This is a genomic window from Micromonospora mangrovicola, from assembly GCF_047200535.1.
In the GTDB taxonomy this organism is placed as follows: Bacteria; Actinomycetota; Actinomycetes; order Mycobacteriales; family Micromonosporaceae; genus Micromonospora.
Map to the genome: position 1 here is coordinate 1 of NZ_JBJZOG010000056.1, position 46,317 is coordinate 46,317.

General features: G+C 73.5%; 40 protein-coding genes and 2 pseudogenes. 18 read left to right on the forward strand and 24 right to left on the reverse strand.

Annotated elements, in window-relative coordinates; genetic code table 11:
* The first annotated feature begins 101 nt into the window (after window positions 1-101).
* The gene (locus ACL02O_RS21315; RefSeq protein ID WP_412819878.1) at window positions 102-1,994 is read left to right on the forward strand and encodes a ricin-type beta-trefoil lectin domain protein; all 1,893 of its coding nucleotides are present in this window, start codon (window positions 102-104) and stop codon (window positions 1,992-1,994) included.
* A 10-nt stretch (window positions 1,995-2,004) separates the two neighbouring features.
* Here ACL02O_RS21315 and ACL02O_RS21320 read toward each other — a convergent pair whose 3' ends face one another.
* Entirely contained in the window at window positions 2,005-3,276 is a 1,272-nt protein-coding gene (locus tag ACL02O_RS21320) for an ROK family protein (protein ID WP_412819879.1), read from the reverse strand.
* 136 nt (window positions 3,277-3,412) lie between these two features.
* Here ACL02O_RS21320 and ACL02O_RS21325 point away from each other — a divergent pair, with 136 nt between their 5' ends.
* The 3 genes from ACL02O_RS21325 (at window position 3,413) to ACL02O_RS21335 (ending at window position 6,469) form a co-directional block, all read left to right on the forward strand.
* Complete coding sequence (locus tag ACL02O_RS21325; protein WP_412819880.1) at window positions 3,413-4,768, forward strand: glycosyl hydrolase family 18 protein; 1,356 nt, start codon at window positions 3,413-3,415, stop codon at window positions 4,766-4,768.
* A 171-nt stretch (window positions 4,769-4,939) separates the two neighbouring features.
* On the forward strand, window positions 4,940-5,491 hold the full coding sequence (locus tag ACL02O_RS21330; protein ID WP_412819881.1) for a YciI family protein: 552 nt from the start codon (window positions 4,940-4,942) through the stop codon (window positions 5,489-5,491).
* A 102-nt stretch (window positions 5,492-5,593) separates the two neighbouring features.
* Entirely contained in the window at window positions 5,594-6,469 is an 876-nt protein-coding gene (locus ACL02O_RS21335; RefSeq protein ID WP_412819882.1) for an alpha/beta hydrolase family protein, read from the forward strand.
* A gap of 43 nt (window positions 6,470-6,512) precedes the next feature.
* Here the strand turns inward: ACL02O_RS21335 and ACL02O_RS21340 are convergent, their stop codons facing one another.
* A complete protein-coding gene (locus ACL02O_RS21340) occupies window positions 6,513-7,610 on the reverse strand; it encodes an LCP family protein (RefSeq protein WP_412819883.1) in 1,098 nt (365 codons plus the stop codon).
* Between the two features lie 415 nt (window positions 7,611-8,025).
* Window positions 8,026-8,532: pseudogene (locus ACL02O_RS21345) on the reverse strand (CoA transferase); the annotation flags it as partial.
* On the opposite strand from ACL02O_RS21345, the gene ACL02O_RS21350 reads away from it, so the two are divergent.
* Window positions 8,448-9,185 (forward strand): zf-HC2 domain-containing protein, encoded by a 738-nt coding sequence (locus ACL02O_RS21350; protein WP_412819884.1) that lies wholly within the window; start codon window positions 8,448-8,450, stop codon window positions 9,183-9,185. The pseudogene ACL02O_RS21345 and the gene ACL02O_RS21350 overlap by 85 nt on opposite strands.
* 44 nt (window positions 9,186-9,229) lie before the next feature.
* On the opposite strand, the gene ACL02O_RS21355 is transcribed toward ACL02O_RS21350, so the two are convergent.
* The 13 genes from ACL02O_RS21355 to coxB form a co-directional block, all read right to left on the reverse strand.
* Window positions 9,230-9,805, reverse strand: a complete 576-nt coding sequence (locus ACL02O_RS21355; protein WP_412819885.1) for a sigma-70 family RNA polymerase sigma factor — start codon at window positions 9,803-9,805, stop codon at window positions 9,230-9,232.
* Window positions 9,806-10,039: 234 nt separating this feature from the next.
* On the reverse strand, window positions 10,040-10,729 hold the full coding sequence (locus tag ACL02O_RS21360) for a DedA family protein (RefSeq protein ID WP_412819886.1): 690 nt from the start codon (window positions 10,727-10,729) through the stop codon (window positions 10,040-10,042).
* A gap of 108 nt (window positions 10,730-10,837) precedes the next feature.
* On the reverse strand, window positions 10,838-11,917 hold the full coding sequence (locus ACL02O_RS21365; RefSeq protein WP_412819887.1) for an NYN domain-containing protein: 1,080 nt from the start codon (window positions 11,915-11,917) through the stop codon (window positions 10,838-10,840).
* Window positions 11,918-11,939: 22 nt separating this feature from the next.
* Window positions 11,940-12,413 (reverse strand): molybdenum cofactor biosysynthesis protein, encoded by a 474-nt coding sequence (locus ACL02O_RS21370; RefSeq protein ID WP_412819888.1) that lies wholly within the window; start codon window positions 12,411-12,413, stop codon window positions 11,940-11,942.
* Window positions 12,414-12,502: 89 nt separating this feature from the next.
* A complete protein-coding gene (qcrB, locus tag ACL02O_RS21375; protein WP_412819889.1) occupies window positions 12,503-14,302 on the reverse strand; it encodes a cytochrome bc1 complex cytochrome b subunit in 1,800 nt (599 codons plus the stop codon).
* Complete coding sequence (locus tag ACL02O_RS21380) at window positions 14,299-15,162, reverse strand: QcrA and Rieske domain-containing protein (protein ID WP_412819890.1); 864 nt, start codon at window positions 15,160-15,162, stop codon at window positions 14,299-14,301. The genes qcrB and ACL02O_RS21380 overlap by 4 nt, the downstream gene beginning before the upstream one ends.
* Window positions 15,159-15,962 (reverse strand): cytochrome bc1 complex diheme cytochrome c subunit, encoded by an 804-nt coding sequence (qcrC, locus tag ACL02O_RS21385; RefSeq protein ID WP_412819891.1) that lies wholly within the window; start codon window positions 15,960-15,962, stop codon window positions 15,159-15,161. Before qcrC ends, ACL02O_RS21380 begins: the two co-directional genes overlap by 4 nt.
* Window positions 15,963-15,964: 2 nt before the next feature.
* Window positions 15,965-16,357 (reverse strand): c-type cytochrome, encoded by a 393-nt coding sequence (locus ACL02O_RS21390; RefSeq protein ID WP_412819892.1) that lies wholly within the window; start codon window positions 16,355-16,357, stop codon window positions 15,965-15,967.
* Window positions 16,354-17,268: a cytochrome c oxidase assembly protein gene (locus tag ACL02O_RS21395; protein ID WP_412819893.1), complete on the reverse strand. Its 915-nt coding sequence runs from the start codon at window positions 17,266-17,268 to the stop codon at window positions 16,354-16,356. Before ACL02O_RS21395 ends, ACL02O_RS21390 begins: the two co-directional genes overlap by 4 nt.
* Window positions 17,256-17,657 (reverse strand): hypothetical protein, encoded by a 402-nt coding sequence (locus ACL02O_RS21400; protein ID WP_412819894.1) that lies wholly within the window; start codon window positions 17,655-17,657, stop codon window positions 17,256-17,258. The genes ACL02O_RS21395 and ACL02O_RS21400 overlap by 13 nt, the downstream gene beginning before the upstream one ends.
* Entirely contained in the window at window positions 17,657-18,286 is a 630-nt protein-coding gene (locus ACL02O_RS21405; RefSeq protein ID WP_412819895.1) for a cytochrome c oxidase subunit 3, read from the reverse strand. Before ACL02O_RS21405 ends, ACL02O_RS21400 begins: the two co-directional genes overlap by 1 nt.
* Window positions 18,283-20,223 carry a cytochrome c oxidase subunit I gene (gene ctaD / locus ACL02O_RS21410; RefSeq protein ID WP_412819896.1) on the reverse strand — a complete coding sequence of 647 codons (1,941 nt, stop codon included), beginning with the start codon at window positions 20,221-20,223 and terminating at the stop codon, window positions 18,283-18,285. Before ctaD ends, ACL02O_RS21405 begins: the two co-directional genes overlap by 4 nt.
* 3 nt (window positions 20,224-20,226) lie before the next feature.
* Window positions 20,227-21,255, reverse strand: coding sequence for a cytochrome c oxidase subunit II (gene coxB / locus ACL02O_RS21415; protein WP_412819897.1), 1,029 nt, complete (start codon window positions 21,253-21,255; stop codon window positions 20,227-20,229).
* A gap of 136 nt (window positions 21,256-21,391) precedes the next feature.
* On the opposite strand from coxB, the gene ccsA reads away from it, so the two are divergent.
* Genes ccsA through ACL02O_RS21445 form a run of 6 tightly spaced genes read left to right on the forward strand, consistent with a single transcriptional unit; the run spans window position 21,392 to window position 26,153 of the window.
* Window positions 21,392-22,150, forward strand: a complete 759-nt coding sequence (ccsA, locus tag ACL02O_RS21420; RefSeq protein WP_412819898.1) for a cytochrome c biogenesis protein CcsA — start codon at window positions 21,392-21,394, stop codon at window positions 22,148-22,150.
* Window positions 22,147-22,557 carry a cytochrome c maturation protein CcmE gene (locus ACL02O_RS21425; protein WP_412819899.1) on the forward strand — a complete coding sequence of 137 codons (411 nt, stop codon included), beginning with the start codon at window positions 22,147-22,149 and terminating at the stop codon, window positions 22,555-22,557. The genes ccsA and ACL02O_RS21425 overlap by 4 nt, the downstream gene beginning before the upstream one ends.
* The gene (locus tag ACL02O_RS21430) at window positions 22,547-24,481 is read left to right on the forward strand and encodes a heme lyase CcmF/NrfE family subunit (RefSeq protein WP_412819900.1); all 1,935 of its coding nucleotides are present in this window, start codon (window positions 22,547-22,549) and stop codon (window positions 24,479-24,481) included. The genes ACL02O_RS21425 and ACL02O_RS21430 overlap by 11 nt, the downstream gene beginning before the upstream one ends.
* Window positions 24,478-25,038 carry a TlpA family protein disulfide reductase gene (locus tag ACL02O_RS21435; RefSeq protein WP_412819901.1) on the forward strand — a complete coding sequence of 187 codons (561 nt, stop codon included), beginning with the start codon at window positions 24,478-24,480 and terminating at the stop codon, window positions 25,036-25,038. The genes ACL02O_RS21430 and ACL02O_RS21435 overlap by 4 nt, the downstream gene beginning before the upstream one ends.
* Complete coding sequence (locus ACL02O_RS21440) at window positions 25,035-25,928, forward strand: cytochrome c-type biogenesis protein CcmH (RefSeq protein ID WP_412819902.1); 894 nt, start codon at window positions 25,035-25,037, stop codon at window positions 25,926-25,928. Before ACL02O_RS21435 ends, ACL02O_RS21440 begins: the two co-directional genes overlap by 4 nt.
* Before the next feature lie 39 nt (window positions 25,929-25,967).
* On the forward strand, window positions 25,968-26,153 hold the full coding sequence (locus ACL02O_RS21445) for a hypothetical protein (RefSeq protein WP_412819903.1): 186 nt from the start codon (window positions 25,968-25,970) through the stop codon (window positions 26,151-26,153).
* Between the two features lie 40 nt (window positions 26,154-26,193).
* On the opposite strand, the gene ACL02O_RS21450 is transcribed toward ACL02O_RS21445, so the two are convergent.
* Complete coding sequence (locus tag ACL02O_RS21450) at window positions 26,194-27,126, reverse strand: AraC family transcriptional regulator (RefSeq protein ID WP_412819904.1); 933 nt, start codon at window positions 27,124-27,126, stop codon at window positions 26,194-26,196.
* Window positions 27,127-27,229: 103 nt separating this feature from the next.
* Between ACL02O_RS21450 and ACL02O_RS21455 the strand changes: the two genes are divergently transcribed.
* Complete coding sequence (locus ACL02O_RS21455) at window positions 27,230-27,724, forward strand: anthrone oxygenase family protein (protein ID WP_412819905.1); 495 nt, start codon at window positions 27,230-27,232, stop codon at window positions 27,722-27,724.
* Between the two features lie 16 nt (window positions 27,725-27,740).
* Here ACL02O_RS21455 and ACL02O_RS21460 read toward each other — a convergent pair whose 3' ends face one another.
* On the reverse strand, window positions 27,741-28,391 hold the full coding sequence (locus ACL02O_RS21460; protein ID WP_412819906.1) for a DUF305 domain-containing protein: 651 nt from the start codon (window positions 28,389-28,391) through the stop codon (window positions 27,741-27,743).
* Window positions 28,376-29,110, reverse strand: coding sequence for a lytic polysaccharide monooxygenase (locus ACL02O_RS21465; protein WP_412819907.1), 735 nt, complete (start codon window positions 29,108-29,110; stop codon window positions 28,376-28,378). Before ACL02O_RS21465 ends, ACL02O_RS21460 begins: the two co-directional genes overlap by 16 nt.
* Before the next feature lie 328 nt (window positions 29,111-29,438).
* On the opposite strand from ACL02O_RS21465, the gene ACL02O_RS21470 reads away from it, so the two are divergent.
* Window positions 29,439-31,208, forward strand: a complete 1,770-nt coding sequence (locus tag ACL02O_RS21470; protein WP_412819908.1) for a cellulose binding domain-containing protein — start codon at window positions 29,439-29,441, stop codon at window positions 31,206-31,208.
* Between the two features lie 12 nt (window positions 31,209-31,220).
* Here the strand turns inward: ACL02O_RS21470 and ACL02O_RS21475 are convergent, their stop codons facing one another.
* The 3 genes from ACL02O_RS21475 to ACL02O_RS21485 form a co-directional block, all read right to left on the reverse strand.
* Window positions 31,221-32,108, reverse strand: coding sequence for a phosphatase PAP2 family protein (locus ACL02O_RS21475; protein ID WP_412819909.1), 888 nt, complete (start codon window positions 32,106-32,108; stop codon window positions 31,221-31,223).
* 101 nt (window positions 32,109-32,209) lie between these two features.
* On the reverse strand, window positions 32,210-33,847 hold the full coding sequence (locus ACL02O_RS21480; protein ID WP_412819910.1) for an MDR family MFS transporter: 1,638 nt from the start codon (window positions 33,845-33,847) through the stop codon (window positions 32,210-32,212).
* Window positions 33,844-34,305, reverse strand: a complete 462-nt coding sequence (locus ACL02O_RS21485; protein ID WP_412819911.1) for a MarR family winged helix-turn-helix transcriptional regulator — start codon at window positions 34,303-34,305, stop codon at window positions 33,844-33,846. The genes ACL02O_RS21480 and ACL02O_RS21485 overlap by 4 nt, the downstream gene beginning before the upstream one ends.
* Window positions 34,306-34,408: 103 nt before the next feature.
* On the opposite strand from ACL02O_RS21485, the gene ACL02O_RS21490 reads away from it, so the two are divergent.
* From ACL02O_RS21490 to ACL02O_RS21510, 5 genes are all read left to right on the forward strand, one after another.
* On the forward strand, window positions 34,409-35,008 hold the full coding sequence (locus ACL02O_RS21490) for a TetR/AcrR family transcriptional regulator (protein WP_412819912.1): 600 nt from the start codon (window positions 34,409-34,411) through the stop codon (window positions 35,006-35,008).
* 143 nt (window positions 35,009-35,151) lie between these two features.
* Window positions 35,152-35,493: an MmcQ/YjbR family DNA-binding protein gene (locus tag ACL02O_RS21495; RefSeq protein WP_412819913.1), complete on the forward strand. Its 342-nt coding sequence runs from the start codon at window positions 35,152-35,154 to the stop codon at window positions 35,491-35,493.
* A 53-nt stretch (window positions 35,494-35,546) separates the two neighbouring features.
* Window positions 35,547-36,191, forward strand: coding sequence for a GNAT family N-acetyltransferase (locus ACL02O_RS21500; protein WP_412819914.1), 645 nt, complete (start codon window positions 35,547-35,549; stop codon window positions 36,189-36,191).
* Between the two features lie 73 nt (window positions 36,192-36,264).
* The gene (locus tag ACL02O_RS21505; protein WP_412819915.1) at window positions 36,265-37,596 is read left to right on the forward strand and encodes a low temperature requirement protein A; all 1,332 of its coding nucleotides are present in this window, start codon (window positions 36,265-36,267) and stop codon (window positions 37,594-37,596) included.
* 58 nt (window positions 37,597-37,654) lie between these two features.
* Window positions 37,655-38,707 carry an SRPBCC domain-containing protein gene (locus ACL02O_RS21510; RefSeq protein ID WP_412819916.1) on the forward strand — a complete coding sequence of 351 codons (1,053 nt, stop codon included), beginning with the start codon at window positions 37,655-37,657 and terminating at the stop codon, window positions 38,705-38,707.
* A gap of 116 nt (window positions 38,708-38,823) precedes the next feature.
* Here ACL02O_RS21510 and ACL02O_RS21515 read toward each other — a convergent pair.
* Together ACL02O_RS21515 and ACL02O_RS21520 are read right to left on the reverse strand one after the other, a co-directional pair.
* Window positions 38,824-43,108 (reverse strand): annotated as a pseudogene (locus ACL02O_RS21515) (discoidin domain-containing protein).
* A gap of 92 nt (window positions 43,109-43,200) precedes the next feature.
* The gene (locus ACL02O_RS21520; protein ID WP_412819917.1) at window positions 43,201-46,074 is read right to left on the reverse strand and encodes a discoidin domain-containing protein; all 2,874 of its coding nucleotides are present in this window, start codon (window positions 46,072-46,074) and stop codon (window positions 43,201-43,203) included.
* Window positions 46,075-46,317 lie beyond the last annotated feature (243 nt).

Here is a 46,317-nt window from a genome sequence, read left to right on the forward strand (position 1 = left end):
CTGCCCTCTCACCCCCGTCGGCACTTTTTTCACTCCTTGACATAAGCGGGTGCGAGGAGTTTTCTCATTTACGGATGTCGATTCATTCGAAGGGAGCATCCGTGTCCCCCACCACCGCTGCACGCCTCGGCGGCCGGGCCGCCCTGGCGCTCTGCCTGGCCGCCGGCGGCCTCGCCCTGTCCCCGCCTCCCGCCGCGCGGGCCGCCGGCGAGACCGTCAACGTCTGGCTCACCACCACCTCGGACTCCACCGGCCGCACCGTCACCCGCGGCCTGCAACCGCAGAGCCCGCTGAGCTTCGCCGCGTCCAGCGGCGCCGCCACGCACACCATCACCGTCGACGAGAACACCCGGTACCAGCAGTTCGAGGGCGCCGGGGCGTCCATCACCGACACCACCGCCTACCTGCTGCGCGGCGGGCCGGCCAGCGCGGCCACCCGGGACGAGGTGATGCGCAAGCTGTTCAGCGCCAGCGACGGCATCGGCCTGTCGTACGTGCGCAACCCGGTCGGCGCCTCGGACCTGTCCCGCCCCGGCAACGTCTCTCTCGACGACACCTGTTGCGACCTGAACGATTTCGGTGCCAACGGCTACGACACCGACGTCGAGTTGCTCACCGCGCAGGCCCGGCAGCTCAACCCGGAACTGCGGGTGATGGTGGTGCCGTGGAGCGCGCCCGGCTGGATGAAGGACAACGGCCGGATGGACCAGATGGGCTGGCTCAAGTGGGAGTACTACGCCACCTACGCCCAGTACTTCGTGAAGACCATCCAGGCGTACGCGGCGCGGGGTGTGAAGGTCGACTACGTGTCGCTGCAGAACGAACCGAACTGCTGTCAGGCGAGCAATCCCACCGCGATGAACTACCCGGGGATGAGCTGGAACTCCTCCGGCCTCGTCGAGCTGACCAAGAACTTCGTCTACCCGGCGTTCCGCAACGCCGGCATCACCACCAAGGTGCTGGTGCACGACTGGAACTACGGCGACTACGGCACCATCGGCTCCGGGCTGCTCGCCGACGGCGCGGTCAGGAACGACCCGCTCTTCGGTGGCATCGCCTGGCACGGCTACTGGGGTGACCCGGCGGTCGGCAGCCAGGTGCACACCCAGTACCCGGCCGTGCCGCAGTTCAGCACCGAGCACTCCGGCGGCACCTGGATCACCAACCAGCACAACGAGGACATGGCCGACATCGTGAACTATGCCCGGAACTGGAGCCGGAGTGTGGTCAAGTGGAGCCTCGCGGTCAACCAGAACATGGGCCCGCACAACGGCGGCTGCGGCACCTGCACCGGCCTGATCACGGTGCACGAGGGCGACTCCCGCGCCGGCCAGGTCGACTACACGATCGAGTACTACACCACCGGCCACCTGACCAAGTTCGTCCGGCCCGGGGCGTACCGGATCGACTCCACCGCCAACGGCACCGTGCAGAACGTCGCGTACCGCAACCCCGACGGCTCGAAGGCGCTGATCGCGCACAACGGCGGCACCTCGGCCCAGTCGGTGAAGGTGGTCTGGGGCGGGCAGTCCTTCACCTACAGCCTGCCGGCCCGGACCACGGCCACCTTCACCTGGTCCGGCACCCAGTCCGGCGGTGGCGGTGGCGCGCCGACCGGCCTGATCACCGGCATCGGCGGCAAGTGCCTCGACGTCACCGACAACGCCACCGCCGACGGCACACCGATCCAGATCTGGAGCTGCTTCGGCGGTCCGAACCAGCAGTGGACCCGGGCCGCCGACGGGACGCTGCGGTCGCTGGGCAAGTGCCTCGACGTCTCCGGCGGCGGCACCGCCAACGGTACGAAGGTGCAGCTGTGGACCTGCAACGGCACCCCTGCCCAGCAATGGGCCTGGACGTCCGGGCGGGACCTGGTGAACCCGCAGGCGAACAAGTGCCTCGACGTCACCGGCAACACCTCCGCCGACGGCACGAAGACGCAGATCTGGTCGTGCACCGGCGGCGCCAACCAGAAGTGGACCCTGCCGTCCTGAGCCCGGCGGTTCAGCGGCGGCTCAGCGGGTCGGCCCGCAGACCCCGCGCCGGGCGGGCCGGCGCCGGGGTCGCCCGGGCGGCCGGCTCGCGCGGCACGCCGCCGTCGCGCAGCAGCCGGGCCATCGGCAGGGTGGCCGCGCCCATCGCGACCGCGTCCGGTCCGAGCCGGCACAGCTCGATCGAGGTCTGAACGTACGGCTGGCGCAGCGCGTGCCGGGCGGTGGCCTCCCGGATCTGCGGCAGGTAGCGCTCGCCCAGAGCGAGGCCGGCCCAACCACCGAGCACCACCCGCTCCGGGTTGAAGAGGTTGACCAGGTTCGCCACCCCGGCACCGAGGTAGCCGACCGTCTCGTCGAGCACCTTGGCGGCGGTCCGGCCGGTCGAGCGGAGCAACTCGCCGAAGGCGGACTCCTCGTCGCCGCCGGCCGCCGGGCGACCCCGGTTGGCCTGCCGGAACCGGTCCAGGACGCCCTCGGCCCCGACGTACGCCTCCAGGCAGCCGAGGTTGCCGCAGCGGCAGCGGCGGCCCCCGTACACGATGGTGGTGTGGCCCCACTCGCCGGCGCTGCTGTGCGCGCCGCGGTAGCCGACACCGTCGGCCACCACGCAGGCCCCGACGCCGGAGCCGACCAGCGCGACGACGGCGTGCCGGACGCCCCGGCCGGCACCGAACCACATCTCGGCCTGGCCGAGGGTCTTCGCACCGTTGTCCACCTGCACCGGGATGTCCGTGCCGGCCCGCAGCATCGCCCCGAGCGGCACCCCGTCCCAGCCGAGGGTCTGCGCGTGCACGACCGCGTCCGCGGTCCGCTCGACGGTGCCGGAGACGGCGACGCCGAAGCCGAGCACCGCGGCGGGGTCGACGCCGGCCTGCTCGACGACCGCGTCAAGGCCGTGCAGCAGGTGGCGGGCCACGTCCTGCGGGTCGGGCCCGGCGGCGGCGATCGGGTACTCGGCCTTGGCGAGGGCGGTCATCGCCAGGTCGAAGAGCTCGACCTGGACCCGGGTCTCGCCGACGTCGGCGCCGACCAGGTAGCCGTAGCCGGGGGCGACCCGCAGCAGCACCCGGGGACGACCGCCGTCGGACTCGACCGAACCGGCCTCCTCGACCAGCCCCTCGCCGATCATCTCGCCGACCAGGTTGCTCACGCTGGCCAGGCTCAGCGCGGTGGTCTGCCCCAGCTCGTGGCGGCTGAGCGGCCCGTCCAGCCAGATCCGGCTGAGCAGCACCGACCGGTTGGCCCGGCGCATGTCCCGCACGGTGGTGCGTCTGGCGTCCACGTCCTGCGCCGTCCTCTCCGTGGCCGCCCGGCGGCGGCCGTATTCACACCGTGAACCAAGTGGTGACAGAGTACTGCGCATTTACATTTAACAAAGTTAACTGATAACCTCCGGCGCATCGATGAGGAGGTATGTCATGCGACTTCGACGCGGGTTGACCGTCCTGCTCGGCGCCGTACTGCTCGCCGCCGGCACCGCGCTGCCGGCGGCCACCGGCCTGGCCGCGACCGCCGGCACCACCGCGCTGGCGTCCTGCGCGGGCGTGCCGGCCTGGGCCGAGGGCGTCACCTGGACCGCCGGCAGCAGAGCCACCTACGCCGGCTGGCTCTACCAGGCGCTGGTCACGCACACCCCGCCGGCCGGCGCCGGCTGGACGCCGCCGGCCACCCCGGCGCTCTGGACCGACCTGGGCGCCTGCGGCGGCGGCACCCCGTCGCCCACCCCCAGCACGACCTCGCCGTCCCCGTCCCCCACCGCCTCACCCTCCCCCACCGCCTCGCCCACACCCACCCCGACCGCCACGTCACCGGGCGGCAGCACCTGCGCGCTGAAGCCCCGGCCGACCGGCAGGGTCCTCCAGGGTTACTGGGAGAACTGGGACGGCGCCGCGAACGGGGTGCACCCGGGGCTCGGCTGGATCCCGATCACCGACTCGCGCATCCCCGGGCACGGCTACAACGTCGTCACCGCCGCGTTCCCGGTCATCCGCTCCGACGGCACCGTGCTGTGGGAGGACGGCATGGACGCCGGGGTGAAGGTGCCCACCCCCACCGAGGTCTGCCAGGCCAAGGCCGCCGGCCTGACCGTCCTGCTCTCCATCGGCGGCGCCACCGCCGGCATCGACCTCAGCTCCAGCGCGGTCGCCGACCGGTTCGTCGCCACCGTCGTGCCGATCCTGAAGAAGTACAACTTCGACGGCATCGACATCGACATCGAGACCGGGCTCACCGGCAGCGGGAACATCAACCAGCTCTCCACCTCGCAGGCGAACCTGGTCCGCATCATCGACGGGGTGCTGGCCCAGATGCCGGCCGGCTTCGGGCTGACCATGGCCCCGGAGACCGCGTACGTCACCGGCGGCAGCGTCGTGTACGGCTCGATCTGGGGCGCGTACCTGCCGATCGTCAAGCGGTACGCCGACAACGGCCGGCTCTGGTGGCTGAACATGCAGTACTACAACGGCAGCATGTACGGCTGCGTCGGCGACTCGTACTCCGCCGGCACCGTGCAGGGCTTCGTTGCGCAGACCAACTGCCTGAACGCCGGGCTGGTCGTGCAGGGCACCATCATCCGCGTCCCCTACGACAAGCAGGTGCCCGGCCTGCCCGCCCAGTCCGGGGCCGGCGGCGGGTACCTGAGCACGTCGTCCGTGGCGCAGGCGTGGAACACCTACCAGGGCGGCCTCAAGGGGTTGATGACCTGGTCGATCAACTGGGACGGGTCGAAGGGCTGGACCTTCGGCGACAACGTCAGGGCTCTCCAGGGCCGGTGAGGCCGGCGGGGCCCCCCAGGCGCGCGGGGCCCCGCGTCACCGCCCGGTCGGCCGGTACCGGCCACGGCGTGGTCGGCGGCGGTGAGACCGCGGCGCGGGTCCACCCGGTAGGCCGGTGCCGGGCGGCACCCGCCGTCATCGGTGTCCGGCACGGAGGTAAAGCTCTGGGACATGGAATTCTTCTGCTACCACCGCGACCGGCGCGACTCCGGGGGACTGCGCCGTGAACTGCTCGCCGCGCACTGGTCCTACATGGACCGGTACGCGGCGGAGATGATCGCCCGCGGCCCCACCTTCGCCGACGACGGCGACACGCCCACCGGCAGCGTGCACATCGTCGACCTGCCCGATGCCGCCGCCGCCCGGGCGTTCGCCTTCGACGAGCCCAACCATCAGGCCGGGGTGTACCGGGACGTGCTGCTGCGCCGGTGGCACAACGCGCTGGGACGCACCATGTGGGACTTCCCCGGCGGTCGCCGGGGTGGCAACCGGTATCTGGTGCTCGGCCTCGGCACGGGGCCGGCAGCCGACCTCGCCGTGCCGCCCGACCGGGGCGAGCTGATCGCGTACGGGCCGTTGCTGTCCGACGAAGGCACCGACTGGCTGGGTACGGCGGCGCTGGTCCGGGCGTCGGACGCGGACACCGCGCGCGCCGTCCTGAGCCCGGACCGGTACGTTGACATCGAGGTGCACAACTGGGCGTTCGGTGGGCGGCCGTCGTGACCTGAGCGCAGCCAGCCGGCCGTGTCGAGGGCACCGCTTCACGTGGTGCCCTCACCGGCACGGGGCGGACAGGGCCGGTCTCAAGGTGGTTGACTGCCGGCCATGGACCTGCGCCTCGGTGAGTCGCGGCTGCCGGCCGTCCTGGACCTGCCGACCGGCCCGGTGCGCGGCGGGCTCGCCGTGCTGCACGGGTCCCATGCCGAACATCGGTCGTACTTCCTCTACGAGCACCTGGCCCGGGTGCTGCCACCGGCCGGGATCGCGGTGCTGCGCTACGACCGGCGGCCCCGGGTGGCCGGCCGCGACGTGCCGCTGGCCGCGCAGGCCGACGACGCCGCGACGGCCCTCGATGTGCTGCGCCGGCGGATCGGGGACGTCCCGGTCGGGCTGTGGGGATTCAGTCAGGGGTCCTGGGCGGCGGCGCTGGCCGCCAGCCGGCACCCGGTCGGCTTCCTCGTGCTCCTGGGCTGCAGCGGGGTCAGCCCGGCGGCGCAAATGCGGTACGGGACCGCCGAGCAACTGCGCCGGCACGGGTACGGCGAGGCCGACATCGCCGAGCTGGGCCGGCTGCGCCGGCTCGCGGAGGGGTACCTGCGCGGCGAGGTGCCCCGCGCCGCCGCCCAGGCGGAGCTGGACGCCGCCGTCGAGCGGCGCTGGTATCCGCTGACGTTTCTGCCGCGCGAGCTGCCCGAGCCCGGCTCGTGGGCCGACATGGACTTCGACCCGGAGCCGGTCTTCGCGAAGCTGTCCGGCCCGGTGCTGCTCTGCTACGGCGAGACCGACGCCTGGACGCCGATCGAGCCGAGCGTGGCGGTGTGGCGCCGGGCCGCCCACGCCGCCGACCTCACGGTGGTCCGGCTGGCCGGCTGCGACCACGCGCCCACTCTCGACGAGGGCGACACACCGGACAGCATCAGCCCCCAGTACGAGCGGATCCTGCTCGACTGGCTCGCGGACCGGCTGCCGACCGGGAGGTGACCCGGTCCCCGGCCGCCCGCTCGACCGGTCTTCCTCCGGCGGGTCAGTGGGCCGTCGTGCTGGGCCCGTTGGTCGCCACCCAGGTCGGGTGGGCCTCGACGAAGGACCCGACGTCGTCCACCTTGACGGCGTGCAGCAGCTCCATGCTGGTCGGGCTGAGGATCTCGGCGCTGCCGACCCCCGGGACCGACCGGCTGTTGAAACTGCCGCCGTTGGTCTTGATGGTGGTGATCGCGTCCGGCCCGATGCCGCGCAGGGCGAACGCCCAGTCCTCCAGCGGGATCCCGCCGTCGTCGACCGTCATGGTCTTGCCGACCGCCGACAGCAGCCCGGGCAGCTTCGTCGGCGAGTTCAGGCCGTCGGTCATCACCTGGTGCAGCACCGCCTTGAGGAACTGCTGCTGGTGGCGCTGCCGGCCGTAGTCGTAGTCGCCGTTGGCCAGCAGGTCCCGCTGCCGCACGAAGTCCAGCGAGTCCGCCGGATTGAGGCAGTGGTTGCCCTTGGTGTAGATGTTCGGGGTGACCCCGGGGATGCGGTGGTTCACCGTGCCGTCTGGGTTGATCTTGTATGGCGCCGCGGGCTTCCCGTTCTTGTCGTGCCCGACGTGGATCGAGGTCGTGGTCTCGTCGACGTACAGGCAGACCTTGCCGAGGACCTGGACGATCTGCTTGAAGCCCTGGAAGTCGATGATCGCGCCGGCGTCGGGGGTGATCCCGGTGAGGTTGCGGATGGTGAGCGCCAGCAGCTCGAACCCGTGCGACAGCGCCGCCGGCCCGGTCAGGCCCCGGCTGCCGAAGGCGAACGCGGCGTTGATCTTGTTCTTCCCGCCTCGGAACGGCGTGGCGCCGTTCTCGTAGGCGGGGATGTCGACCAGCGAGTCGCGGGGCAGCGAGACCAGGTACGCCTGGCTGTGGTCGGCCGGGATGTGCACCAGGATGATCGAGTCGGAGCGGGTGAGCTGGCTGGGATCCTGGTTCGGCCGGGTGTCGACCCCCACCAGCAGGATGTTCTTCGCGCCCGTGATCGTGCGGTGCTGCCGCGGGGCCGCCGCCGCGCCGAGCAGGTCTTGCTGAGTGACCTTGCTGGTCGCGGCGTGCAGCAGGAACTGACTGCCGCCGAGCGCCACCCCGCTGAGCGTCATCAGCGTCGCCCCGACCGCCAGACACCACCGCGCCCAACGTGGGGCGCGCCGGCGCGCCGGGCGCGCGGGCGGCGCGGCCGGTCGGCTGTTCTGGTCGGAACGCACGGGGGCGTGCGGCACGGGGCGCCTCCTGCGGATGGATGGTCGAGCGGCACAAGAGTATGTGCCCGGAGGGCCCAGCGTCTGCCCGCGCAGCTGTGAATCGGCTGGGCACCGCGGCACTTCCCGAGCTGTTCAACCAATGATCAACAAGGGGTAACCCAGCCCCGCCGCTAGGCTGCGCGGGGCCGGGCCGAGCGCTCACTCCGCCAGCCGGGCCCCGGTCTCCCCGCCGTGCGCGTCCTGCGCGGCGGGGCAGCCGGTAGCGCGGCGGGGTGACGGAGAAGCCGACCGGATGCCGCACGCCGGGCACCCCGTCGATCTCGACCACCGGGTCGAGCCCCAACTCGCGGGCCAGGCGACCCCGGTCGACGAGCTGATCGGGCTGCACGGCACCCCCGGCCGCCCGCAGGTCGCGGAACCATTCGTCGCGTCCACGCCGCCGCAGCCGCTCGACCGGCAGCGGACGCAGCGCGTCGCGGTGGGCGGTGCGATCCTGGTTGCGCCGGAAGCGCGGATCGTCGGCCAGCTCCGGCAGGCCGAGGAACCGGCAGCGGATCCGGGACTGGTGGTCGTTGCCGGCGATCACGACCAGCTCACCGTCGGCGGTGGGCAGCGGCTCGTCCGGGAAGATGCTCGGGTGGGCGTTGCCCGCCCGAACCGGTCGACGAGAAGCGCGCCGGCGCTCGCGGGGGCCGGGCCGGGAACCGGACGGGCGGCCCGGACGACTACCCGTACATGGCGTGTGAGCAGTGGCGGGAGATCCTGTCGGCGCAGCTGGACGGGGAGGCGACCCGGTCCGAGATCGCGGCGGCCGAGGCACACCTGAGCGGCTGCGCCGGCTGCCGGGCCTGGTGCGACGCGGCGGCGGCGGTGACCCGGCGGGCGCGCACGCACGCGGTGCCGGAGCTGCCGGACCTCATCGACGTGGTGCTCGCGGCGGCGCCGCCGGCACCGGTGCGGCCGTCCTGGCGGGATCGGGTGACACTCGGGCTGCGCGCCCTGCTGGGGCTGCTGGGCGCGGCGCAGCTGGTGCTCGGGCTGGCCCAGATCGGCCAGGACACCGTCGTCGGCCACGTGCACACCTCCGGCCAGCACCTGTGGCACGAGTCCGCGGCGTGGAACGTGGCGGTCGGCGCCGGTTTCCTGTTCGTCGCGGTACGCCGGTCCACCCCCGCCGGGCTGCTGCCGATGCTCAGCGCCTTCGTCGCCACCCTGGTGCTGTTGTCGGTGAACGACCTGATCACGGGTCAGGTAGCGGTGCAACGGCTGGTCAGCCACGGCTTCCTGCTGGCCGGGTGGATGGTCGTGCTGGTGCTCTCCCGGTCCGGCCGGCGGCCGGGCAGCGCGCCGCCCCGACGCGGTCGTTCGTCCGAGTCCCGCTGGTCGCTGCGCCTGGAGGAGCAGCCCGAGCCGGCACGCCTGCGGCTGCTACCGCCGTACTCCGCCCAGGCTCGCGACCGCCGGGCGGCGTGACCTCGGCCCCGCCTTTCCGCGGGGCGGTCGCGCAGCGGCGGGCCTCAGACGACCCGGCTGCCCCGGGCCGGCCGCCGCCCGCCCTGCCAGGCGGCGACCAGGTCCTCCCGGGCCCGGGCCACCCGGGAGCGGATGGTGCCGACCGGGCAGCCGCACACCTCGGCGGCCTCCGCGTACGACAGCCCGACGACCTGGGTGGCGACGAACGCCTCCCGGCGCTCCGGCGCGAGGGCGGCGATGAGGTGCCGGAGGGCCACCGGGTCGTCGCTGCCGGCGGTGACCGCGCCGGCCGCCTCGGCGGCGGTCTGCCAGTCCGGCAGCGCGGCCGCCCGGGGCCGGACCGTCGCCGTCCGGACGTGGTCGACGGCGACCCGCCGGGCAATGGTGAAGATCCAGGTCCGGGCGGAGGAGCGGCCGGCGAAGCCGGGCAGGCTGCGCAGCGCGCGCAGGAACGTCTCCTGGGTCAGGTCGTCGGCTTCGCCGGGGCCGGCCAGGTGGGCGAGGAACCGCCAGACCGGACCCTGGAGGGCCCGCACGAAGGCCGCGACGGCCTGCTGGTCGCCCCGGCCGCCCCGCTGCGCCCAGCGGGTCACCTCGTCGTCGTCGGCCTCGACCGTCATCCGACCGGCCCTCGTCGTCGTCCGGCATCGCTCATGACCGACGGTACGGAGCGGGACGTCGCTCGGTTCACCGCCAACGGTCCTCCTCCGACCTCGCGTCCGGTTCGGGCCGCGGTCGGTGCCCGGACCCTCCGGTATTGGTCGGTGGGCGCGGCGGAGAAGTTCCCGGCCGGTCACGCCACCCGGCCGTGCCGGCGGGCCGGCCCGCAGCGCCCGGCGGTTCAGCGCGACGGCTCACCGCTCGCCCGCCCGCGCCGGACGCGGCACCTCGGTCCGGTGGTCCGACCGGCCGGCGCGCCGGCGGGACCGGAGCAGTTGCACACCGATCGGCAGCACCGAGAGCAGCACGATGCCGATCAGGATGAACTCGATGTTGGACCGGACGAACCCGATCTGGCCGAGGAAGTAGCCCAGCACCGTCACCCCGGTGCCCCACAGGGCGCCGCCGAGAACGTTGTAGCCGACGAAGGTGCGGTACCGCATCCGGCTCACCCCGGCGATGACCGGGGTGAACGTCCGGACGATCGGCACGAACCGGGCAAGCACCACCGACCGTGCGCCGTACCGCGCGAAGAAGTTCCTGGCCCGCTGCACGTTCTGCTGCTTGAACAGCCGGGAGTCGGGGCGGCGGAACAGGCTGGGGCCGACCCGCTTGCCGAACAGGTACCCCACCTGGTCGCCGGCGACGGCGGCCACCACCACCAGCAGGCAGAGCAACCAGAGCGGCTGGTGCAGGTAGTGGCCGTCGGCGACGAGCAGCCCGGCGGTGAACAGCAGCGAGTCCCCGGGGAAGAAGAAGCCGATCAGCAGACCGGACTCGGCGAAGACGATGGCGAGGATTCCGACCAGCCCGAACGTGGAGATCAACCACTCCGGGTTCAGGAAGCCGGGACCCACGGCCGGCAGGGCCAGGGACGGGGACACCAGATACCTCCGGGGGGTGCGGCGGACGCCCGGCCGTCACCGGTCCGGCGATCAACGGGCTCCCTCAACCGCTACCCCGCCCCGCCGGGGCGAAACTCCGGGCGCCCCTCACCTCGCCGGCGTGAGCAGGTAATCGTCGGCGTCCGGGTCCCAACGCAGGTCGACCACGCCGCTGGTGGCGGCCGCCTTGACGAACTGCAGGAAGCTTCGGTAGCCCAGCTTCTTCTCGCTGAAGTCCGGTCGGGCCCGGCGGAGCTGGTTCTTGAGGCCGGACAGCGCCACCGCCCCACCGTCGCCGGCCAGCTCCGCGACGACCGATCCGAGCAGCTCGAAGGCCGCCTCCCGGTCGCCCCGTTCCGGCAACGACACCTCGGGGTCGCCCTTGGCCGGCCCCTCCCCCAGCTCGACCACGTTGTGCTCGGCGAGGTGCCGCAGCAGCTCGCCGAAGGTGCGGAAACCGTAGTCGGACTCGCTGAACGTGGGGTCCTTGCGCAGCAGCGTCCGCTTCAACCCGGAGGCGGTCACCTCCCCGCTGGAACTGCCCTGCAGGCCGGCCACCGTCTGCGCGACGAGGACGGCGAGCCGGTCCACGTCCCGCGCGGCTTCCTCCTCCTCGGCGGGCGGGACCTCGGGCTGCGTCTCCACCTCCGACGGGGCCTCCGGCACGGCCGGCCGGGCCGCCCGGCCCCGACGGGCCGCCGGTGGCGGCACCTCGACCCCCTCCAGCCGGTCGTAGTAGAGGAACTCGTCGCACGCCGGGGGAAGCAGCGCCGAGGTGGACTTCTCCACCCCGACGCCGATGACCCGCTTGTTGAGTTCGCGGAGCTTGTGCACCAGCGGGGTGAAGTCGCTGTCCCCGGTGCAGATCACGAACGTGGAGATGTAGTCCCGTTCGAAGGCCAACTCCACCGCGTCCACGGCCATCTTGATGTCGGCGGCGTTCTTCCGGGTGGCGCCCATCCGCTGCGGAATCTCGATGAGTTCGACGTGGGAGCGGGTGAGCATCCGTCGGTCCTCGTCGAAGTACGACCAGTCGGCGTACGCCCGGCGCACCACCACCCGGCCACGCTCGGCGAGCGCGTCGGCGATCGGCCGGAAGTCGAACGGCCTGCCGCCGTGATGGTCACGTACGCCCAGCGCCAGGTTCTCATAGTCGAGGAACAGCGCGATCCGGTCTTCCTGATCCACGCCGCTCAGCCTACGCGGGCGGTCACGGCTCGACGATGACCGTGACCGGGCCGATCCGCAGCACGCCGTCGGTGAGCGGTTCGCAGCGGACGCCGCCCCTGCCACGCAGCCCCTTCCAGGCGCCCGGCCCGACGGTGACGTCCATCCAGGCGCACGGGTGGGCCCGGGTGTGCACCCGCAGGCGTACCGGCCCGCCGCCGGAGTCCAGGACCAGCACCCGACCCACCAGGTCGTCGACGGCGAGGCCGGCGGTGAGCACGTTGCGCCGGACCTGGACCAGGTCCGCGCCGGCCGGCAGCGACTCCTGCGCGATCACCGTCACGCTCGCCTCCCGGTGCGCCGGTTGACCGAAGTAGCGGTCGCCGACGATGCCGAGGCCCGCTCTGATCCGCACCTCGTCGACCAGCTCACCCGGCGGGGCGGGGGCGGGACCGTCCGCCGGGCGGCCCACGAAGCGGTGGGCGGGCGAGGCCAGCAGCTGGACGATCCGGGGCATGGGTCGAGTCTAGGAAGCCGGACCCGGCTCGGCGGTCGCGACTTCCGGAGCCGGCCGGGCTCGCCGGGTGAGGGGATCGGGTCCGGCCCTCACGTCCGCCCGCCCTCGGTGGTGGACTCGTCGGCCGGTTCGGACGGTGGCCCGGCCTCACCCGGCTCCCGCGGCGGCGGCCCGACGTCGCCCCCGCGCGGCTCGTCGCCGCGGCGGTCCCGTCGCCGCTGCAGGAGGGCGGCCACCAGCAGGGACGCGGCGGCCGCGGCACGGCCCCAGCGGCGCAGCGCGACCCGCAGCGGCCCGGGCGGCGGCGCCGGTGGCGGCCCCGGCACCAGCACCCGGTCCACGCCCGGGTACGCCAGCCGCGACGCCTCCACCGCCTCCGCCTCGGACCGCAGCGCCCGGTTCCCGGTGAGCACGACCCGCTGCCGCGCGTCCCGGTAGCGCCAGCGCCACAGATCACCCTCCGGCCACAGCTCGATCCGTTCCCCCGGCCGATCCCGGGCGGGCAGCTCCGGTTCGTCCTCCGCCCCCGTCGGGCCGGGCTCCCGCTGCCCGGCCCGGCGCAGGTCGGCGCGGGTGAGATCACCGAGGGAGGCGGCGTCACCGCGGCGCAGCGCCCGCGCGGCCAGGTACGCGACCAGCCCGGCCACCACGGGCAGCACGAGCACCAGCACCCGGAACACACCCAGCAGGTCGTAGACCGGCACCCGCAGCAGTCGGGCGAGGATGTCGTCCCCGGCGGCCACCACGAGCGTCCCGTAGAAGGTCAACGCGGCGACTCCGACGGCCAGCCGGACCGGGTGGTCGCGGGGCCGGTCGAGCAACTGGTGGGCGCGCCGGTCCCGGGTACGCCGGCGCTCGAGGAACGGCCACGCGTACAGGGCGAGGAAGGTGACCCCGCCGAGCAGCACGCCGGGCACGAACGGCGCGGGCACCAGGTGCCCGAAGACGCGGATCTCCCACGGTGGGAACAGGCGCAGCGCGCCGTCACCCCAGGCGACGTACCAGTCGGGTTGGGCCGGCGAGGTCGACTGGGCGGGCTCGAACGGCCCGTACAGCCAGACCGGGTTGATCTGCACCAGCCCGCCGAGCGCGAACAGCACCGCCAGCACCCAGGCGAACAGGGCGAGCGTCCGCAGGGTGTAGCTCGGCCACAGCCGTGAGCCGACCACGTTGTGCTCGGTCCGTCCGGGTCCGGGGAACTGGCTGTGCTTCTGCCGCACCAGGATGCCCAGGTGCAGCGACAGCAGGGCGACCAGGGCGGCGGGCACCAGCAGCACGTGGGTGACGAACAGCCGCGGGATCATCTCGTCCGAGGGGAACTCGCCGCCGAGGCCCAGCGCCACCAGCCACGTGCCGACCAGGGGCACCGACTCCACCACCGAGGTGATGATCCGCAGGCCGAGGCCGGAGAGCAGGTCGTCCGGCATCGAGTAGCCGGTGAAGCCGTTGGCCAGGGCCAGGGTGAGCATGGTGACGCCGATCAGCCAGTTCAGCTCACGCGGCCGCCGGAACGCGCCGGTGAAGAAGATCCGGATCAGGTGCAGCAGGATCGCCGCCACGAAGACCAGCGCCGCCCAGTGATGGGTCTGCCGGATCAGCAGCCCGGCCCGGACGTCCCAGCTCAGCCGCACCGTCGAGGCGTACGCGGCGGAGACGGTGGCGCCGTCCAGCGGGGCGTACCCGCCGCGGTAGACCCGGTCGGCGGAGCTGGCGTCGAAGAAAAAGGTCAGATAGACCCCGGTCAGGATCAGCGCGATGAAGGAGTAGAGCGCGATCTCGCCGAGCATGAACGACCAGTGGTCCGGGAAGACCTTCGCCAACGCGCGGCGGGCGATCGGAGACAGCCGCAGCCGGTCGTCCAGCGCCCGGGCGAGCCGGTCGGTGATCACGGCGCGCTCCAGAAGCCGGCGCCGGGCGGGGCGGTGAAGTCGCCGGTGGCGCGCAGGTAACCCTCTGGGTCGACCTCGATCGGCAGCCCCGGCAGCGGCCGCGCGGCCGGGCCGGCGACCGGGCGGGCGTCGGCGAGCAGGTCGAAGGAGGACTGGTGGCAGGGGCAGAGCATCCGCCCGGTGCCCTTGAGATAGAGCCGGACCGGGCAGCCGGCGTGGGTGCACAGCGACGACCAGACGACCAGGCCGTCGAGGTGACCACCGGCGGGCGGCCGGGTGAGGCGCCCGGGATCCAGCCGGACCGCGAAGGCGGGTCCGTCGCCGGCGTCGAGCTGCCCCTCCGGGAAGACCCCCAGCACCGTGTCGGCCGGGACGTCCGCCGGCCGTACCGGGCGACCGTCGGCGGTGACCAGCCGCACCCCGGGCCCCCAGGGGGTGTCCTTGCGCGCCCGGTCCGCCCGGGCCCGGTCCCAGGGAAGCAGGGAGCGCAGGGGAAACAGCACGGCGACGCCGAGCGCGGCCAGCGCCAACCCGAGCGCCGCCAGCAGGCCACGCCGGCGCACCGGGCTGTCCGGCGCGGTGAGCACCGCCGCCGTCCGGGCCTGCTCGTCCGGTGGCGGGGGGAAGCCCTCGTGCTCCTCGACGTACCCGCCGACGGGGACCAGGTGCCGTCCCCACTGTGCCAGCCCGACGGCCAGGCCGGCGAAGGCGACGGCGAGCCCGACCCCCTCCCACCGGGGGCCCGCGTCCAGGCCGTACGCCACCGCGAAGCCGATCGCCCCGGCCGCGCTGGCCAGGAAGGCGGTGACGATCCGACGGTTCGCCCGAGCCTCGGCCGGTGCGGCACGCCGGGCGCTCACCGCCCCGCCCTCCGGCCCAGCCACCGGGCGGCGGCGACCAGCAGCCCCAGCACCGCCAGCCAGGCCACCAGCCCTTCGGCGAGCGGGCCCAGCCGGCCCAGCGGGTTGCCGCCCCGGTCCGGCCGTTCGCCCCGCAGCCGCTGCACATAGCTGGTCACGTCGTTCACCTGCGCGTCGGTGAGCAGCTGGCTGGGGAAGACGGGCATCAGTCCGGGGCCGACCCGGATCGCCTCGGCGACCTGGGTCGGCGTGGCGTCGTACAGCGGCGGGGCGATCCACCCGTTGGTCAGCGTCGCGCCGGCGCCGGTCGCCCCGTGACACTGCGCGCAGTTGGCGGCGAACAGCTCCCGGCCGGCGACGATGTTTCCCGGCGCGACCCGGGGAAGCTGCGGCCCGCCCCCGCCGAAGCTGGCCACGTGGTCCACCAGCGCGGCGATGTCGTCGGCCGAGAAGACCGGCTCGCCGCGCCGGGCCTGCTCCACCTCCGTCGACGCGGGCATCCGGCCGGTGGAGAGCTGGAAGTCGACCGCGGCGGGTCCGACGCCGACCAGGGACGGGCCGCGCTGGGCGCCCTGCCCCTGCGGGCCGTGGCAGCTGGCGCACCGCTCCAGGTAGAGCTGGACGCCCCGGTCCCCCGCTGCGGACGGGACCGGGGCGGCGGCCTGTCCCGCCGGTGTCCCCGGAGCCGGTGCGGGGGCGAGCACCACCGGCCCGGCGGCGAGTAGCAGCACCAACCCGACCGCGAGGGCCCGGCGCGGCCGCGGGGCGGGCCGGCGTACGGCTGGACGTGGTCGCCGCACGGTCAGCCCAGCGTGTAGAGGTAGGCGGCGATGTCCTGTGCGTCGATCGCGCTGACGCCCAGGTTCGGCATGGCGGTGCCCGGCTCCACGCCCTGCGGATCGGAGATCCAACGGCGCAGGTTGTCGGCGTTGTTCGGCAGCTCACCGGCGATGTAGGAGCGGGCCCCGAAGCGGGTCAGCGGCGGACCGACCAGGCCGTCGGCCCGGTCGACGCCGGGAATCGCGTGGCACGAGCCGCAGCCGTACGTGGCGATCAGTTGCGCGCCCCGGTCCGGCCGCCCGACGCGCGACTCCGCCGGGGGTGGCGGCGGGGTCGAGGCGCAGCCGACGACCGTGACCAGCGGCAGGCCGACGAGGGCCGCGCCGAGCGCGTAAAGCCGACGGGTGCGGGTCATCGGGCCGTCCCTTCCGATCCGACGTCGACGGCCGCCCGCCGGGCCGGCGGCCGGACCGGGTCGGCGAGCAGGCCGTCGGGGCGGTCGCGAGCCATCCGCCGTAGCCACCGCAGGAACACGCCCAGCGCGACGACCAGCACGACCAGGTCCATGGGCGCCCACATCAGCAGCCCGGCGAGCTGCTGGTCGGCGAGCGGGTCGGCGCCGAGCACCCGCACCGGATAGACCGGCTCCGGAGCGAAGGTGAGCACCGCGCCGAGCGCGGCGGCGGGCAGCATCGTGGCCATCAGCAGCAGCACGGTCACCGGCGCGGGTGGGCGGTGCCGGGCCGGGCCGAGCACCGGCGTCCAGAACCACCAGGCGGTGGCCAGGAGGCACAGATGTTCCACCGCGTGCGGCACCGGGTCGTCGACCGCCGCGACGTACGGGCCGGGCAGGTGCCAGAACCACAGCACGGCCGCCTGCGCGCCGCCGGCCAGCAACGCGTACGTGGTGGGCCGGCGCAGCCGGCGCGCCGGCCGCGCCACCCGAGCGCGGGCGAGCAGTCGGCGCAGCGACGGCGGCGCGGCCAAACTCAGCGGCAGCCCCGCCGCGCCGGCCGCCAGCAGCGGCCCCGCCACCAGCAGGAGCAGCATGTGCTGAGCCATGTGGCCGGCGAATGACGACTCGGCCAGCTCGTGCACCGGCCCCTGGTCGGCAGCCAGCGCGATCACGGTCCCGGCGCCGAAGGCGGTCACCCGCCGGCCGGACACCACCCGCCCGCGGCCGCGTCGCGCCCACAGCTCCTGCACCCCGCGCCCGTAGCCGGCGACGAGCAGGCAGGCGGTGGCGACCGCGAGGATGGTGAGCAGCCCGTCGGCCACCGGGTGCTGGCCGGGCCCGTGCGCCCGGTCGACGGTCAGCGCTGGCATGGCGGCAGCACCAGCACGGCGACCCCGCCGAGCACGATGATGGTCAGGAACAGCAGGTTCGCCCAGACACCCACCACGGCGAGCATCCGGGACCGGCCGTACGCCCGGTCCCGCGCCCCGGCCGCCTGCGCCGCCGTCGTCCGCCGCCAGGTCAGCACGGCGACCAGCAGGGCTCCCACGGCCACCAGGGCGGGCAGCGCCACGGCCAGCCCGACGGCCTGCCAGAGCGGTACGGCGGCGACGCTCGTCGAGCCGGCGGCGCAGGTCAACTCGTCCAGTGGCCAGGCGACGAGCAGGTGCACCGCCCAGGCCAGGGCGCCGCCGAGTACGCCGTACCAGAGCAGCAGTCCCCCGGCCAGGCGGGCGTGGGCTTCGGGTCGCGTGGTCATCACAGGTGCGGGGAGAGGTAGATGGTGAACAGGATGGCGACCCACACCGCGTCGACAAAGTGCCAGTAGATGGCGGCGTTGCGGACCCGTTCGTGGCGGTGGACGCCGAAGCTGCCGCCGCGCAGCGAGGCGGCGAGCAGCCAACCGATCATGGTCAGTCCGACCAGGACGTGCAGCCCGTGGAAGCCGGTGATCAGATAGAACAGTGAGCCGTACGCGTCGGTGGTCATGGTGAAGTGCTTCAGCTTCTCGGCGTACTCGCCGGCGAACAGGGCCAGGAAGGTCACCCCGAGCACCATGGTGGCGGCCAGCCCGGAGCGCAGCCGCCACCGCTGGCCGCGGCGGATCCCGCGCTCGGCCCAGACGACGGGCAGGCTGCTGGGCAGCAGCACCGCCGTCATCACCAGCGGGGTGAGCAGCTTCGGGGCGTCGATGCCGTCGGGCGGCCACTGCGGGCCGTACTGGAAGCGCAGGTAGAAGTAGCTGCCGAGCAGGCAGGCGAAGAGGGTGGCCTCGGTGACCACGAACATCACCATGCCCCACCAGCCGGTCGGCCGGCCGACCGGCAGTTCCGTGCTCAGCGCCCGCGCCCCGGTGGCCGCGACCAGCACCCCGCCTTGGTCCGTCATTCCACCACCCCGAGTTCCTCGTCCGGACGGCGGGGCGGCCAGTGCCACACCGCGATCGTCGCGGCCACCACCAGCACCGCGACCGCCGCCACGGGGTACCAGGCGAACAGCAGGGCGGTGAACAAGACCAGCAGGGCGCCGGCGAGCAGCAGCGGTTTGAGGCTGGACTCCGGCATCTCCACCGCGCGTTCGACGCGGGCGTCCAGTTCGCTGGTGACCAGCGTGCGGCGCCCCTCGGCGAGGATCCGGTCCGCGCTCGCGCCGGGTCCGGTGGACTCGGCGGTCCGCTCGTCCCAGGTGGGGTGCAGGCTGTGCACGGTGGGCACGACCGGGAAGTTGTACGGCTCGGGCGGCGAGGCGGTGGACCATTCCAGGCTGTCGCCCTGCCACGGGTCGGGCGGGGCGGGCCGTCCCCGGCGCAGCGCGTGGACCACGCCGATCAGCACCAGCAGCAGCCCGAGCGCGAGCAGGTACGACCCGGCGGTGCTGACCAGGTTCCACCCGTCCCAACCCGGCTCGCTGCGGTAGGTGTAGACCCGCCGTGGCATGCCGAACAGGCCGTAGAGGTGCATCGGGAAGAACGTGGCGTGCATGCCGGCGAAGACCAGCCAGAACGCCCAGCGGCCGAGCCCTTCGTGGTACATCCGGCCGGTGATCTTGGGCAGCCAGTAGTAGATGCCGGCGAGCATCGGGAAGACCGCGCCGCCGATGAGCACGTAGTGGAAGTGCGCGACGACGAAGTAGGAGTCGGTGACCTGCTGGTCGAACGCGGTCAGCGCGAACATTGCGCCGGTGAGGCCGCCCAGTACGAAGGTCACCAGGAACCCGATGACGTACAGCAGCGGCACCCGGAGCACCAGCCGACCGAGCAGCATGGTGGCCAGCCAGGCGAAGATCTGGATCCCGGAGGGGATGGTGATGACGGTGCTGGCCGCGCTGAAGAAGCTGTAGGACAGTTGCGGCAGGCCGGTGGCGAACATGTGGTGCACCCAGACCCCGAACGAGATGATCGCGATCGACACGATGGCGAGCACGATGAGCGGGTAGCCGACCACGCCCCGGCGGGTGAACGCGGGTAGCACCGCGGAGACGATGCCGAGCGCGGGCATCACGATGATATAGACGTCCGGATGGCCGAAGATCCAGAACAGGTGCTGCCAGAGCAGCACGTTCCCGCCGGCCGCCGGATCGAAGAAGTGGGTGTGGAACCGGCGGTCCAGGAAGAGCATCAGGTTGTCGGCGTTCAGCGCCGGCAGCGCGAAGATCACCATGAAGGCGGTGGCCACGATCGCCCAGACGAACAGCGGCACCCGGTTCAGCGACATCCCGGGCGCGCGCAGCTTGAGCGCGGTGACGATGAAGTTGATCGCCCCGGACGTGGTGGAGATGCCGAGGAAGACCAGCCCCAGCGCGTACACATCCAGGTGCAGGCCCGGGGTGTTGGTCTCGGCGGTGAGGGGCACGTACGCGAACCAGCCGCCGTTGGGCGCCGCCCCGAACGGCAGGCTCGCCCACATGAACAGTCCGGCGAAGAGGAAGACCCAGTAGCCGAAGGCGTTGAGCCGAGGGAAGGCCATGTCCCGGGCGCCGACCATCAGCGGTACGAGGAAGTTGCCGAAGCCGAAGAGCATGGGGGTGGCGAACAGGAAGATCATCGCCGTGCCGTGCATGGTGAAGATCTGGTTGTACTGCTGCGGGGAGACCAGCCCCGCTTCCGGGCGGGCGAGCTGGGTGCGCATCACCAGGGCGCTGAGCCCGGCCAGGAGGAAGAAGAACCCGGCGGTGACCAGGTAGCGACGGCCGATCCGCTTGTGGTCGACGGTGCCGAACCAGGTTCGCAGCGAGGGCCGTTCGCCCCAGTGCTCGGCCAGCCGCGCCAGGTCCTCGCGGTCGATGCCGGTGGTGGTGCCGGTGGCGGTGGCGGTGCTCGTGGACATGCCCTACTCCAGCGACCGCAGGTAGGCGATCAGGTCGGGCAGCTGGGCGGCATCGACCGGCTGCGGCGGCATGGCGTTGCCGGGCTTGACCGTCTGCGAGTTGGCGATCCAGCCGCCGAGGTGCCCGGCGTCGTTGGGCACCGCCCCCGCACCGATGCTCCAGCGGGAGCCCATGTCGGACAGGTCCGGCCCCACCCGGCCCTGCGCGCCGGTGCCGCGGACGGTGTGGCAGGCGGCGCAGGTGCCCTGCACGAAGGCCTGCTGGCCACGACGCTCGGCCTCCGTCGACGGCTGCCGGGCCGGGGCGTCCAGCCGGGCCAGCCAGGCGTCGAAGTCGGCGCGGGACTGGGCGACGACGAGGAACGCCATGTGGGCGTGCTGGGTGCCGCAGTACTCGGCGCACTGGCCGCGGTAGCTGCCCGCCCGCTCCGCCCGCAGCCAGGTCTCCCGGGTCTCCCCGGCGATCAGGTCCGTCTTTGGCATGAGCTGCGGCACCCAGAAGCTGTGCAGCACGTCGTCGGTGCGCAGGCGGACCCGTACCCGCTCCCCCACCGGAATGTGGATCTCGTTGGCGGTGGCCCCGGACGCCCCCGGGTAGCGCACCTCCCACCACCACTTGTGGCCGGTCACCTCCACCGTGGGGGCGTCCGGGTCCGGCGCCGCGCCGAGCGCGGCGAGGTCGCGCAGGCCCACCCCGTAGACGGCGACGAGGATGACGAGCGGGATCCCGGCACCGGCGATCGTGACGAAGCGCAGGGGCTGGCCGTGGCGTACCCGGGCGTTGCCTCGCCGGAACAGCAGGGCCCAGGCCAGCAAGGCGATGACCTCGGCGAACACCGCCAGCGAGAGCCAGAACAGCAGCCACCACAGATCCGCGATGCGGGACGCCCCGCTACCGGCGGGGTGCAGGGCCGAGGGCGCGTCGCCGGCGCACCCGGCGAGCAGGAACACGGCGTAAAGCGCGGTGAGGACCGGGCGTGGTCGCCGGTGCCGCCCGGCCACGCTCGACGTCGTCCGCACTGTCGTCTCCACCGCACGGACGGTAGACCGGCCTGAATACTTACATACCTTTTATGGCGATAAACCTCCTCCCGAGCGCTATGCGGCTTATGGTAGTCCCGCTTTCCGCTCATCCGTCAAGCGCCCAGCCGGCGCGGACAGGGAGATCATGCGAGCCTCCACGGTGGACCTGGTCGCGGACACCGCCCGAGCCGCCGCCGCGCGCCGGACGACAGCCTGGCTCGCCGGCGGACTCGGCGCCGCCGCCACGGTGGCCGGCGGCTGGCTGGCGCCCCCGGACCAGGTGCAGGGCCAGGCGCAGCGGCTGATGTACCTGCACGTCCCAGCCGCCTGGGTGGCCTACGCGGCGTTCGCCGTCGTGCTGGCCGCCAGCGGCGCGTACCTGATCGGGGGCGACCTGCGCTGGGACCGGTTCGCCCGAGCCGCCGCGGAGCTCGGCGTGGCGCTCACCGCGGCCGCCATCGGCACCGGCGCGCTCTGGGGGCACCTGGTCTGGGGCACCTGGTGGGCGTGGGACCCCCGGCTGGTCACCACGGCGCTGCTGCTGCTCGCGTACGCCGGCTATCTGGCGCTGCGCCGGACGGTGGCCGAACGGTCCGGGGCCCGCGACGGCGGCGACCACCGGGTGGCGCGGCCGGCGGCGATCGTCGGCATGGCCGGCTTCCTGCTCGTCCCGCTGGTGCACTTCTCCGTCGTCTGGTGGCGGTCGCTGCACCAGCAGGCGACCGTGCTCGCCCCGCAGCGTCCACCGATCGACCCCCGGATGGCCACGGCCCTGCTGCTCGCGGTGGCCGCCGCCACGCTCGCCGCGTTCTGCGTCCTGCTGCACCGGGTGGTCCGGCTGGAACGGCGGCTGGCCGCCGAGCCCTCCCCCGCCATCGCCCGCACCCCGGCCCGGGTCGGATGATCCGTCGCCGAGCGGGTCGGATCGCCCTCCTCGTCGTCCTGCTGGCCGCCGGCGGCCTGCTGGTCGGCAGTTCGCTGCGGGACACCCTGACCTACTACCGCACGCCCGGCGAGGTGCTCGCCGACCCGGCCGCCGCCCGCGAGCGGGTCCGCCTCGGCGGCGACGTGGTGCCCGGATCGCTGCGCCACGACGGCGACCTGGTGGTGTTCCGGCTCGCCGACGGCGACCACGAGATCACCGTGGAACAGCGCGGCGTGCCGCCGGAGACGTTCCATGAGGGCCAGGCAGCGGTCGTCGAGGGAGTCCTGTCGACCGACGGGGTGTTCCACGCCGACCAGGTGCTGGTCCGGCACGGCAACGAGTACCGTCCGTCCACCGCCCCGGTGGGACCGGCCGATGCTCGGTGACCTCGGCACCGCGAGCCTCGCGGTCGGACTGGCCGGGGCCACCCTCACCGCACTGCTCTGGCTGCGGGTGGCCCTGTTCGGCGCGCCCGCCGGCCCGGCCCGCGCCGGCACCGCGCTGACCCTGGCCGCCGCCGCCGTCGCCTGCGCGGTGCTGGAGGTGGCCCTGCTCCGGCACGACTTCGGCATCGGCTTCGTCGCGGAAAACGGCGGCCGGCACGTGCCCGCGTACTACACGGTGACCAGCCTCTGGTCCGCCCTGGACGGGTCGCTGCTGCTGTGGCTGCTGGTCCTCGGCGGGTACGCGGCACTGCTGGCCCGGCGCGCCTACCCGGCACGGCTGCACGCCTACGCCATGGTGGTGGTCAGCGCGGTCACGGTGTTCTTCTTCGCGCTGTCCCGGTTCGCCGCGAACCCGTTCCGGCCGGTCGACCCGGTCCCCGCCGACGGGCCCGGTCCGAACCCGCTGCTCCAGCAGCATCCCGCCATGGGGGTCCATCCGCCCCTGCTCTACGCCGGCTACCTCGGACTGGTGGTGCCGTTCGCCCTCGCGCTCGCCGCGCCGCTGGCCGGGCCCGAGGGCCGGCGCTGGCTGCGGCTCGCCCGACCGTGGGCGCTGGCGGCGTGGGCGGCGCTGACCGCCGGCATCGGGCTGGGCGCCTGGTGGTCGTACGCGGTGCTGGGCTGGGGCGGCTACTGGGCGTGGGACCCGGTGGAGAACGCTTCCCTGCTGCCGTGGCTGACCGCCACCGCGTTCCTGCACACCACCCTCGGACGGGCCGCCGGCCGGGCCGCGTGGCACACCACGCTGGCCTGCGCGAGCTTCGTGCTGGTGCTGCTCGGCACCTTCCTCACCCGGTCCGGCGCGGTCACCAGCGTGCACGCCTTCACCGACTCGCCGCTGGGGCCGATGCTGCTGGGCCTCGTCCTGCTGACCGTGGTGGCGTCGACGGTGCTGACCGGACGCCGTACGACCCGGCCCACCCGGCGGGCCGCCCCGCCACCCCTGTCCCGACCGACCGCCGTGCTGATCAACGGCGTGCTGCTGGTGACCGTCGCCGCGGTGGTGCTGATCGGCACGATCCTCCCGCTGCTCACCGGGCCGCTCGGCGGCGTACGGGCCACCGTCGGACCGGCGTACTACCAGCGCACTGCGGTGCCGCTGGCGATCGTGGTGTTGCTGCTCACCGGGGTGGCCCCAGCGCTGCGCGACCGGGCGCGCGGCCTGCGCCGGCTCGCCGTGCCCGGGGGCGTCGCGCTGGCCACGGTGGCCCTCGCCGGCCTGCTCAGCCGGCCCGGCCTGCCCGCGCTCGTCGCGTTCGGCGCGGCCGCGTTCGTGCTCACCGGGCTCACCGGGGATCTGGTCGAGCGGCTGCGCGGCCGTCGGCCGTCCGTCGGTCTGGCCGCGGTCGTCGCGCACGCGGGGATCGCCGTGGTCGCGTTGGGGGTCGCCGGGTCCTCGGCGTACGGCCGGCACGCCGAGGCGACCCTGCGCACCGGGGAGTCCCTGCGCGTCGGCGACGTCGGCGTACGACTGACCGGGGTGGACCGGAGCGCCGGCGGCGACACCATGCGGGTACGCGCCCGGCTCGACCTCACCGCCGCGGGCGGCCCGGCGCGTACGGTCAGCCCGGCCCTGCGTTACCACCCCGCCCGGGATACCGCGGTGACCGTACCGGTGATCGAGACCGGTCCGCTGCGGGACACGTACGTCACGCTGATCGCGGTCGCCGCGGACGGCGGCAGCGCCACCGTACGACTCGCCGTGAACCCGCTCGTCGGGTTGCTCTGGGCCGGTGGTGCGCTGACCGCCCTCGGTGGACTCGCCGCGGCGGTCGGGGCGGCCCGCCCTCGGCGACGACCGCCCGCACGGCCCGCCCGCCGGTCATCCCCATCCGTCCCGACCGCCGTGGGAGCCGGGCGATGAGGCGCCCACGCCGGCACCGGCCGGCCGCGCTGCGCGCCGGACCCGCGGTGGTGCTCGCGCTCACCGTCGCCGCCGGCGCCCTGATCGCTTTCGGTCTCCGGACGCCCGCCACGCCGGCCACCCCGGACCTCGCCGCCGCACCGACGCCCGCCCCGGCGCTGTCCGGCGCCACGCTCGACGGTGGACGCTTCGACCTGGCCGCCGCCCGGGGCCACGTGGTGCTGGTCAACGTCTTCGCCTCCTGGTGCGGCCCGTGCCGAGACGAGCTGCCGGTGCTGGTCGACGCCGAACGGCGGTGGTCGCCGCGCGGGCTGCGCCTGGTGGGGCTCAACGTCCGGGACGGCACCGAGGCGGTGCGGGCCCTGCTCACCGAGACCGGGGCGACCGACCTGACCGTGATGCCCGACCCGGCGGGCACCCGGTCGGTCGACTGGGGCGTACGGGGCGTGCCGGAGACCTTCCTGGTGGACCGGGACGGCCGGATCGTGGACCGCCGGCGGGGGGTGGTCACCCGGGCCTGGTTGGCGCAGCGGGTGGGCCCGCTGCTGGCCGGATGAAATGGCGGCGGGCGCTGGGCGCCCTGGTCCTCGCCACGCTGCTCGCCGGCGCCGCCGCCGGGATGCTGCGCTCCGCCGGCCACAGCGGTGGCGAGGACCGGGTCCGCGCGGTGGCCGCCGGGCTGCGCTGTCCAGCCTGCCAGGGCGAGTCGGTGGCCGACTCGCGGTCTCCGATCGCCGCCGCCATGCGGCAGGTGGTGGCCGACCAGCTCGCCCAGGGACGGGACGGCGACGAGATCCACCGGTGGTTCGTCCAGCGCTACGGTCCGGACATCCTCACCGATCCACCCGCCCTCGGCGTGCGGATGCTGCTCTGGGCGGTGCCCGCGCTCACCCTGCTGGGCGCCGGCTACGCCGCGGTGCGCACGCTGCGCCCCCGGCCGGCCCCGGTCCGGCCGGCCGCCGTCCGGCCGGTGGGCGGGGCACGGGTCACCCGTCGGGCGTGGTGGGCCGGCGCAGCCGGGCTGCTGGCCCTCGTGGCCTCGGTCGCCTTCGCCGCGGACCGGCTGGACCGGCCGGCGCGGCAGCCCCCGGCCGACCCGGTCGCGGTGGCCGTGCAGCTGGCCCGCGACCTGGAGGACCAGGACCGGTACGCGGCGGCCGCCGAGCTCTACCGGGAGGCGCTGCGGGACCGTCCCGACGACAACATCCGCCTGCGGCTCGCTTTCGCACTGCTCCGGGCCGGCGACACCGCCGGGGCCGAGCGGACGGCGCGGGACGTCCTCGCGCACACCCCGGACTCGCCGGACGGTCTGCTCGTCCTCGGACTGACGCAGCGGGTGGCGCACCCGGCGCAGGCACCGGCCACGCTGCGCCGCTTCCTGACCGTCGCCCCGCGGCACCCCGCCGCCCCGGAGATCAGCCGGTTGTTGTCGGCGACCCGGCCGTGATCCGGATCCGGGCCGGGTCAGCCGGCGAGAAGACCCGCGATGGTGCGGGCCCACGGCGCGCCGCCGGCCCGCACCACGGTGTCAGTGCAGGCCGACGGGGACCGGCGACTGCTCCCTCGGCTGACCGTCGAGCAGGTGCGACGGCTCGCGGCGGCGGGGCAGGAACGCGGCCGGGAGTCGGGATCGGTGATCGTGCCGGCCTCCGGCGGTGAGGAGACGCCGTAGAGGACCAGGGCCTTACCGTCCCCGTGCCGCAAAGCACCCCTCAGGCCGTGGCGCGGTGCTCGTGCGGGCTGACCCCCCGCACCCGCTTGAAGGCGGCGCTGAGCGCGAACGGGCTGCCGTAGCCGACCCGGCGGGCCACCGCGGTGAGGGTCAGCTCGGTGTCCCGCAGCAGGTCGGCGGCGACCGCGAGACGCCATCCGGTCACGAAGGCCATCGGCGGTTCGCCGACCAGTTCGGTGAAGCGGCGGGCGAAGGCGGCCCGGGAGACACCGCCGACGGCGGCGAGCCCGGCCACCGTCCAGGGATGGGCCGGGTCGTGCTGCACCAGCCGGACGGCCGGGCCGACCACCGGGTCGGCGTGGGCGCGGTACCAGCCGGGCGGCCGGCCGCCGGGCCGGGCGAACCAGGTACGCAGCGCCGCGATGACGACCAGGTCGAGCAGGCGGTCAAGCACCGCCTCCTGCCCGGGTTCCGCCCGTTCCAGCTCCGCCGCGAGCAGCGGGACGATCGGCAGGTCGCCCTCGGCCGCGCTGAGCACCACCAGCGGTGGCAGGGCCGCGAGCAGGCCGGCCCCGACGGCGCCGCTGCCGGTGTAGGTGCCGGTGAGCAGGGCCGCCGCGGCGTCCGGCCGGGTGCCCCAGGTACGCGGGCCGAGCGCCATCGAGTGGGTCAGTTCCCGCCCGCCGAGCGTGGTGCACCGCTGGCCGGGGTGGATCACCACCTGTGGCGGCGTCTCCGGACGGTCGGCCACCGTGTACGGGTCGGGCCCGCGCAGCATCGCCACGTCGCCCGGGTGCAGCGGCACCGGCCCGCCGCCGTCGGGCAGCACCCAGGCGGTGCCCCGGACCACCGTGGTGACGCTCAGCGGGGCGGCATCGCAGACCCGGATCGACCAGGGCGGATCCATCACGGTCCGGAGCAGGAAGGCGTCCCGGGCGCGCAACCCGCGCAGCACCTCAGCGAGAACGTCCATCCGGTGAGGGTAGACGTTCGCGTATGGATCCGGGCGTCCTGACCATGGAACGTCCGGCGGCACCGGGGTGTGCTGGGGGCATGACGACACGAGAGGGCGGCCGGTGACCGCGCTGCGGGCCGGCGCGCTGCTGCTGGCGACACTGACCACAGGGTTGACCGCGGGGCTGTTCGCCGGGTTCGCGTACGCGGTGATGCCGGGCCTGTCCCGGGTGGACGACGCGGCCTTCGTGACCGCCATGCGCTCGGTCAACCAGGCCATCCTGAACGGCTGGTTCGCGCTCTGTTTCGGCGGCGCCCTGGCCTGCGCCCTGGCGGCCGTGCTGCTGCACCTGCCCGACGGCCACCGCGCGCCGCTGCCCTGGCTGCTCGCCGCCCTGGTGCTCTACGGGCTGGTGCTCGCCGTGACGGCGGCGGTGAACGTGCCGCTCAACGACCGCCTCGAGGCCGGGGCCGCCGCCTCGGCCGACCCGGCACACCTGCGGGTGGTGTTCGAGAGCGCCTGGGTGCGCTGGAACGTGGTGCGCACCGTGCTGAACACCGCCGCCTTCGGTTGTCTCGGGTGGGCGCTGCTGGTCGCCCGGCCGGTGACCGGCTGACCGGCGGCCGGGGCGGTCAGGGCCGGCGGGCCGCCCGCAGCTTCGCCATCAGCCCGACCTCGGCGCTCCGGGACCGCTCGATGCGCCCGGCCAACTCGCAGACCCGCACGCTGGTGCCGGCGCGCACCTGCGCCTGGGCCAGGTCGGCGGCCTGGCGCTGATGCCTGCCGAGCACGTCGAGCAGGACCGCGTCCACCTCGCCGGGCGGGGCGGCGCGCAGCCGGGCCAGGCCGGTGGTGGCGTCGCTGTGTCCGGAATGGTCGTGGTGGGCGGCGGCGGCCACCGCCGAGGGCCCGGACTCACGCAGCCAGCCACGCATGGTGGACAGCTCGTCGGCCTCGGTCACATCGATGGCCGCGATGAGCGTACGGATCTCCCGGTCCGTCGTGCGGTCGAGGCCGAGCCGGACGATCTGCAGGGTCTGCTCGGTGTGTGCCGCCATCATGGTCAGGAACAGCACGTCGATGGCGCTGGCGTCGGCGCCCGCGCTGGGGGTGGCCGGTCGGGGCGGGGCGGCGGCGCAGCCGGCCAGGGTCGCCAGGAGCAGCAGCAGGACGGCGGTGGGCAGGCGACGCGCCCGGTCGCTCCGGCCGGCTCGGGCGGGGATGATGCCGGGTGCGGCGCACGCCGGGCGTGGCCGCGCCCGGGCGGTCAGATCCGCTCCCACAGCGCGGGTACGTTCGGCGGCTCCCAACCGGGGAGCGCGGTGTGCGCCTGGCGGCAGCGGTAGGTCAACCCGTTGTAGGTGGCGACGTCACCGACCTGGTATGCCTTGCCGGCCGTCCAGGTGCCGGTGGGCGCGGGGCTGGTCGGGCTCACCGTCGGGCTCGGTGACGGCGCGGTCGGTGACGGCGTCGGGCTCGGCGCCGGACCGCCGGATCCGATCTGCAGGTCGACGCAGGAGTAGAAGGCGTTCGCGGTGTCGGCGATGTTCCAGATCGCGAGCAGCTTCTGCCGGCCGGAGAAGCCGCTCAGATTGACGGTGTGGGACACGGTCGCGTCGGGTTGGCGGCCGCCGCCGTCGAAGACGGCCACCCGGGTGCTCCCGATCCAGTACTCCCAGTTGGCGGTGGCGTGGCGGGCGGTGTTGACCCAGGTGAAGGTGGCCGAGGTACCGACCGAGGTGGCCGGCCAGCTGCGGCTCTCGTCGCTGAGCACGGCGAACTGGGCGAGCCCGGCGTGACAGCTGCGCAGCCCCTTGGGGCCCTCGACGCTCTGCGGCTCGTACTGGATCTGGCCGCAGTCGGGGACCGTGTGCTGGGCGCAGAGCGCCTGGCGGCTGGGGGGCGAGGAGACGTACCCGTGGGCCTGGGCGGGCGCGGCGACGGCCAGGGCGGCGCCGACCACGCCGGTGGTGAGCAGCGGCAGGGTGATCCTTCGACGCACGGCGGCAACTCCTTCGGGGTGAGTGGTGGAGATGCCACGAACCTAAATTAAACCTTGTTAACAGTAAAGACTTCCGTCTATAAATACCGAGCCACCACCGGGGCCGCCTTGAGCCCGCCGGGTCGGCGTGGGATTCCGATACGTCGATGGCTCAGCTCGCGCGGGGCTGACCGTCGTCCGATGGGCAACCGGAGACCGGCACGGTCCCCCGGGGCGGACGACGACACCTGGGACGAACCACCCTCCACGAGTCCGTCCACCGTCTCCCGCGGCACGAGCCGCCGCCACCGGCGGGGCGGATCTCGCCCGATCCACGAAGGACCCCGCCATGAGGATCCCCACCGCGGCCGCGCACCCCGCCCGGCCACCCCGCCCACTCCGGCCCGGTCGCCGCCGCTGGACCGCGTACGCGGCGAGCCTGCTGCTCGCCACCGGCACGCTCGCCGGCCTGCCCCCGGCGGACGCCGGCGCCGCCGTCGAGCCGGTGACGGTGACCGTGAACGCGAGAGCCGGGCTGGCCACCGTGCCCGACACCGCGCTCGGCGTCAACCACGCCATCTGGGACGCGAACCTCGGCACCGCCGAGACGTCCGACCTGCTGCGCGCCGCGGGCGTGCGGATGCTGCGCTACCCGGGCGGCTCGTACGGCGACATCTACCACTGGCGGACGCACACCGCACCCGGCGGATACGTCGCCCCGGGCACCGGCTTCGACGCCTTCATGGCCGCCGCCCGACGGGTCGGAGCCGAGCCGATGATCATCGCGAACTACGGCACCGGCACCCCCGCCGAGGCTGCCGACTGGGTCCGGTACGCCAACGTGACCAAGGGCTATGGCGCGAAGTACTGGACGGTCGGCAACGAGAACTACGGCAACGGCCTGTACGGGTCGGCCTGGGAGGCCGACGACCATCCCGACAAGAGCGCCACCCGGTACGCCGAGCTGGTCGTCGAGTACGCCGAGGCGATGAAGGCGGTCGACCCGACGGTGCAGGTCGGCGCGGTGCTCACCATGCCCGCGAACTGGCCGGACGGACTGACCGCCGGCGACGACCCCGGCCCGTGGAACCAGACCGTGCTCACCCTCGCCGGACCGAAGATCGACTTCGTGGACGTGCACTGGTACCCGGGCGGCGGCGACCCGTTCGCGCCCTATCACGGGCTGTCCATGATGAACCTGTTCGCCGGGGCCGGAGGCCAGTTCGTCCGCGCCGGCACCAACCGGTCGCTGGTCACCGCGCACGCGGTGCGCCGGGGGAACGGGGACGTGGCGGTGCTGCTGGTGAACAAGGACCCGGAGAACGACCACCCGGTGACCATCGACTACGCCGGCTTCAGCCCGTCGGGGTCCGCGCCGACGGTCTACCGCCACACCAACGGCGCGGCGGCGATCACGCAGAGCCGGTCCGGCAGCGCGACCGGCCTGACCCTGCTGGCGTACTCGCTGACCATTCTCGTGGTGCCTTCGGCCGACCCGGCCGGCGGTCGCCCGGGCGCCCCGGGCCGGCCCACCGCGGGCGCGGTCACCGACCGCACCGCGACCATCTCCTGGCCGGCGGCCACCCCCGGCGCCGCCCCGATCGCCAAGTACGAGGTGTACCGGCAGCACGGTGCGGTCAGCGAGCAGCTCGGCGAGACCACCGGCACCTCGCTGACGGTCGGCAACCTCAACCCGGGCAGCCGGTACACGATCAACGTGCTGACCCGCGACACCGCCGGCAACGTCTCCTGGTCCTCCCCGCCGCTGGCCTTCGCCACCGGCAGCCCGGCCGCCAGCACGTGCGGCGTCCGCTTCAGCAAGGGCACCGACTGGGGCAACGGCTACCTGGCCACCGTCGACATCGTCAACAACGGTCCGAACCCGATCAACGGCTGGACGCTCACCTGGACCTGGCCGACCGGCTGGCAGCAGGTGAGCAGCGGCTGGAGCGCGAACTGGTCGCAGGCCGGCAGCGCCGTCAAGGCCACCAGCACGGCCGACAACCGGCGACTCGCGGCCGGTGCCAGCACCGGTGTCGGGTTCGTCGGCGGGTACAGCGGGCCGAACGTGCCGCCCACGGTGTTCACCCTGAACGGCACCGTGTGCGGCACCCTGTGACGCCGCCGGGGCTCACCCGCGACCGGGCGGCCTGAACCGTCGACCGCCGCCGGCGGAGCCCGCCCGGCTCCGCCGGCGGCCCCCGTGCCCGGCGTACCGGCGCCGGTCCACCAGGTGGGGCCGCAGCGGTCCGCCGGGCGTCGGCACGGCCACCGTGCGGTGGACCCGCGGCGGCCGGGGCAGGACCGCCAGGATCGGTACGAGCAGGGCCACGGCGACCACACCGTCGAGCCAGTAGTGGTTGCCGGTGGCGACCACCACCAAGAGGGTGACGATCGGGTGCGCCAGCCAGAGCCACCGCAACCGCCCCGCGGTGACCGCGACGAGCGCCACGGCCACGGCCAGGGCCCACCCGACGTGCAGGGAGGGCATCGCGGCGTACTGGTTGCTCAGGGTGTCGGCCTCGGGCGACCCGTAGACAGCGGGGCCGTACCGGCGTCCGGTGTCCACCAGGCCGGTCAGGGCGGTCATCCGCGGCGGGGCGAGCGGGACGAGGGCATGCAGGACGAAGGCCGCCGCGGTCAGCGCGGCGAGGGCCCGGCGGAGGCGGTGGTAGTGCGCCGGACGGCGGGCGTACAGCCACACCAGGCAGATGGCGGTGGCCGGGAAGTGCACGTACGCGTAGTAGCTGTTGGCCAGCCGGACCAGCAGTTCGTGGCCCAGCAGCGGCTGCTGCACGAGGGCCTCGCCGGGCAGGTGCAGCAGGCGCTCCAACCGCCACACCAGCTCCCCGTTGGCCAGCGCGGTGCCGGTCCGGCCGGCCACGGCGACGCGACCCGCCTTGTACGCGAGGAACAGCGTGGCGACGAACGCCAGTTCCCGGGCGGCCCGCCGCACCGCCCCGGCCCGCCGCGTGCCGGCCGGCACCGCCCGGGACGAGCCGACCTCGGTCGTGTCCACGTACTCCTCGATTCGGTCATGCCGGCGGGCACCGCCCGCGCGGCCACGGACCAGGGCCGTCGCCGGGTCACGGCGACGGCCCTGGGGCGGCGGTTCCGGCGTCAGCGACGGGCCGGATCCCTGGTCACCGGGTCCACGGCGACCTCGTCGAAGGCGGGCGCACCGTCGACCGCGTCGGCCGCCACCGCCACCGACCGGCCGGTGTCGGGCAGGTCGAGGCTGGAGCGCAGGGTGACCGGCTTGAGCAGCAGCGCCGCCACGACGCCGACCACCGCGATGGCCGCGGAGATCAGGAAGATGTGCCCGGTGGCGTCGCCGTACGCGGCCCGGACGATGTGCTCGACCGGGGCGGGCAGGGCGGCCAGGTTCAGGTTGCTGTTGCCGCCGCCCCCGGAGGTGGGGAACCCGGCGGCGGCGAGGTCGTGGGTGATCCGGTCGGTGACCCGGCGGGCCAGCACCGCGCCGAGCACGGAGACCCCGATGGTGCCGCCGAGCGACCGGAAGAACGCCACCGAGGAGCTGGCCGCGCCGATGTCCTTGAGGGCGACCGTGTTCTGCACGGCGAGCACGAGGTTCTGCATGGTCATGCCGACGCCGACCCCGACGACGAACATGGCCGCACCGACCAGGACCAGCGACGTCTCGTGGTCGATGGTGCCGAGCAGGGCGAACCCGGCGACCAGGATGATCGACCCGGCGACGATGTACGGCTTGATCCGCCCGGAGGCGGTGATCAGCCGGCCGGCGACGATCGAGGAGATCAGTACGCCGGCCATCATCGGGATGGTGAGCAGGCCGGCCTCGGTGGGGCTGTAGCCGCGCCCGATCTGGAAGTACTGGCCGAGGAAGACGGCCCCGCCGAACATGGCCATGCCGACCGCGAGGCTGCCGAGGATGGCCAGGGCGGTGGTGCGCTCGCGGACGATGTCCAGCGGCACCACGGGCTCGGCCGCCCGTGCCTCGACCCAGGTGGCCAGGGCGAGCAGCAGCACGGCGCCGCCGACCATCGCGGCGGTCTGCCAGGAGAGCCAGGCGAACGAGCCGTCGACGAAGGAGATCCAGATCAGCAGCACGCCGACCCCGGCGGCGATCAGGGCCGCGCCCAGGTAGTCGATCTTCACGTTGTCCCGGCGTGCGGTGGGCAGGTGCAGGGTGACCTGCAGCAGGAGCAACGCGACCACGGCGACCGGCACGCCGACGAAGAAGCACCAGCGCCAGCCGAGCCAGGAGGTGTCGACGATGAGCCCGCCGAGCAGCGGTCCGCCGACCGTGGCGAGCGCCATGACGCCGCCGAGGTAGCCGTTGTAGCGGCCCCGCTCGCGGGGCGGGATCATGGCCGCGATGGCGACCTGGACGAGGGCCTGCAGGCCGCCGACGCCGATGCCCTGGAAGGCGCGGGCGCCGATGAGCTGACCGGCGCTCTGCGCGAACCCGGCGGCCACCGAGCCGGCCAGGAAGACCACGATGGCGACCTGGATGAGGACCTTCTTGTTGAACAGGTCGGCGAGCTTGCCCCAGATCGGGGTGGTCGCCGTGGCGGTGAGCAGGGTGGCGGTGACCACCCAGGTGTACTGGGTCTGCGAGCCGTTCAGCGCCTCGATGATCTTCGGCAGGGCGGTCGAGACCACCGTGCTGCTGAGCATCGCGACGAAGAGCACGAGCAGCAGGCCGCTGAGTGCCTCCAGCGTCTGCCGTCGGCTCATGGGCGCGGCGTCGGCCGTTGCGGTGGGTGCGCTCATCGCGCGTCCTCCAGGTTGTCGTGGTGTGCGAGGGCGACTTCGATGTCGCGGGTGAACCGGCCGAGCGCGGCGGACAACTCCGCCACCTCGCCGGGGGTCCAGCCGACGAGCGCTCGGGCGAACACCCGCCCGTACCAGTCCCGGGTTTCGGCCACGGCGGCCCGGCCGGCGTCGGTGACGGTGAGCCGGCTGGCGCGGCGGTCGGTCGGGTCAGCCCGCCGTTCCACCAGGCCGTCGGCCACCAGGGTGGCGACGGCGCGGCTGACGGTGGACGGGTCGAGCCGGGTGCGGTCGGCCAGTTCCCGGGCGTGGCACCCGGTCGCGCAGCCGTCGAGGTAGGTGAGTACGCCCACCAGGCCCGGCGGGACGCCGGGACGATCGTGCGCCCGCCGCTGCTTGAGCAGCCGCACGCCCTTCAGCAGGTCGGGCAGCCGCATGCCGAGTTCGGCGGTGTCCACGGATCTCCTCCAGGCCGACTTTGGTTGCCTCAAGCAATCATCAACGAATCTTGCGCATCAGGCAAGTTTGCACATTGAGAAGCTGCTCACGTACGCTGAGGGCATGGCGGAGAGCACCGGGCTGCGGGAGCGCAAGAAGGCAGCCACCCGCCTCGCGCTGCACGAGGCCGCCCTGCGCCTCGCCGCCGAGCAGGGACCGGACCGGGTCACCGTGGAGGCCATCGCCGACGCGGCCCACGTCTCCCGCCGGACCTTCTCCAACTACTTCTCCAGCAAGGAAGAGGCCCTCTTCCACGGCGACACCGCGCGGCTGCGCCGGATGCTCGACCTGCTCCACGAGCGGCCCGCCGACGAGCCGCCGTGGACCGCGCTGAGCCGGGCCGCCCTCGACCTGGCCGCCGACGTCTACGACGACTCGGCGAGGTCCTGGCTGACCGGGCGGCGTCGGCTGCACGGGCACCCGGGGCTGATCGCGCACCAGGTCGCGGCGTACACAGCGATCGAGCGGGAACTGGCCGCCGAGCTGGCCCGCCGCGCCGGCCGCCCGGGCGCGCTGCGCTCCCGGGTCCTGGCGGCGACGTTCCTGGCCACCCTGCGGGTCGCCGTCCAGCACTGGCTCGAACACCCGGACGGATCGCTGGTCGACACCCTCGGGGCCGCCCTCGCCGAGGCCGCACCGGCGCCGCCCGCCGACGGCCGTTGATGATCGACTCCACCTCGCGCCCGTAGCGAGGTCCGGCCCACCCGCTCGGGCCGCGACCGGCGACCCCTCCCCCAGCGGCACCACCTCCGGGCCTCGACGAGCAGCGCGCCGAACTGTCGGGGGGCGGGGCTAGCGTCCTGCGCGTGGTCACCGTCGACGAGGTCCGCGCGCTCGCCCGGACCCTCCCCCGCACCAGCGAGCACCTGATCCGCGACCGGATCAAGTTCCGGGTCGGCCGGATCGTCTACGTCGCCTTCTCCCGCGACGAGCGGACGATGGGCTTCGGCTACCCGAAGGAGCAACGGGACGGGCTGATCGCCGCCGAGCCGGACCTGTTCTTCCTGCCCCCGCCCGCCGACCTGCGCTACCACTGGGTCTGCTGCCATCTCGACCGCCTCGACCACGAGCAGATGACCGAGCTGGTGACCGAGGCATGGCGGATGGTGGTGCCGAAGTTCCTGGCCCGCGAGCGGCTGGGCGAGTGAGCGGCGGTCGCAACAGGTTCGGTGAGAACGATCTCACGCCGTACGGTCCCGGCATGAGCAACCCGACGGCGCCGCCCACCACGGCGGTGATCCGGCCGTACCGGCACGGCGACCACGACGCGGTCTACGACATCTGTGTACGCACCGCCGACGCGGGTGGGGACGCCCGCGGGCGGTACGCCAGCGACGACCTGATGCCCGACCTGTTCGCCGGCCCCTACCTCCACCTCGAACCGGAGCTCGCGTTCGTGCTCGAGTACGCCGGCCGGGTGGTCGGATACGTCCTCGGCACCGCGGACACCCAGGGCTTCGTCCGCGCCTACCGCCGGGAGTGGATCCCCCGGCTGGCGCACCGCTACCCGGAGCCGACGGGCGCGCCGGGCAACCCGGACGAGGAGATGCTGGCCCTGCACCACCGTCCGGAACGGCTGCTCCTGCCGGAGCTGGCGGGCTACCCCGCCCACCTGCACATCGACCTGCTTCCCGCGGCCCAGGGGCGCGGCCACGGCCGGCGGCTGCTGGAGACCTTCCGGGCCGCGGCCGCGCGGGCCGGCGCGCCCGCCCTGCACGTCGGCATGGTCACCGCCAACATGCGGGCGCGTGGCTTCTACGACCGGCTCGGCTTCCACGTGATCCCGGTCCCCGACCCGGGGCCGCTCACCTACCTGGGCCGCGCGACCGGCGATCCGGACGGTTGAACGGCGCGGCGGCGGCGCCGCCTTGCCGTCCGAATCCGCCCCGTGGCCGGTCCCGCGCTGCGAGACTCGTCCGGTGGAGGGCGGGCAGCGACGTGGCAAGCTGGGGCCCGCCGTCGCCATCGCCCCGGCCGCCCGCGTGGACAAGTTCGAGGTCTTCTTCGACCTCGTCTTCGTCGTGTCCTTCTTCATCATCACCCGGGCCACGGCCGCGAACGTGACCGGGCGGGAGCTGCTGCACGCGCTGCTGGTGCTCGCCGTGCTCTGGTGGTGCTGGGTCGTGCACAGCGTGGTGGCCAGCCGATTACGCCTCGGCGAGGGCTTCGTCCCGGTGCTGATGGTGATCGGCATGGTCGCCCTGTTCACCTTCGCGCTGGCCCTGCCGCAGACCTTCGGCGGCCTGCACGAGGGCGCGGCCGGGCCAATCGTGGTCACGATCAGCTACATGGTGATCCGCGCCGTACACCTGGCGCTCTACTCGCACGCCACGCGGGGCCGGCCGGACGCCCGCCGCAAGATGTACCAGTTCGTCCCGGAGATCATGATCACGACGCTGCTGCTGTTCGTCGCCGCGGTGGTCCCACCGATGACCAAGGACACGAACCTGGGGCTGTGGCTGCGCGACGGCCTGTGGATCGCCGTGGTCGTGATCCAGTACGCCAGCGGGCTGGTCGCCGGCACCAAGGGCTGGGAGATCACCTCGGCCGAGCACTGGACCGAACGCTACGACCTGATCCTCATCATCGCGCTGGGCGAATCCGTCATCTCCGTCGGCGTCGGCGGCAACCTGCTGGGCAAACCCGTGACCTGGCCGGCCATCCCGGCGGCCATGATGGGCATCCTGTTCACGGCGGCGCTGTGGTGGGCGCACTTCGACATGATCGGTCCGGCCGCCCGGATCGCCCTGCACGCCGCGCAGGGCATTCCGCGGGTGGCCATGGGCCGCGACGGATACGCCTACCTCTACCTGCCGATGATCGGGGGCGTCATCCTGTTCGCCATCGGCGCCGAGGAACTGGTCCGGACCATCACCGACCCGGCGGGCGGCGTGACCGAGAACGGACACGGGCCGGCGGTCGCCCTGTTGTTCCTCGGGGTGATGCTCTACCTGGCCGCCGACCTGGCGTTCCAGTGGCGCATGTTGGGGACCGTGACCTGGACGCGGATCGGCGTGCTCCTGGCGCTGGCGGCCAGCCTCCCGGTCGCCGGGCGCCTGCCGGCGCTGGCCGCGCTCGGCCTGCTCACCGCCATCTGCGTCGCGCTGGTGGCGATCGAGCTGGTGGTGCTGGCGGACGCCCGGCACGCGCTGCGTCGGGTGGTGTTCGAGGAGAAGACCCACCAGGAGACCAGTGAGGCGGCCTTCCGCGCCCGCTGGCACGACGGCGGCCCGGAGCAGGCGACGCGGTGACCGTCGGACCCGGTCGCCCGTCCGTGCCGGCGGGACGGGTGGGCCGTAGAGTCTGCGCGTGATCGAGATCGACACCGACGTCGAGCTGTTCCATCCCGCCGATCCGGTGTGGCGGGCGCTGACCGATCGGGCGCTGCTCGCCAAGTGGTTCGCCGAGGCCACGCCGGTACCGGACGCACCGGACCGGATGCTGCTGCGGGCGGCCGGGCTGCCGGGGTTCGACGCCGACGTCGAGGTGGAGGTGGTACGGCGGCAGGCACCGGAGCTGCTGGTGCTGCGCTGGCGGGAGGGCGGGCGGCGGACCCTGCTGACCGCCACGGTCGCGCCGACCGGGCACGGCTGCCGGCTGACCGTGCACGAATCGCTGGAGCACGGCGAGTGGGACGCCGACCGGCGCGCCGAGCACCACCAGCAGGCGATCGCGGTACGGCTGCCGGCCATCCTCGACTGGCTGGCGTTCCAGCAGATCGACCTACGCCGCGCCGAGGGCGGGCTGACCGCCGAACTGCCGCTGGTCCGGACCGGGCCCGGAGGCGGGCGCCGGCGGGCGCTGAAGGTCGGCGGGGTGGTCTGCCTGGCCCTGGCGGCCGGCGGCGTGGCGGTGTGGGCGACCCGCCCGGAGCCGCCGGCCTCCGCCCCGCCGCCGCAGGCCTCGCCGCTGGTGCTGCCGAGCGAGCGCAGCCGCACGCCCGAGGCCGGACCGCCACGGACGCCGAAGGCCGTCCGCGGCAGCGCCACCACCACCGTCCTGTCCCCGACGAGCACACCCGAGCGCACGCGCGCCGCCGGCACGTCGCCGGTGGTGCTGGCTGCCACCTACCGGACGATCTCCGACCGGGTGTTCGGCTACCGGGGCGAGGTGGTGGTCAGCAACGCGGGCAGCGCGCCGAAACAGAGCTGGGCGGTGGTCGTCACGCTCGGTCCCGGTGCGACGGTCGGCAACGTCAACGGAGCGGATGCCGCGCAGGACGGCACGGTGGTCACGTTCACCGGACCGGCCGTCGCGGCCGGCGGATCGGCGACCATCCGGTTCGACGTGCGGGATCCGGATCCGCTCAGCCAGGCGCCGGAGGGCTGCGCCGTCGACCGCATCCCCTGCGCCGGAACGTAGCCGCCGGGGCCGGCCACCGGGGGCGGCTCCGGGCCACCGCCGCCGCCCCGGACGGCGAGCGGCGGCGACCACCGCCGCCGGGAGGACGGGCGCCCTCCCGACGACGGCATCCCGGGTCAGTTGCGGATGATGGTGAAGGTGCTGGTGGTGTTCCGGATGTCCTGGTAGTTGTCGTTCAGCCGCAGGTTGGTGAAGGTGGCCGAGCCGACCGCGGGCCCCTGGTTGGCCTCGGGCATCTCGTTGACCCAGATGCCGAACCCGGACTTGGCGTCGTAGGCGTCACCGCTGCGCTTCGCCCCGGAGATCGACACGTTGGTGAAGATCGTGTCGGTGATCGGGTTCTGCGGCTGGCCGTTGACGTAGTTCGTCTGGAACATGATTCCGGAGTACGTCGGATCGACGATGTCGACGTCGGACACCCGGATGCCCCGGAATTCCTTCGAGGCGGAAAAGACCCAGATCGCGCCGAAGGTCTGCGCACCCCAGAAGTGACCGCCGGCCCGGATCAGCGAGATGTTCTGGAACTGGGTCGGCGGGCTGGACCCGAAGCCGATGAACGGGTAGCCGAAGTCCAACGAGCTGATGGTGATGCCCGAGTACGTCAGCATGTCGGCGATGTAGAGGTTACGGAAGACGTTGTCGTACCCGCCGTACACGGCGAGGCCCGCGGCCCGCCAGGTCAGCGTGGCGGTCAGGTTCTCGAAGACGTTGCCGTGGTTGCCGGTGGACGCGCCCTGGTCGGTCGCGGAGAACAGGGCGAACGCGTCGTCGCCGTTGGACCGCCCCTCCGAGTTGGTGACCAGGTTGTTCGTGCTGCCGTTGGTCATGTTGACCCCGTCGGCGAAGGTGTCCCGGAATCGACTGTCGCGGATGGTCAGCCCGCTGACACTCACGCCCCAGTACGCGCAGACGGTGTGCTCGACCCAGACCCGGTCCAGGGTCAGGTTGTCCACGTCCTTCAGCTCACCCCACACCTTGCCCGGACCGTCCTGCCGGATGGTGTAGTTGCCGAAGAAGGCGAGGTCCGCGAAGGTCGACCCGCTAGAACTCGACCCGGAAGCCGGCGTCGGTGTTCTGCTGCGAGGCGGGCGTCTGGAAACGGGTGTACCACATGCCCGCGCCGACCACCTTGACCGCCTTGCCGTACACCTGGAACTTCTGGGCGGTGTCGTAGGCGCCCGCCGGCAGGTAGACGCCGACCAGGTTGCCGGTGGTGTCCATCCGCACCGCGTCCAGGGCGTTCTGCACATCGGCGTGGCTGAACCCGTTCGGCACCTTGTACCGGGCCGGGTCCGGGTTGGCCTTCGGCGCGACCAGCTCGGTGTTGACGAAGTCGATCCCGTACGTGGTGCTGTTCGCCGGGTCCTTCTGCAGGCGGATCGTACTGCCCGCCGGGACCGTGCTGTTCAGCATCACGTTGGCCTCGTCGTACAGGTGACGCGGGGCGCCCGCGCCCGGCGAGTCGCTCGGGCTCGCCTCGGCGCCGTAGAGCCAGATGTGCTTCGAGGTCAGGTTGATCGGCTTGTGCAGCACCCCGTTGACGTAGATGTTCAACGTCGAGTCGATCCCCCCGCCGCCCGGCGCGTCCGGGATGGAGAAGCGGGTGACCAGCGTGTTGGTCGCCGCCCGGGTGGTCCACTCCACGTACGCGCCGGTGCTGTTGAGGGTGACCGCCCTGCGGCCGGACGCCTCACCGGCCAGGTCGCCGATGGTCCGGTTCGGCCCGATCACCTGCGCACCGCCGCCGAGCCGCCCGTCCTCGGCCTCGTACATGTCGTACGGCAGGTTCGCGCCCCGGCCGACGAACAGCGGCCGGTCCGAGGTGTTGTTCTGCTGCTTGACCGGTAGCTCGTTGGCGTCGGTGGCGAGCACCACCCGGACCGTGTACTTGCCGTTGACCGCCGTCCAGGAGCCCAGGTTGACCGCCGGGCTGGTCGCCCCGGCCGCCAGGGTGCCGCTGTACGAGCCGGTCAGCGTGCGGACGGTCGCGCCGGTGTCGGAGAGCACGGTGAGCGTGATGCCGTGCGCGCCACCGGCCGCGGCGACCGTGCCCTGGTTGCGGATCGACACCGAGAAAGTGACGGTCGCGCCGGCGCTGGGTGTACCCGGCGACCAGCTGACCGTCTCGGCGACGAGGTCGGAGCTGGCCACCGGGCTGACGGTCAGCGGGGTGGGCCGGGTGTAGCTGTTGTTCCCCTCGTCCTGCTCGATCACCGCGTTCGACTCGTCGACCTTGGCGACCAGTTCGTAGCTGCCGGCGTTGCGCGGGCCGATGTTCGCCGGGACGGTGGTGGAGGCGCCGGCGCTCAGGGCGCCGACGTTGGCGGTGCCGACCTTCGTCGTGCCGAGGTAGAAGCCGACCGCGGTGGCGGCGGAGGCGGCGGTGCCGGCGTTGCGGACGGTCGCCGACAGGGTGATCGAGTCGGTCTCCACCGGCGCGGCGGGCGCGGCGGTGACCCCGGCGACGGTGAGGTCCGGGTTCGGCGCCGGCACGCCGATCACCTGCAGCTCGGCGACCTGCCCGTTGGACGAGCCGGAGTTGCCGGTGAACTGCAGCCGCACGTCGGCGGTCGTCGCGCTGACCGGGATGGTGACGGTGTTGCTGCTGCTCGGGCTGAACGAGTAGGTCGCCGACCCGACCAGGGTGGTGTACGACGAGGAGGACTGTTCCCGGCCGAGGACCTGGAAGGTCTGGGTGCGCGGCCCCCAGACCGGGTCCGGGTTCAGCTTGACCACGACGGAGCTGACCACGGCGTTGGCGCCGAGGGAGACGGTGAGGGTGCTGGGGTACGCCCCCGGCGCGCCCTCCCAGTAGGTCGTCGCGTCGCCGTCGTTGGCGTTGGCGGCCGCGAAGATGTACACCGTCGAGGAGGCGGTGATCGGCTTGCCGACGGCCAGGTTGCTGCCGCCGGGCGTGCTGCCGGTCCGGGTGACGGTGTTCGAGGTCGCGGAGACGTTGCCGGCCGCGTCCCGGGCCCGGACGTAGTAGGAGACGGTCGCGGTGTCCGGCTGGTTGTCGGTCCAGGTCAGGGTCGAGCCGCCCACCGTGCCGCGCAGGGCGTTGTTCGCGTAGACGTCGTAGGCGGTCACCCCGACGTTGTCGGTGGACGCCGTCCAGGTCAGCTCGATCTGCCCGGACCCCGGCTGGGTGTACGCCAGGTTGCCCGGCGCGGTCGGCGCGGTGGTGTCGCCGGTGTTGCCGGTGCGGGTGACGGTGTTGCTGTTGGCGGACTGGTTGCCGGCCGCGTCGTGCGCCCGCACGTAGTAGGAGACGGTGGCGCCGGCCGGCTGGGTGTCGGTCCAGGTCAGGGTGGAGCCACTGACGCTGGTGCGCAGCGACCCGTTGGCGTAGACGTCGTAGCCGGCGACCCCGACGTTGTCGGTGGACGCCGTCCAGGTGAGTCGGATCTGGTCGCCGGCCGGCTCGGTGAAGGCCAGGTTGCCCGGTGCGCTGGGCGGCTGGGTGTCCCCGGTGGCCGGGCCGTAGATCTCGAACTCGGCGAGCTGGCCGGCCGGCCAGCCGGTGTTGGCGGTGAAGAGCAGCCGGACGTAGCGGGTGCTGGCGGTGGTGAAGGTGATCGTGACGGTGTTGCCACTCGCCGGGTTGAACGTGTACCCGGCGGACGCGACGAGGTTGTTGAACGTGGAGCCGTCGGTGCTGCCCTGCACGGTCAGCGTCTGGCTGCGCGTCTCCCAACCGGCGGGGAGCTTGAGCACCACCTTGTTGACCCCGACGGCGCCGCCCAGGTCGGCACGGATCCACTGCGGGAACGCGTTGTTCGCGCTCTCCCAGTACGTGCCGGCGTTGCCGTCGTTGGCGTTGCCCGCGCCGTAGACGTCGGCGTGGCTGCTCTCGGCCATCGCCTTGCCGAGCGCGAGGTTGGTGGAGGAGCCGCCGGCGCCGTACACCTCCAGCTCGGCGAGCTGGGCGGCGGGCCAGCCGGTGTTCGCGGTGACGGTGACGCGCACGTACCGGGTGGTTGTCTCCGGGAAGCTGAGGGTGACGGCGTTGCCGCTGCCCGGGCTGAACGTCTGCCCGGCCGAGCCGACGATGGTGCCGAAACCGGAGCCGTCGGTGCTGCCCTGCACCGACAGGGTCTGGGTGCGGGCCTCCCAGCCGGCGGGGAGCCTGAGCACGACCTGGTCGACGGTCTGGCTGGGGCCGAGGTCGACCTGGGCCCACTGCGGGAACGCGTTGTTCGCGCTCTCCCAGTAGCTGCCGGCGTTGCCGTCGGTGAGGTTGCCGGCGACGTAGGGGCCGTTGGCGCTGCTGGCCGCGGCGGTGTGGCCGAGGGTGAGGTTGGGGCCGCCTGCCGCGGCGGCCGGGGAGGGGGGCGGGGCCGTGACGGCCAGGCCGACCGCGGCGAGCACCGCGACCAGCCGGCTGCGCAGTCTGGACATTGTGGACGGACACCTTCTTCCCAGGACGTGGAGAGGTGGATCGGGGGTGGGGGTGCGGGGTCCCCGCCGGGCGGCGGGGACCCCGTTGGTGGTCAGGCTGCGTAGACCTCGAACTCGCCGACCTGGCCGGCCGGCCAGCCGGTGTTGCCGGTGAAGGTCAGCCTCAGGTGGCGCTGGCCGGTGGTCGGGATGGTGATGGTGACGGTGTTGCCGGTGGCCGGGTCGAAGGTGTAGCCGGCCGACGACTTCACCGTGGTGTACGACGATCCGTCGGTGGAGCCGAGCACGGACAGGGTCTGGGTCCGGGTCTGCCAGGCCGACGACGGTGGCAGCTTCAGCACCACCCGGGACACCGGGTACGTCGCGCCGAGGTCGACGGTCAGCGACTGCGGGAAGGCGTTGTTGGCGCTCTCCCAGTAGCTGCCGGCGTTGCCGTCCACCGCGTTGGCCGCTGCGTACACGTCGGCGTGGCTGGTCTCGCTGACCGGCCGGCCGGCGGCGAGGTTGCCGCTGGGCGGGGGCGTGGTGGGCGGGGGCGTCGTGGTCGGGGGCGGCGTGGTCGGGGGCGGCGTGCTGGCCGTGCCGCCGTACACCTCGAGCTCGGCGGCCTGCGCGGCGGGCCAGCCGGTGTTGCCGGTGACGGTGATCCGCACATACCGCCGGTCCCCCGCCGGCAGCGGGATCGACACGATGTTGCCGGTGGCGGGGTCGAAGGTGTAGGCGGCCGATGCCTTCACCGTCGGGTACGCCGATCCGTCCGTGGAGCCGAGCACGGACAGCGTCTGGGTCCGGCGCTCCCAGCCGGGTGGCAGCTTGAGCACCACCTGGTCGACCGACCGCACCGCGCCGAGGTCCACGGTCAACGACTGCGGGAAGGCGTTGTTGGCGCTCTCCCAGTAGGTGCCGGCGTTGCCGTCCACCGCGTTGGCCGCCGCATAGGTCTGGGTGGTGCTGGAGGCGGTGGCGGGCCGGCCGAGCGCGAGGTTGCCGCCCGAGGGCGGCGGGCTACTCGTCGGGGTCGAGCTGGGCGTCGGGCCGGTCGGTGTCGGACTGGGCGGAGTGGACGGGCCGTTGCCCCACTGCGGCTCCGGCCATGGCCCGCAGTACGGGCCGGCCGAGTACCAGCCGGAGTTCCCGGCGCCCTGGGTGATCTGGAAGGCGCTGCCGACGCAGTTGTACATCGGATTGGCCTGGGCGACGCCGGTGGCCCGCACGTTGGTGAAGGTCACCTGGCTGGCCGCCTGCACCTGGAGGGCGAACGTGCCGGCGCCGTCGATGCGCACGTTGTTCAGGTTGATCCCGCTGGTCTGCCCCTCGATCCAGTGCAGCGCGGCGTACGAGCTGTCCAGGATGTCGGTGTCGGTGACGTTGATGGTGGCGCCCTGGATCGGCTCGTTGAGCGCGGAGAACCAGAGCGCGCCGACACCGAAGCGCCAGTTGTAGTCGGAGTTGCCGTTGCGGATCAGGGTGTTGCGGGCCATCGTGATCGTGCCGGCCACCGCGGTCGGACCGTTCACCCCCGGATAGCGGTTGGCGACGTGGATGCCGCCACCGTTGGTGACCGAGTCGGCGGTCACGTTGTCCGTGATGGCGATGTCCCGGCCGCCGTAGGTGACCAGGTTGTTGGCCAGGATGGTGACGCCGACGGTGTTGTGGGTGAAGGAGTTGTTGACGTTCGGCACGTTCTGCGCCCACATGGCCAGGCCGTCGTCGCCGGTGTTGCGGACGAAGGTGTTGGTCACCGTGGAGTTGGTGACGCCCCAGTGGAAGTTCACCCCGTCGGCGGTCTGGTCGAGGATCCGGCTGTTGCGGATGGTCAGGTCGTCCATCGGCCCGTCCATCCAGGCACCGACCTTGGTGTGCTGGAGCCAGAGGTTGTCCACCACCGAGTTCGACATCGCCCCACCGAGGGCGTTGACCTGGTCCTCGTCGACGCGCTCCCGGATGTCGCCGATGATCGCGAAGTCCCGGAGGGTGACGTTGCGGCTGGGGCCGCCGGCCTCGTGCGGCCGGATCTCACCGCCGTAGCCGCCACCGGCGACGTACTTGCCGTAGATGCCGGCCGCCCGTTTCCGGTCGGTGGGGTGCCGGCCGCCGAGCACCGAGTGCCAGGGGCCGGCGCCGCGCAGGGTCACCCCGTCGACCACGACGTGGTCCCAGAAGGTGAAGGTGCCGGCGGGGATCCACACGGTCCTGCCCTGCGCCCTGCCGGCGTCGACGGCGGCCTGGAACTTGGCGGTGGAGTCGCTGCCGCCGGTCGGGTCGGCGCCGAAGTCGGTGACCACGTCCAGCACCCCGGCGGGCTTGGCGATCGGCGCGCCGACCAGCTCGAAGTCGGCCAGGTCGATGGTGAAGGTGGGCGACTGGGCGGTCGAGGAGACCTGGAGGCGGATCTTCGTGCCGGCCGGGTAGGTGGTGCCGAACAGGGTCCGGGCCTCGTCGTAGAAGTGGTGCGGGTTGGTGTCGCCCGGGTTGTTGTTGAACGGGTAGCCGCCGTAGTACCAGCCGTACCTGGAGGTGACCGGGACCGCCTTGACCAGGGTGCCGTTGGCGCGCAGGTCGATGGTGGCGTCCCGACCGGTGCCGGCGGCGCTGTCCGGCAGGCTGTACCGGAAGGTGACCGCGTCGGCCGGCGCGGTGAGGGTGAACTCGACGTATTCGCCGACGGCGTCGAGGGTGACCGCCTCCCGGCCGGAGGCTTCCGACGGCAGGGTGCCGTAGTGCCGGTCGGGGCCGATCCGGGTGCCGGTGTGGACAACCCGCTCCGCCTCCTGCTCGACGAAGGGGACGGTGGCGCCGCGGCCGGCGATGTCGAACGGGGACAGCCCGGCGGCCCGGGCCGGGGTGGTGGTGGAGGTGAGCGCCACGACGGTGATCGAGGTGGTGGCGAGCGCGGCGGCGACAACGGTGGCCAGCAGCGCGCGGGTCCGGAGTCTTCGGGGTGGGGTGGTGGCATGGTCGGGCATGAGCGGGACTCTTCCTCTGGTCGGTGGTCCTGATCCCCCCGTACGTGGCTGTTGCCTCGTGCTCTGCGATCCCCCCGGCGGGTGCGGTGTCTGCGTACCTCCGTGTCCGTCTCGGCCGGCCGGGGCCGGCGGCTGGATGGCGTGCCCGGCGTGCGGCGTCGCCGCCGCTCGGTGCGGTGCCGGCGGGGGGGGGGGGGGGGGGAAGAAAAGAAAAAAAAAAAAAAAAAAAAAAAAAAAAAAAAC

Coding starts and splice junctions, on each gene's coding strand:
- ACL02O_RS21325 (WP_412819880.1), top strand. CDS start 3,413: ATGCGACTTCGACGCGGGTTGACCGTCCTGCTCGGCGCCGTACTGCTC.
- ACL02O_RS21330 (WP_412819881.1), top strand. CDS start 4,940: ATGGAATTCTTCTGCTACCACCGCGACCGGCGCGACTCCGGGGGACTG.
- ACL02O_RS21335 (WP_412819882.1), top strand. CDS start 5,594: ATGGACCTGCGCCTCGGTGAGTCGCGGCTGCCGGCCGTCCTGGACCTG.
- ACL02O_RS21340 (WP_412819883.1), bottom strand. CDS start 7,610: ATGACGCTCAGCGGGGTGGCGCTCGGCGGCAGTCAGTTCCTGCTGCAC.
- ACL02O_RS21350 (WP_412819884.1), top strand. CDS start 8,448: ATGGCGTGTGAGCAGTGGCGGGAGATCCTGTCGGCGCAGCTGGACGGG.
- ACL02O_RS21355 (WP_412819885.1), bottom strand. CDS start 9,805: ATGACGGTCGAGGCCGACGACGACGAGGTGACCCGCTGGGCGCAGCGG.
- ACL02O_RS21370 (WP_412819888.1), bottom strand. CDS start 12,413: ATGCCCCGGATCGTCCAGCTGCTGGCCTCGCCCGCCCACCGCTTCGTG.
- ACL02O_RS21390 (WP_412819892.1), bottom strand. CDS start 16,357: ATGACCCGCACCCGTCGGCTTTACGCGCTCGGCGCGGCCCTCGTCGGC.
- ACL02O_RS21395 (WP_412819893.1), bottom strand. CDS start 17,268: ATGCCAGCGCTGACCGTCGACCGGGCGCACGGGCCCGGCCAGCACCCG.
- ACL02O_RS21400 (WP_412819894.1), bottom strand. CDS start 17,657: ATGACCACGCGACCCGAAGCCCACGCCCGCCTGGCCGGGGGACTGCTG.
- ACL02O_RS21405 (WP_412819895.1), bottom strand. CDS start 18,286: ATGACGGACCAAGGCGGGGTGCTGGTCGCGGCCACCGGGGCGCGGGCG.
- ctaD (WP_412819896.1), bottom strand. CDS start 20,223: ATGTCCACGAGCACCGCCACCGCCACCGGCACCACCACCGGCATCGAC.
- ccsA (WP_412819898.1), top strand. CDS start 21,392: ATGCGAGCCTCCACGGTGGACCTGGTCGCGGACACCGCCCGAGCCGCC.
- ACL02O_RS21425 (WP_412819899.1), top strand. CDS start 22,147: ATGATCCGTCGCCGAGCGGGTCGGATCGCCCTCCTCGTCGTCCTGCTG.
- ACL02O_RS21430 (WP_412819900.1), top strand. CDS start 22,547: ATGCTCGGTGACCTCGGCACCGCGAGCCTCGCGGTCGGACTGGCCGGG.
- ACL02O_RS21435 (WP_412819901.1), top strand. CDS start 24,478: ATGAGGCGCCCACGCCGGCACCGGCCGGCCGCGCTGCGCGCCGGACCC.
- ACL02O_RS21440 (WP_412819902.1), top strand. CDS start 25,035: ATGAAATGGCGGCGGGCGCTGGGCGCCCTGGTCCTCGCCACGCTGCTC.
- ACL02O_RS21445 (WP_412819903.1), top strand. CDS start 25,968: ATGGTGCGGGCCCACGGCGCGCCGCCGGCCCGCACCACGGTGTCAGTG.
- ACL02O_RS21450 (WP_412819904.1), bottom strand. CDS start 27,126: ATGGACGTTCTCGCTGAGGTGCTGCGCGGGTTGCGCGCCCGGGACGCC.
- ACL02O_RS21470 (WP_412819908.1), top strand. CDS start 29,439: ATGAGGATCCCCACCGCGGCCGCGCACCCCGCCCGGCCACCCCGCCCA.
- ACL02O_RS21480 (WP_412819910.1), bottom strand. CDS start 33,847: ATGAGCGCACCCACCGCAACGGCCGACGCCGCGCCCATGAGCCGACGG.
- ACL02O_RS21490 (WP_412819912.1), top strand. CDS start 34,409: ATGGCGGAGAGCACCGGGCTGCGGGAGCGCAAGAAGGCAGCCACCCGC.
- ACL02O_RS21500 (WP_412819914.1), top strand. CDS start 35,547: ATGAGCAACCCGACGGCGCCGCCCACCACGGCGGTGATCCGGCCGTAC.
- ACL02O_RS21520 (WP_412819917.1), bottom strand. CDS start 46,074: ATGCCCGACCATGCCACCACCCCACCCCGAAGACTCCGGACCCGCGCG.